At 69.1% G+C, this 57671-nt stretch carries 37 protein-coding genes and 1 pseudogene (1 of these 38 running past the window's edge); 15 read left to right on the forward strand and 23 right to left on the reverse strand.

Going from position 1 to position 57671, the window contains the following annotated elements:
- On the forward strand, positions 1-1153 hold a 1153-nt coding region (locus FMQ63_RS15090; protein ID WP_141276643.1), incomplete at its 5' end, for a phosphatidylserine/phosphatidylglycerophosphate/cardiolipin synthase family protein.
- Here FMQ63_RS15090 and FMQ63_RS15095 read toward each other — a convergent pair.
- Entirely contained in the window at positions 1150-2544 is a 1395-nt protein-coding gene (locus tag FMQ63_RS15095; RefSeq protein WP_026114076.1) for an MBL fold metallo-hydrolase, read from the reverse strand. The genes FMQ63_RS15090 and FMQ63_RS15095 overlap by 4 nt on opposite strands.
- A gap of 264 nt (positions 2545-2808) precedes the next feature.
- On the reverse strand, positions 2809-7590 hold the full coding sequence (locus tag FMQ63_RS15100; protein WP_225909715.1) for a DNA topoisomerase 3: 4782 nt from the start codon (positions 7588-7590) through the stop codon (positions 2809-2811).
- A 483-nt stretch (positions 7591-8073) separates the two neighbouring features.
- Here FMQ63_RS15100 and FMQ63_RS15105 point away from each other — a divergent pair, with 483 nt between their 5' ends.
- Complete coding sequence (locus FMQ63_RS15105; protein ID WP_020478295.1) at positions 8074-8358, forward strand: hypothetical protein; 285 nt, start codon at positions 8074-8076, stop codon at positions 8356-8358.
- 251 nt (positions 8359-8609) lie between these two features.
- Here FMQ63_RS15105 and FMQ63_RS15110 read toward each other — a convergent pair whose 3' ends face one another.
- The 4 genes from FMQ63_RS15110 to FMQ63_RS15125 form a co-directional block, all read right to left on the reverse strand.
- Positions 8610-10109 carry a hypothetical protein gene (locus tag FMQ63_RS15110; RefSeq protein ID WP_171452323.1) on the reverse strand — a complete coding sequence of 500 codons (1500 nt, stop codon included), beginning with the start codon at positions 10107-10109 and terminating at the stop codon, positions 8610-8612.
- A gap of 137 nt (positions 10110-10246) precedes the next feature.
- Complete coding sequence (locus FMQ63_RS15115) at positions 10247-11422, reverse strand: NAD-dependent epimerase/dehydratase family protein (RefSeq protein WP_011550665.1); 1176 nt, start codon at positions 11420-11422, stop codon at positions 10247-10249.
- A 46-nt stretch (positions 11423-11468) separates the two neighbouring features.
- A complete protein-coding gene (locus tag FMQ63_RS15120) occupies positions 11469-12827 on the reverse strand; it encodes an NTP/NDP exchange transporter (protein ID WP_011550664.1) in 1359 nt (452 codons plus the stop codon).
- Positions 12828-12862: 35 nt separating this feature from the next.
- Positions 12863-14167 (reverse strand): pyridoxal phosphate-dependent aminotransferase, encoded by a 1305-nt coding sequence (locus FMQ63_RS15125; protein ID WP_011550663.1) that lies wholly within the window; start codon positions 14165-14167, stop codon positions 12863-12865.
- Between the two features lie 273 nt (positions 14168-14440).
- Between FMQ63_RS15125 and FMQ63_RS15130 the strand changes: the two genes are divergently transcribed.
- Positions 14441-15181, forward strand: coding sequence for a hypothetical protein (locus FMQ63_RS15130; protein WP_011550662.1), 741 nt, complete (start codon positions 14441-14443; stop codon positions 15179-15181).
- Between the two features lie 11 nt (positions 15182-15192).
- On the opposite strand, the gene FMQ63_RS15135 is transcribed toward FMQ63_RS15130, so the two are convergent.
- The 8 genes from FMQ63_RS15135 to FMQ63_RS15170 all read right to left on the reverse strand — a co-directional run bounded on the left by FMQ63_RS15135 (position 15193) and on the right by FMQ63_RS15170 (position 31328).
- Positions 15193-17157 (reverse strand): 4-alpha-glucanotransferase, encoded by a 1965-nt coding sequence (locus tag FMQ63_RS15135; protein WP_011550661.1) that lies wholly within the window; start codon positions 17155-17157, stop codon positions 15193-15195.
- A gap of 84 nt (positions 17158-17241) precedes the next feature.
- Entirely contained in the window at positions 17242-20433 is a 3192-nt protein-coding gene (locus FMQ63_RS15140) for an efflux RND transporter permease subunit (RefSeq protein ID WP_011550660.1), read from the reverse strand.
- Between the two features lie 24 nt (positions 20434-20457).
- Positions 20458-21669: an efflux RND transporter periplasmic adaptor subunit gene (locus FMQ63_RS15145; RefSeq protein WP_216609234.1), complete on the reverse strand. Its 1212-nt coding sequence runs from the start codon at positions 21667-21669 to the stop codon at positions 20458-20460.
- Between the two features lie 208 nt (positions 21670-21877).
- Positions 21878-22948 (reverse strand): ADYC domain-containing protein, encoded by a 1071-nt coding sequence (locus FMQ63_RS15150; RefSeq protein ID WP_011550658.1) that lies wholly within the window; start codon positions 22946-22948, stop codon positions 21878-21880.
- Positions 22949-23026: 78 nt separating this feature from the next.
- Positions 23027-26851, reverse strand: a complete 3825-nt coding sequence (locus FMQ63_RS15155; RefSeq protein WP_011550657.1) for an SUMF1/EgtB/PvdO family nonheme iron enzyme — start codon at positions 26849-26851, stop codon at positions 23027-23029.
- Positions 26852-26970: 119 nt separating this feature from the next.
- On the reverse strand, positions 26971-27432 hold the full coding sequence (locus FMQ63_RS15160; RefSeq protein ID WP_026114075.1) for a response regulator: 462 nt from the start codon (positions 27430-27432) through the stop codon (positions 26971-26973).
- A gap of 159 nt (positions 27433-27591) precedes the next feature.
- The gene (locus FMQ63_RS15165) at positions 27592-29376 is read right to left on the reverse strand and encodes an Ig-like domain-containing protein (protein ID WP_194866439.1); all 1785 of its coding nucleotides are present in this window, start codon (positions 29374-29376) and stop codon (positions 27592-27594) included.
- A gap of 305 nt (positions 29377-29681) precedes the next feature.
- Positions 29682-31328 carry a carboxypeptidase-like regulatory domain-containing protein gene (locus FMQ63_RS15170; protein ID WP_011550654.1) on the reverse strand — a complete coding sequence of 549 codons (1647 nt, stop codon included), beginning with the start codon at positions 31326-31328 and terminating at the stop codon, positions 29682-29684.
- A 255-nt stretch (positions 31329-31583) separates the two neighbouring features.
- Between FMQ63_RS15170 and FMQ63_RS15175 the strand changes: the two genes are divergently transcribed.
- The gene (locus FMQ63_RS15175) at positions 31584-32036 is read left to right on the forward strand and encodes an HIT family protein (protein WP_011550653.1); all 453 of its coding nucleotides are present in this window, start codon (positions 31584-31586) and stop codon (positions 32034-32036) included.
- Between the two features lie 68 nt (positions 32037-32104).
- Positions 32105-36691, forward strand: a complete 4587-nt coding sequence (locus tag FMQ63_RS15180; RefSeq protein ID WP_020478397.1) for an AAA domain-containing protein — start codon at positions 32105-32107, stop codon at positions 36689-36691.
- Positions 36692-36704: 13 nt separating this feature from the next.
- On the opposite strand, the gene FMQ63_RS15185 is transcribed toward FMQ63_RS15180, so the two are convergent.
- A complete protein-coding gene (locus FMQ63_RS15185) occupies positions 36705-37331 on the reverse strand; it encodes a Uma2 family endonuclease (RefSeq protein WP_020478398.1) in 627 nt (208 codons plus the stop codon).
- Between the two features lie 142 nt (positions 37332-37473).
- Here FMQ63_RS15185 and FMQ63_RS15190 point away from each other — a divergent pair, with 142 nt between their 5' ends.
- The 3 genes from FMQ63_RS15190 to FMQ63_RS38710 all read left to right on the forward strand — a co-directional run bounded on the left by FMQ63_RS15190 (position 37474) and on the right by FMQ63_RS38710 (position 41423).
- Positions 37474-40308, forward strand: a complete 2835-nt coding sequence (locus FMQ63_RS15190) for a TonB-dependent receptor (protein ID WP_044272938.1) — start codon at positions 37474-37476, stop codon at positions 40306-40308.
- A 1-nt stretch (position 40309) separates the two neighbouring features.
- Positions 40310-40756: a GNAT family N-acetyltransferase gene (locus FMQ63_RS15195; RefSeq protein ID WP_011550649.1), complete on the forward strand. Its 447-nt coding sequence runs from the start codon at positions 40310-40312 to the stop codon at positions 40754-40756.
- Positions 40757-40868: 112 nt separating this feature from the next.
- Complete coding sequence (locus FMQ63_RS38710) at positions 40869-41423, forward strand: winged helix-turn-helix domain-containing protein (RefSeq protein WP_225909956.1); 555 nt, start codon at positions 40869-40871, stop codon at positions 41421-41423.
- Positions 41424-41692: 269 nt separating this feature from the next.
- Here the strand turns inward: FMQ63_RS38710 and FMQ63_RS15205 are convergent, their stop codons facing one another.
- Entirely contained in the window at positions 41693-43894 is a 2202-nt protein-coding gene (locus tag FMQ63_RS15205; protein WP_026114074.1) for a DPP IV N-terminal domain-containing protein, read from the reverse strand.
- 61 nt (positions 43895-43955) lie between these two features.
- Here FMQ63_RS15205 and FMQ63_RS15210 point away from each other — a divergent pair, with 61 nt between their 5' ends.
- Positions 43956-44414, forward strand: coding sequence for a hypothetical protein (locus FMQ63_RS15210; RefSeq protein ID WP_141276645.1), 459 nt, complete (start codon positions 43956-43958; stop codon positions 44412-44414).
- Positions 44411-44908 carry a hypothetical protein gene (locus FMQ63_RS15215; RefSeq protein WP_011550646.1) on the forward strand — a complete coding sequence of 166 codons (498 nt, stop codon included), beginning with the start codon at positions 44411-44413 and terminating at the stop codon, positions 44906-44908. The genes FMQ63_RS15210 and FMQ63_RS15215 overlap by 4 nt, the downstream gene beginning before the upstream one ends.
- Positions 44909-44995: 87 nt before the next feature.
- Here FMQ63_RS15215 and FMQ63_RS15220 read toward each other — a convergent pair whose 3' ends face one another.
- Positions 44996-45688, reverse strand: a complete 693-nt coding sequence (locus tag FMQ63_RS15220; protein WP_216609230.1) for a class I SAM-dependent methyltransferase — start codon at positions 45686-45688, stop codon at positions 44996-44998.
- A gap of 68 nt (positions 45689-45756) precedes the next feature.
- Positions 45757-46032 carry a hypothetical protein gene (locus tag FMQ63_RS15225; RefSeq protein WP_026114073.1) on the reverse strand — a complete coding sequence of 92 codons (276 nt, stop codon included), beginning with the start codon at positions 46030-46032 and terminating at the stop codon, positions 45757-45759.
- Positions 46033-46660: 628 nt separating this feature from the next.
- Between FMQ63_RS15225 and FMQ63_RS15235 the strand changes: the two genes are divergently transcribed.
- Together FMQ63_RS15235 and FMQ63_RS15240 are read left to right on the forward strand one after the other, a co-directional pair.
- Positions 46661-49576: a hypothetical protein gene (locus tag FMQ63_RS15235; RefSeq protein WP_043612571.1), complete on the forward strand. Its 2916-nt coding sequence runs from the start codon at positions 46661-46663 to the stop codon at positions 49574-49576.
- Positions 49577-49868: 292 nt separating this feature from the next.
- Entirely contained in the window at positions 49869-50462 is a 594-nt protein-coding gene (locus tag FMQ63_RS15240) for a Coq4 family protein (protein WP_020478401.1), read from the forward strand.
- A gap of 801 nt (positions 50463-51263) precedes the next feature.
- Here FMQ63_RS15240 and FMQ63_RS15245 read toward each other — a convergent pair.
- Complete coding sequence (locus tag FMQ63_RS15245) at positions 51264-52172, reverse strand: hypothetical protein (protein WP_225909714.1); 909 nt, start codon at positions 52170-52172, stop codon at positions 51264-51266.
- A gap of 497 nt (positions 52173-52669) precedes the next feature.
- Positions 52670-54031 carry an NAD(P)/FAD-dependent oxidoreductase gene (locus FMQ63_RS15250; RefSeq protein WP_011550638.1) on the reverse strand — a complete coding sequence of 454 codons (1362 nt, stop codon included), beginning with the start codon at positions 54029-54031 and terminating at the stop codon, positions 52670-52672.
- 674 nt (positions 54032-54705) lie between these two features.
- Here FMQ63_RS15250 and FMQ63_RS15255 point away from each other — a divergent pair.
- Positions 54706-55134 (forward strand): hypothetical protein, encoded by a 429-nt coding sequence (locus FMQ63_RS15255; RefSeq protein ID WP_011550637.1) that lies wholly within the window; start codon positions 54706-54708, stop codon positions 55132-55134.
- A 189-nt stretch (positions 55135-55323) separates the two neighbouring features.
- On the forward strand, positions 55324-55737 hold the full coding sequence (locus FMQ63_RS15260) for a hypothetical protein (protein WP_011550636.1): 414 nt from the start codon (positions 55324-55326) through the stop codon (positions 55735-55737).
- A 21-nt stretch (positions 55738-55758) separates the two neighbouring features.
- On the opposite strand, the gene FMQ63_RS15265 is transcribed toward FMQ63_RS15260, so the two are convergent.
- From FMQ63_RS15265 to FMQ63_RS15275, 3 genes and pseudogenes are all read right to left on the reverse strand, one after another.
- On the reverse strand, positions 55759-55977 hold the full coding sequence (locus tag FMQ63_RS15265) for a hypothetical protein (RefSeq protein ID WP_020478404.1): 219 nt from the start codon (positions 55975-55977) through the stop codon (positions 55759-55761).
- Between the two features lie 209 nt (positions 55978-56186).
- A pseudogene (locus FMQ63_RS38715) lies at positions 56187-56297 on the reverse strand (DnaJ domain-containing protein); the annotation flags it as partial.
- Positions 56298-56513: 216 nt separating this feature from the next.
- The gene (locus FMQ63_RS15275; protein WP_011550635.1) at positions 56514-57029 is read right to left on the reverse strand and encodes an Lrp/AsnC family transcriptional regulator; all 516 of its coding nucleotides are present in this window, start codon (positions 57027-57029) and stop codon (positions 56514-56516) included.
- 158 nt (positions 57030-57187) lie between these two features.
- On the opposite strand from FMQ63_RS15275, the gene glmS reads away from it, so the two are divergent.
- Positions 57188-57671 carry the 5' portion of a glutamine--fructose-6-phosphate transaminase (isomerizing) gene (glmS, locus tag FMQ63_RS15280; RefSeq protein WP_011550634.1) on the forward strand. The gene runs 1427 nt beyond the window's last position, so only the first 484 of its 1911 coding nucleotides appear in the window; it begins with the start codon at positions 57188-57190; its stop codon lies beyond the right edge, outside the window.

Consider the following 57671-nt stretch of genomic DNA (forward strand, 5'->3'; position numbering starts at 1 on the left):
CCCCGAGGCCGCCCCCCTGGCACCCCTGGTGCGGCTGGGGGACGCGGTGGTGGGACGGCCGCTGCTGCCGGGCAACCGCTTCACCGTGCTGGAGTCCCGCCGGGACGCCTACCCCGCAATGCTGGAGGCGATTGACGCGGCGCGCACGACGCTGTCGCTGTGCAGCTACATCTTCGACAATGACATGGCGGGCCGGCGCTTCGTGGAGGCGCTGAGTGCAGCGGTGAAGCGGGGCGTGGAGGTGCGGGTGCTGGTGGACGCGGTGGGCTCGCGCTACACGTGGCCGCCCATCCTGGGCCGGCTGCGGCGAGCCGGCGTCCGCGCCGCGCGCTTCCTGCCGTCGCTGATGCCCTACCGGCTGCCCTTCGCCAACCTGCGCAACCACCGCAAGCTGATGGTGGTGGACGGGCGCGTGGGCTTCACGGGAGGCATGAACATCCGCAAGGCCTTCTGGCCCGGCGAACATGCCGCCGTGGACCTGCACTTCCGCGTCGAAGGACCGCTGGTGGGACAGCTCCAGGAGACCTTCGCGGAGGACTGGGCCTTCACCACGCGCGAGCGGCTGACAGGCGAGGCCTGGTTCCCGCCGCTCACCGAAGTGGGCACCGTGCTCGCGCGAGGCATCGCGGACGGCCCGGACGAGGACTTCGAGACGCTGCGCACGGTGCTGCTGGGGGCCCTGGCCACGGCGCGAACGTCGGTGCGCATCGTCACGCCCTACTTCCTCCCGGACACGGCGCTCATCACCGCGCTGAGCGTGGCGGCGCTGCGCGGCGTCCAGGTGGACATCCTCCTTCCCGAGAAGGGCAATCTTCCGCTGGTGCAGTGGGCCGCCTGGGCGCAGTTGTGGCAGGTGCTGCGGCCGGGCTGCCGCATCTTCCTCACCGCCCCGCCCTTCGACCACACGAAGCTGATGGTGGTGGACGGCGTGTGGTCGCTCATCGGCTCGGCCAACTGGGACCCGCGCTCGCTGCGGCTCAACTTCGAGTTCAACGTGGAGTGCTACGACACCGCGCTGGCCATGCAGTTGGAGGGCGTGGTGGCCGCGCGGCTGCGCAACGCGCGGCCCCTCACGTTGGAGCAGGTGGACGCGCGCGCCCTGCCCATCCGCCTGCGGGATGGGCTGGCGCGGCTGCTGTCGCCGTACCTCTAGAGCAGAGCGCGCCGGACCCGCCAGAAGGTCTCCTTGGCGGCACGGTAGCCCCGCGAGTCCTGGGGCAGCAGCATGCGCAGCAGCTCCGCGGACTGCGTCTGCAGGGGCCGCACACAATGCGTCTCCACCTTGGCACGCAGGAAGCCCAGCGGGTCGCGCTTGCGGTAGTCCGCGAAATAGGTCCGCAGCTCGTTGCGCGTGCGCGCCTGCCCGTTGTCCGCGTACTTGGCCACATAGGGACTGAAGTCCGGGTAGAGCCGCCCCGCGCCGAAGTCGCCGTGCAGCGTCGTCTTCATGAAGTTGCCGATGAGCAGGTCGTCGAAGACCTGGTAGCGCACGGCCGACATCAACGAGCCACGTGGCACCTCGAAGGTGATGCCCCGGCGGAAGCGGCGCTTCTGGAATTCGATGACGTGCTCCCGGCCTCCCACGCGGAAGCGCAGGAAGTCGAGCGTGCGCCCCAGGTGCTCCACGCCGAGGAAGTAGGTCGTGAGCGCCGTCACCTCATCCGTGTCCAGTGAATCGCTCCAGTCGTCACCGAAGGCCTTGGGGTCCACCGGGCGCAGGACGCGCTCCCGGGGCTGGATTCGCTCCGTCTGACCGCGAATGAAGTCGTGGCGGATGAACGCGGGCAGCAGCGAACAGGTGCGCGACTCGAAGCCCCGGCCGTAGTCCTCCAGCCGGGTGGTGTACTCGGAAGCCCAGACGCTGTCGGCCCGCTGGTACTTGTGCATGGAGCTGAAGGGGATGAAGTAGCGCACCCCGTAAAACTCCGCCTGCCGGGCAATGGTCCGGCCCACGGGCGTCTTCGCCGCGGCATGGGGCGCGATGCGCTGCCCGTCCTCGGTGAAGAAGTTGATCATGTCCGCGTCGCCGTACCCGGACAGGGCCAGGAGATACGACTCCTGATACCCGCTGACCACCTTGCGCACGAAGTGGCCGGCCCCGCGGTCCCCCGCGTCATTGAGGTTGACCAGCAGCCGCCCGTCCATGTCCACCAGCAGGACGGCGTCCTGGTTCACGTCCGGCAAGCACATGACGCGGATGCGCGGTGACAACTGCGTCCACACCCGGTCCGCCAGCACGTGCACCTTGAAGCCCTGCCCGCGCAAGTCATCGCGCATGCGGTGGCCGAAGTGGTTGGGCACCAGCAGCGTGCACGAGCGCAGCGCGCCCAGCGATTCCATGCTCAGGTGGTCCGGGTGGCCATGAGACAGCCACACGTAGGCACAAGCCTGGATGGCCTCGCGCTGCGCCGCCGGAATCTCATGCGACAGCGTCCAACTCCCGAAGTATGCGCTGCCGTCCGTCCACGGGTCGGTCACCAACACCGGACCGTGGTCGTGGCAGATGAGCGTGGCGTTTCCAATCGTCTCGAAGCCCAGTTCCATCGCGTGCCCCCCTTCGCCCTGCGTCCGCGCACAAGTCCGCTGGTTTGGCCGGTCCAACGTGACGATGGGCGGACGCCGCCTGCACTGCCCGGCAGCACGGTGAAGATGATTCGTTGCCTGGACGCACGCTGCCCGTTCCTGCGGGCGTGGAGACGCGGCCCCTTGCGCCCCGCACCCGGACTTGCGCTGGAATCGCCGTGGCGCGCGGAGGGAAGCGCCCTTCCCTTCGTGGGAAGGACGCCTCCTTCCGCGAGGCGTCCGGGCTCAGCTCCTGCGCGCCACGAGGGAAAGAATCTGCGCGCCGTAGCGCTCCGTGAGGGAGGGCCCCACCCCGTGGATGGCCATCAACTCCGAGCCATTCTCCGGACAGGCCGACGCGATGGCCTCCAGCACCCGGTCCGTGAGGATGCGGAAGGCAGGCACCCGCCGCTTGCGCGCCTCCGCGAGCCGCCAGGCCTTCAAGGCCTCCACCATCTTCGGAGAAGGCTCGGCCGCGGCGCGGCGGCCTGACGCGGAGCCACTCGGAGCCCCCGTGCTCCGGGACGCACGTGGCGCCCCGGCGGTGCTCTTCGAGGGAGCGTTCGCGCGCCAGTGCGTCGGCGAGTCTTCCTCATCGGATTCGGATGCCGTGCGCCGCGTCGCGGCCCCGGCCTTGGCGCGGACCGTGCGTTTCTTGGCCGTGGCCCGCTTCGCGGTGCCCTTCTCCGCGCCCTTGCCCCGCTTGCGCTTCGCGGCCTTCTCCAGGGGCAACGGCAGGACCACTCGCTGGGGGTCCACCGCGCGCGTGCGCCGGCCCTCGTCCGTCAGGGCGAGACGCTGGAACGAAATGACCTGCCCGTCCTTGTCGAACGAGTCCACCTCCAAGCGCGTCAGCCCGGCGCGAACCAGTCCGCCCACCAGTCGCTCGAAGTCGCGCCGTGGCAGGGACTCTCCAAACAACTCGCGGTGGAGCCTTCCGGTGGCCTGTCCGTCCCGCTCCTGGAGCGACTCCAGGATGCGCTCCAGCCAGTGCCGCTCCGCGGAGGTCGGCTCGGCGAAGCGCAGCGTGGCGCAGTCCTCCGGCGCGCAGACATCACACAGGCCGCACGGCTCACCCGAATCCTGGGTGTCACCGAAGTGCCCCACGAGCTGCTTCATGCGGCAGCCATGGGCCTCCGCGTAGCGCCCCATCTGCTCCAGGTGCAGCAGTTTGCGATCGCGCTGGGCCGAGTACGACGCGGACCAGCCCGGCTTCCCGCGCATCACCGTCTCGTCAGGCGTCATGACGACGCCGCCGTGAATCCAGAGCTGCTCCAGTGCCTTGTCGAAGACCTCGGGGTCTCCTCGCACGCGGCCCTGGAGCACGGCCTTGGGCTCGAGCTGCGGCGCCGTGGACTTGAACAGCCGCTCCAGCACGTACGCCTCCGGGTAGTCGCGCCGGTGGAAGAACTCGTGCGTGCGCCGGTCGATGTACGAATGCAGCAGCACCGCGCGCGACGGCTTCCCATCGCGGCCCGCGCGGCCCAGCTCCTGGTAGTAGCCCTCCAGGCTGGCGGGGAGCGCCGCGTGGATGACGGTGCGCACGTCCGCCTTGTCGATGCCCATGCCGAACGCCGTGGTGGCCACGATGACCTCCAGCGAGCCCCGGAGGAACTCGGCCTGCACCCGATCTCGCTCCGAAGGCTGGAGCCCCGCGTGATAGGCGGCCGCGGGGAACTCGCCCGCGAGCTGGTCCGCGAGCTGCTCGGCGTGCTTGCGCGTGGCCGCGTAGACAATCGCGGGCCGGTTCTCCTCGTCCTCGAGCAATCCCTGGATGGCGTCGCCGCGCGCGCCGGGGTTCAGCTCCCGCACCTCGATGGCGATGTTGGTGCGGCGGAAGCCGTGAATGAAGGTGCGCGCCTTGCCCCCGGGGCCTTGCAGGCCGAGCTGCTGAACGATGTCCCGCTGCACGTCCGGCGTGGCGGTGGCGGTGAGCGCCACCACGGGCGCGGGGCGCAGCAGGGGCAAACGCGCGCCCAGGAGTCGATAGTCCGGGCGGAAGTCGTGTCCCCACTGGGAGATGCAGTGGGCCTCGTCCACCGCGATGAGCGCGGGCGTGCGGCGCGCCAGGAACTCCACGAAGCCCGGAACGCCGAGCCGCTCGGGCGCGATGAACAGGAAGTCGAGCCGGTCCTCCAGGTAGTCCGCGCACACCTGCCGCGACATGGCCCGGTCTCTTCCGGAGTGGATGCGGTCCGCCGCGAAGCCGAGCGACTGGAGCCGCGCCACCTGGTCCTCCATCAGCGCGATGAGCGGACTCACCACCAGCGTGGTGCCTGCGCGCGCCAGACCCGGCAACTGATAGCAGAGCGACTTGCCCGCGCCCGTGGGCATCACGAGCAGCAGGTCCTCTCCCGCCGTGGCCGCGCGGCACACGGCCTCCTGATACGGCCGGAAGTCCGAGAAGCCGAACGCCTCCTTCAGCAGCGGACGCAGCGCCTCGGGCGCCGTCGGTGCGCGCCGCACGCGCTCCGGCCGCTGCCCGGTGGACGCGGCTGACGCCGGGGTCCTCGCACGGTTCACTGGAGCGCGAGCAGCGCCCGTGTTCTCCCAGGCCCCGGCGTTCCAGCCTGTGCCGTCCGCCCGAGGAAGACGCGAGGCCGCGCCTCCGCCCGGTGACATGGTGGAGGACAGCGGCTCGCCATGAGGCTCCGAGCGACCCACGGAGCCCGAGGTCCTGCTCCGCCGCGTCCCGAAGAGCGGCTCCGAAGCCTCCGAGAGCGCGCCCGGGCGTCCCTGTCCCTGCACACCCGGCGCGGCATCCGCGAAGCGCTCGGCAGAAGCCTCCGTGAACGCCCCCTGCCGGCCACGCCCCGCCCCCCCCGCCGAAGCATCCCCGAAACGCTCAGCAGAGGACTCCGCGAACGCCCCCTGCCCGCCAGGGCCACGCGCTCCCGCGCCAGCGCCGTGCGCCGCGGCCGCGCCCTCGCTCGCCACCTGCGCCGCGCCGCCCTGCCCCCAACCTGCTCCAGGTGGAGCCCCCAACACCTCGTTGCGCGGAGGCCGTTGCGGCGCGGTGGCGCCATGGCCCACCACCTCGATGACATACGCCTCGATGCCACGGATGAACTCATCGAGCTGGCCTTCGCCGCGCTCGATGCGCTGGAGCCACGCCTCCCACTGGCCCGTCATGGCCGGCGTCTTCACATCCGGGTGCACCACCTGGATGAGATGGATGCCCTTCTCCGTGGCCTCCATCACCTTGCCCCGGCGGCGCAGGTACTCGCGGTCCAGCAGCACCTCGATGATGGCCGCGCGGGTGGCGGGAGTCCCCAGGCCCGTCTCGCGCATCGCGTCCGCGAGCTCCTTCTCATCCAACGCCCGCCCCGCCGACTCCATGGCCGTCAGCAGCGTCGCATCCGTGAAGCGGGGAGGCGGACGCGTGCGCTTCTTCACCGCCTCCACGTCCTCCACGGACTGCGGCTGCGCGCGCGCCAACCCCGACGGCAGCGTCTGGGGCTCGTCCTCCGGCTCCCGCTCCGCGTCCTCGCCCTTGCGCCCCTCCGACTTCAGCCGCGGCGCCTTCTGTCCGCCGCCAATGTCCAGCACCTTCCAGCCCACCTGCTCCACCTGGGTGCCCGTGCTCTGGAAGCGGTCCACCACGGGCGGCGCCCCTGCCGACGTCACCGCGGTGATGACCGTGGTGACCCGCCAGACGTGGTCCTCGTGCCACGCCTGGAGCAGACGCCGGCACACCAGGTCATAGACGCGCTGCTCGTCCGGAGACAGCCGCACCCCGCCCGGCGCCGTGGGCGTGGGGATGATGGCGTGGTGGTCCGTCACCTTCGCGTCATCCACATAGCGCTTGCCCAGCGCCCGAGCCCCCGTACCGACGGCCAGGTCCTCCTCGTAGGGCCCGCGAATGGCGTTCACCACCTCCGGCAGCGTGTCCGCCACGGTGCGTGACAGGTGCCGGCTGGCGGTGCGCGGATAGCTCAACAGCTTGTGCTTCTCGTAGAGCGCCTGCGCCACCTCCAGCGTGCGCTGCGCGCTGAAGCCATGGAGCCGGTTGGCGTGCCGCTGCAACTCCGTCAAGTCGTAGAGGAGCGGAGGCGCCATCCTCTTCTCCTCCGACTCCAGCGATTCGATGATGGCCCGCCCGGCGCGCACCCGGTCGATGATGGCCTGCGCCTCCACGCCGTTCGCATCCAGCCGCCGCGCCTCGCGCACGCCCTCGAAGCCCGGGGGCGCCACGGGCTTGCCATCCGGCCCCGAGCGGAACCACGTGCCCTTGTACAGCGCGTCCGGCGGAACCCCCTTCGCCCTGGGCGCGAAGGTGGCCACGAGCTCCAGGTAGTCACGCGGCACGAAGTCGCGGATGGCCAACTCGCGCTCCACCACCATGGCCAGCGTGGGCGTCTGCACCCGGCCCACGCTCAGCATCTCTCCATGGCCCCCGTGCGCCAGCGTGTACAGGCGCGACAGGTTCATCCCCACCAGCCAGTCCGCCCGGCTGCGCCCCATGGCCGCGGCGGCCAGCGCTTCGTATTCACGGCCGTCCGCGAGCCGGCGGAAGCCGTCCTGGATGGCCCGCTCCGTCAGCGACGACACCCACAGCCGCTGTACCGGCTTGCGGCACTTCGCCGCGTCGTAGATGTACCGGAAGATAAGCTCGCCCTCGCGCCCCGCGTCCGTTGCGCACACCACCGAGGACACCTCCGGCGCGTTGAGCACCTGCTTCACCACCTCGAACTGGCTGCGCGTCTCCTTGGAGACGACCAGCGGCCAGTCCGCCGGGAGCATGGGCAGCAGCGCGCGGCTCCACTTCTTCCAGTCCGCGCGAATCTCATGGGGCTGCGCCAGGCCCACCAGGTGCCCGATGGCCCACGTCACCACGTAGCCATTGCCGCGCAGCCAGCCCTCACCGCGCTCGTTCGCCCCCAGCACCCGCGCGATGTCGCGCGCCACCGAGGGCTTCTCCGCCAGCACGGCCAGCAGGGAGGAGCGACCGGAGGACGCCTTCGCACCGCCGTCCCTGCCTCCGCGCCTGTCCTCCCGGGGCGTCTCGCCCATCTCTTCCCACCTCATGTGCCCTGTCCCCTCCCGCCCACCACACCACCCACCAGGGAGGGAGCCTGGAGACGCAGTGTGAGCCACTCCCCTATCGTGTCAGGCTGACATCTCCGAGTCCCGCCTCGCCCTACCCGTGGTGCCTGCTCGCCCCACGTCCCACCCGCCACCTTCCAGGTCTCTGAGAAGATGCGGAAAACCCACCCCGCCAACACCCACTGAAACACGCCAGACACGCTGGCGCGCTCACGCAAGCAATTGGCGCGGAGGCGGAAAACTCCATCCTGGGTCTGAGCCAGTATGCCCTTGTCGCCAGTCACTTCGGCGGACCGAACGGGGGGAAGACGCATGTCGCACGTCGCGTATGGACCGGGCCGGGGGGCATCTGGGGGAAACACGAGGCTCGGTGCAGTGTCGCACGGCGACAAGGGAAGCAGGGCCACGGCTCAACGGCCGAGGCGCTTTTCCCGGGGGGAGTGGCTCGAGGCCACTGGGGGGGCATTGGAGGGCATCGTCATTCCGGAGCTGGCCACCTTCGCGGGGGCGAAGCGGGCACAGCTGGCGGTCCTGGCGAATTCTGCCGTGACGGCAGCCATCCAAATCCAGTCGAGGGACGTAACGCGGGTGGCGTCCATGCGCCCGCAGACGTTCGGACGCGCTCAGACACAGGCACGGCTGCGGGCACTCTCACGGCCCGCGGTGCCCTGGGACGCAGCAGGACAGGTGAAGGGGGGGCCTCGGCTCCCCCGAGTGACGGTGCTGGGGGCACCGGGCACGCGCACCTGAAGGGGCCGTAAGCGGTGTAGGGGGAAGGTGTCACACGCAGTTTCGCTGGAGGGGTCCAAGGCCCTCCGGACACACACCAAGGGCGGGTAGGAAGACGGCGCCGCGGGGGCGGCAACGTCTGTGGAAGGGGGACCCGGGGTCACGCTCGCCAGAGGGGGAGGGCGAACCCGATAGATGGGTCGAAATCCGAGGGATGCTCCGAGTCCATCGGGGCATCCCTCGTTGCTTTGCGGGGCACCCGGCCCGTGTACTCACTCCACGAGCAGCGCCGCCGAGCCCGTCACGGTCCGGTGAAGGGTGAGCCACAGCGCGTTGCCGGCGTCGTCCACGGAGGCGAAGTAGTCCACGTCCGCGGAGAGCGCCTGGCCATCCAGGGTGACGCGGGTGGGCGGTGTGGACGCGGTGTAACCGCGCAGCACCAGCACGGGATTCACCAGGGCGCGGCCGTTCGTCTCGAAGCGCAGCGAGGCGCGGTTGTTGGCGCCGACCTCCGCCTCCCAGGTGGCGTACACCGGGTTGTAGCCGGGCACATCCCGCGCCACGGAGTCATCCCGCCCCACCCCACCGGGGCCCCGGTCCAGGACGCGGCCCTCGGTGGCCGTCAGCCGCACGCCCTGCCAGGCCTCCACGTCCGCCGCCAGCCGCAGCACCGGGTCCGAGGTGTGCGTGCCCAGCACCATGAAGACGGAGTAGCTCTGGTACGGGTAGCCGGACAGCATGGCGTCGTCGCTGTAGCGCGGGTACTCGCGGAAGCCCACCGCGCCGAAGTTGCTCCCCCACGCCATCCGGTGCGAGCGCGTGGGCCCCTGCTCGGGCAGCTCGTACTGGTTGAGCTGGTAGGTCCAGTTCCAGTCCTCGGGCATGGGGCCGTCCTCGTCCACCTGCCCCCAGGACGGGTATTGCCAGTAGCCGCCCGCGGGCTTCTGCACCCACGTCTGCGTCTGCACCACGCCCATCTCCGCGTCGGGCGACGCAATCCACATGCGGGTGTAGGGCACCACGTTGGGCTCGCGGTAGTCCCAACCGCTCGCCCGCGTCAGCGGCCCGGCACCGAGCGTCACGAAGCGGTAGCGGTCTCCCCAGCCCACGCCGGAGATGTCCGCGTTGCCATCCCCATCGAAGATGATGTCGCCGTAGGGCGAGCGCACGTCCGCGTTGATGACGTCGGGCGGCGCACCGGACGCATCATGGGTGATGGCATAGAGCGGATGGCTCCGCCCGGTAGCGAAGAGGTAATGCACCGTCACGTCGACGACGTGGCCACCAAGCTCCATGGGCCAGCGGAACTCATGCAGCGCGTGGTGGCGGCCCTCGAAGAGCGTGCGCCACGTGCCCCGGATGCCCTCCGTCCAGTTGCCCCACGGCGGGCTGACGCGCAGGTGGCTCGTGACGATGCCCCAGCCCGGCACCATGCCGTCCGAGCCATCACAGACGCGCGTCGCGCCCGCGACCTCGTAGGTGTAGCGGCGCAGGTAGCCGCCCGTCCACCCCTTGGGGTCCGTGGCGTCATTGCGCACCAGCGACGCCGAGCGGGGCTTGCAGTCCGCGTCGCGCCACTCGAAGCGGTCGGTGCGGAAGCCTTCCAGATTCACATCCCGCTCCAGCCGGAGCGGCGCACAGTCACCCGCGGGCGGCGCCTCCGGCCGCACGTCCTTGCCGCCGCACGCAGCCAGCAGCGCGGCCAGCAGCACGGACGTGCCGCGCGCACGGAGGATGGGTGATACGGCGTCCTTCAGCAGGTCGGGCGTCATGATGGTCGTTCCCCCAGGCAGCAAGCCGCGCTACCCCACCCTTCCTGCCAAACCCGCATCCCCGGACGCAAGGACGGGCAGTGCGAGGAGGCGCTTCACCTGCCCCCATCCGCCCGTCCCCGCGCGCGAAGGCCCACTCAGCCCGCGTTGGCGGTGCCGCGCTCCTGGTGCCAAGCGGCCAGCACTTCCTTCTCGCGCTCGGCGGACAGGCCGGAGCGCGGCTTCGCTTGACGCTCGGGAGGCAGCGTCTTGAACCAGGCCACCGTGTCGCGAATCGTCTCCGACGCCGGACGGAACGTGATGCCCGCCGCCAGCGCCTTGGCGATGCTCACCTTGCCGATGCCACCCTCTTTCCCGTTGCGCGGCATCCAGGCGGGCATGTCCGACCACGCCTCCACCTTGTGCTTCGTGAGGAAGTCGGTGTCCACCCACGTGAAGCGCGCGTCGCTGCCCAGGGTCGTCTTGTTCGCCTCCAGGAAGTCCCGCATCAGCAGGTCCTGACTGGGGCCGGTGGCGTTGAAGATGCCGGTGGTGCGGGCCTCCACGGAGCGGATGATGAACGCCGCCAGGTCCCGCGCGTCGATGAACTGCAGCGGGTCCACGCCGTCGCCGGGCGCCAACACCTCACCGCCACGCGCCACACGCAGCGGCCAGTAGGTGAAGCGGTCGGACGGGTCGTCCGGCCCGACAATGAGGCCCGGCCTCACGTTGAAGACGCGACCCGGCATGGCGGCCTCGGCGGCCTGCTCGCACAGCGCCTTCAGCGCGCCGTAGTGCTCCTCCACGTCTTCCGTCGTCGCGTCCTCCACCGTGGCCACGGTGGCCGTCTCGTCGAGCCCCTGCCGTGACAAATCCTTGTAGACGGAGATGGAGGACACGAAGGTGTAGTGCTGGACGTGAGGGGCCAGCAGCTCCGCGGAGGCGCGCACGACGCGCGGCACGTAGCCGGAGGTGTCCACCACCGCGTCCCACTTGCGGCCCTCCAGCGCCTTCAGGCCCTCGCCCTTGTTCGGGTCGCGGTCGCCCGTCAGCTTCTCCACGTCCGGGAAGAGGCCCGGCTTCGTCTTCCCCCGGTTGAAGAGCGTGACGGTGTGGCCGCGCGAGCGCGCGAACTCCACCAGCGCCGGCCCCAGGAACGCGGTGCCGCCCAGGATGAGGATGCGCAGCGGCGCGGCGGGCGCGGAGGACTGCTCCCCTTGCCCCTGGGTGGAAGACGCGGTGGTGCCGGACGTGCCCGTGGTGGCGCACCCCATGGCCCAGAGCGAGCCGACCGCGGCCGCTCCCTGAATCACACTCCTGCGAGACAGCGTCATGCGGGATTCCTCCTGCGTGTGTGGACTGACTGCGTGTGGATGACCGCTAGCGGGCCGCGACTTCTTCGGACACCGGCGCCTCGGGCGCGGCGGCCGGCACCGGCTCCGCCTGCCTCCGCTGGTGGCGCGCGAGATACAGCGACACGCCCAGCCACAGCCCTGCCAGGGGCACCGCCGCCAGCGACAGGCCCGTCATGCCCAGGCCCAGCTTCGCGAGGCCCCCCTGGAGCCAGGCGCTCACCGTGTCGCTGCCGCGGTACACCACCGTGTCGATGAAGCTCTTCGACTTGTAGCGCGCCTCGCGGTCCACGGTGGTGAAGAGCACCTCGCGCGAGGGCCGCTCCAGCGCATAGTGGCTTGCGCCGCGCACCGCCTTGAACAGGATGAGCACGGTCAGCACCGGCATGGCGGCCATCCCCAGGAAGCCCAGGCCCGTCACCACCGGCGCCACGGCGAGCCCCGCCCCCAGCCCCAGCCAGGAGATGACACGCCCCGTGACGAGCGTCTGCAACCCCAGCGTCGCCAGTTGCACGTAGAAGTCGATGTCACCGAAGAGGGCGGTGCGGCTGGCCGCGTCGCTGCCAAGCGCGGCGACGAGCCGCACCTCCTGGAAGTAGAGGAACGTGGAGGTCGCCGCGTAGAGCAGCACCTGGAGCCCCAGCGCCAGCAGGAATGGCGACGTCACGATGAGCCGCAACCCCGCGAGCACGCCGCCGCCCACCGGGCCCTGCGCCGCCGCGGGCTGCTGCTGGACGTCCTGGGCCCAGCCGCTCAGCCGGCGCACACACTGTGCGCTCACCTCCAGCAACACCACCGAGATGAGGATGAGATTCACCGGGCCCACCGGCTCAGCGAGCCGCCCCACCAGGAAGGGCCCCACCAGCATGCCCGTGGTGCCGCCCGCGGCGATGAAGCCGAAGAGCCGCTTGCTCTGTCCGCTGGCGAAGACGTCCGCCATGAAGCTCCAGAAGATGGAGACGACGAACAGGTTGTAGACGCTCAACCAGACATAGAAGACGCGCGCCACCGTCTCCCGCGCCACCCCGAGCTTCAAGAGCACGAAGAAGCCCAGCAGGTTGAGCAGGAAGAAGCGGTAGATGCGAGGAATCACCACCCGCCGGGGCCAACGCGACACCAGGGCGGAAAAGGCAGGCACCGCCGCGAGCATCACCAGGAAGGTGGCGGTGAAGAGCCAGTCCAACCCCTTCACGCTGCCCGCCGTGCCCATCTCGTTGCGGATGGGCCGGAGGATGGCATAGCCACACATCAGCGTGAAGAAATACAGGAACGACCAGCGGACGGCGCCGACTTCCTCGTCCCGAACGTCCACGAATCGCCTGAGTATGGAGGAATTCACGTGAGCGGCCCAACGAGGCCCCGGGCAACGTATTCCCAGGACCTCCATGATGGAACGAGCGCGGCGGGAAGATGTCGCAAGGATTACGCGCCGGAAGAGAGGACCTCACGGAGCGCCGCCTCCACCCGGGGCAGCGCCTCCTCGATTTCCTTCACCGACGTGGCCCCCACCGACAGGCGGAACCAGCCCGTGTCCGCGTCCAGTCCGAAGGCCTGGAAGGGCACCACGCCCAGGTTCGCCTTCTCCAGCAGGAGCTTGCGGATGTCATTGTTGGAGCGCAGGCCCCCCTTGCCCACCAGGTCGAAGCGCACCGACAGGTAGATGGCGCCCTGGGGCGCGATGTGCTGCACCGGCAGCCCCGCCTCGCGCATGCGCGTGAACCCCTTGTGCAAGGCCTCCAGCCGCGCTTCCACGGACTTGCGCATCCCCTCCAGGAAGGTCTCCGTCGCCGCCGTGTCGTCGAGGTAGCGCGCCACCGCGACCTGCTCCGCCTTGGGGGCCCAGGCGCCCACGTGGCCGAGCACGTCCCGCATACGAGCGATGATGGTCGGCGGCCCCACGCCCCAGCCCACGCGCACGCCCGTGGCGGCGAAGGCCTTGGAGATGCCATCCACGAACACCGTGTACGGCGCCACCTCCGGCACCAGCGACACCGGCGTGACGTGTCTGGCCGCGCCGAAGCTCAGCACCCAGTAAATCTGGTCGTACATGAGGATGAGCGGCTTGCGGCCCTGCTTCTCGCGCTCGCGGTTCTCCGCGACGACGCGCTCGCAGATGGCGCCCAGCGCATCCGGCTCAATCATGGTGCCGGTGGGGTTGAGCGGGCTGCACAGGCACAAGAGACGCGCGGCGCCCAGGTGCGGCGCCAATTGCTCCACGGTGGGCATGAAGCCCCGCGCGGCGTCCGTCACCACCACCGCGCTCTTCGCGTCCATCATGTGCGCGTAGTGGTTGTTGTTCCACGAAGGCACCGGGTAGACGACCGTCTCCCCTGCATCCAGCACGCTGCGGTACGTGCCGTAGATGATGGGCCGCGCGCCTCCCGCGATGACGATGCCCTCCAGCGGGTACTTCAGACCCAGCGAGCGCTCATAGAAGCGCTGCACGGCCTGACGAAGCTCCAGCACGCCATCCGCCGGCGGGTAGTTCGTCTCGCCCGCCTGGAGCGCGGCGGTGATGTGCTCCCGCAGCGGGTCGGGGATGGGGAACTCGCGCGGGTTGAAGTCGCCCACGGTGAGGTTGCACACCTTCTGGCCCTTGGCGATCCGCTCGCGAATCTCCGCCGCGATGCGGAGGATTTCGCTGCCGACGATGCCACGCGCCATCGTTCCCACGGTGGCGTCGTCCTTGGAGGGGCGGGGAAGAGAGGTCAGGTCGAGGGGGGCCATGGGAGCATGCTCTCCGGTTCGTGCGCGTTCGGGGGCCGCGCGGACGACTTGCGGCGCGGACGATAGTCGCGGCCCCACCGTCCTGTGTCATCCATTCGTGGTGACGGTGGCCCTCCGGGGCAACCGGTCCTCCGTGGAAATTTCCAGCGCTCCCGGGGCCGTCCACGGGTGTTATCTTTGCCCGCTTTCCCTTCGTGACACTGGCCCCCGGGCCGCCGCCCGTGCGAGACGAGGGGCCGCAGTCCCGAACTCGCAGGCCCTGGCAGGAGGGGAATGATGACGCGGTCCGGACGCAGGATGACGTCGCTGTGGTTGGCCGGGTGTCTGGCGTTCGCCGGGTGCTCCAAGAAGGAGGAACCCACCGCGGCGCCCACCGGCGCGCAGCCCCAGCCCGAGGTCCAAGCGCCGCCCACCTCGCCGCCCCTGGGCACCATTCCCCGCGAAGGCGAGGCCGCCGCCAAGCCACCCGTGCACACGGCCTCCATGGGTGATGAGGAAGTGGCCGGCGCGCCTCCAAGTGAGACAGAGCCGCCTTCGGACGCCCCCACGGGAGACGCTCCCGCCGAGGACCCGAAGAACCGCGAGTGGACCACCACCCCGGTGTCGATGAAGCGGCGCCCGGCCCAGTCGGTGACGCTGCGCTCGGTGCGCGCTGGCACACATGCCGACTTCGACCGCGTGGTGTTCGAGTTCGACGGGCCGCAGGTCCCCGGCTACCAGCTCCAGTACGTGGACAAGCCCATCATCCAGTGTGGCTCCGGGGACGAGACGCCGCTGGCCGGCAAGGGCTTCCTCCAAGTCATGCTGACACCCGCGCGTGGCCATGACGACCAGGGCCGGGCCACCGTGGCCGCGCTGGAGATGAAGCCCAAGCTGCCCACCTTGCTGGAGCTGGTGCGCACGTGTGACTTCGAGGCCGAGGTGACGTGGGTGCTGGGAAACAAGGCCCCCACCGACTTCCGCGTCATGGAGCTGCGCGACCCCACTCGCCTCGTGGTGGACGTGAAGCACTGAGGGCCCACGCGTCACCCGGCCCGCAGCTCGCGGGCCAGCGTGTCCAGTCCTTCCAGCAAGCGCTGGTGCCGCGCGCGCGCCGGAGCACCCTGCGCCCGCAGCGCCATGGCGAGCGCCGCGGGCAGGTTCACCGCGGCGTCTCCCTTCAACCGCTCGCGGTACTCCCGCGCCCAGTCCTGGGGCACGCGCAGGGACCAGTTGCGCTCATCCACCGTGCCAGGTGCGTTGTACGTCTCCGGCATCCCGAGCAGGTCGGTGAAGAACATCATCACGTTGCGCGCGCGGCTGGCGAACAGGTCCGCCACCTTCGCCTGCGCCAACCGTCCCGGGCTCGTGGACAGCTCGCGCGCGAAGGCCTCGCGCTCCGAGGGCTCGGGGCACAAGCGCGCGGCCAGGTACTCCGCCTGAGCGTGCAGCGTGCCCTTCCATTGCCAGTCCGCCACCAGGCGCCACAGGGACTTCGTGTCGTGGTTGCCCACCATCACCCAGTCCTCCAGGCCCACGTTCTCACTGCGGTACACGTCCGACGGGTTGTGCAGGTCCGCCTTCTGCGTCACGCGGAAGCGGCCCAGGCCGTACTGCGCCAGCACGCGCTCCAACGGGTACGGCAGCGTGCTGAGCACCTCCGCGAGCAAGTCACCCACTTGCCGCCCGTTGCGCCGGGACGCCTCCACCACCGTGTCGAAGAGGACGCTGTAGCGGCGCACCTGTTCGGGCGTGAGGTCCTTCACCCAGCGGTCCGCGTAGCGCGGCACGGCGCGGTCCACCTGCTCCGGGCGCACGAGCGCGAAGTGCGCCAGCTCCGGGTGGTCCGGCAGGTCCGGTGACGAGAAGAGCCGCGCGCCATGTTGTACGGACCACAGCGCGTCCGGCAGGTCCGCGCGGTACACCCACGGGCACACCAGCCCGTGCGGATGGTCCAGCCGCAGCCCGTCGTATTCACCGAGCATCTTGTCCATGCGCGCGTTCATGAAGCGCAGCACGGGCCCATTGCGGCTCCCGGCGTTCGTCCCGGCGTCGTCCGGTTCGAAGTACTGCTCCGGGTCCATCACCGGATAGTTCCACGGCTGGCCGTCCGGGTTCGTCCTGCTGGGCGGCGCGCCCATGAGGTAGGTGCGCAGGAAGAGGCCCTGCCATGCCCACGCGTCGCGCGGCGACAGGCCAATCTGGAGGTCGCCGTACAGCTTCAACCGCCATGCGCCCACGCGCTCGCGCAGGCCGTGGTGCTGCGCATGAACCAGGAACTGACAGAAGGCGTAGCGCTCCAGCGTGTCCGCGTAGCGCAGCTCCAGTTGCGTCAGGCGCGCGACGGCCGCCGCTTCCTCCTCTGGACGGGGGTTCCACAATCGCCCGTCCAGCGAGTCCGCCCAGCGCCGCCAGTCCGGTTCGCGCTTCTCCTCGCACAGCACGTCGAAGAGGGCATCCCGCACCAGCCAGGCCCGGTGCTGCTGACGAAAGGTGTCGAAGCGCGAAGCCAGTGCCCGAATGGACGGAGCGGCGTCCGGCGCCGCACGCTTCTTTTGGAAGGTGCGCCACGCTTCGTTCAGCAGGGTGGTCTGCACGCGGAAGGCGTGACGGAAGCGCTCCCCGGGGGGCAGCGCCGAAGGGCGGCTGGCGGCGAGCTGCGCCACCCGGCCCGGTGGCAACAGCGCGCCCCAGGGCTCGGGGGCCTCCAGCGGCGCGAGCGCCACGTTGAGGAGGTTTCGCGAGAAGAGCGTGCCGTCATACGGCGAGGCGTTGAACTCCGTCACCTGCCCCTGCGGCCCCAGTTGGATGCCGTTGAAGCCCAGCTCCCGGGCGAACGCGAGGAAGCGCGCCGCCCCTTCCGAGTACGGCGAGCCCCAGCCCGTGTCCTCATCTGGAAGGCTGGGGAAACTCGGGTCGTGGATGCTGAGCACCCAGTTGCGGACGTCGAGCGCGGCCAGGGCTTCGGTGACGAGTCGGTGGTGATTTTCAGGCAGCAAGGCGCGAGACATGGCGGAAGGGGCTGACCCTACGGCCCCTGGTGCGATGCGCCAACCGTCCTGTCGTCCCGAACCCGCCCGTTCGTTGCCGAGCCCTCAATCGTGCCGCGCCTGAGGGGCGGGCCGGGGCTCTCCACGGCCGCCGCCTCCGCCCGGAACGTGAGGCCGCTGTTCGGGAGGCTTCATCCGGAAGAGCTTGCGCAGCATGCGCGTGGACCATGTCCGGCCGTCCACCAGGATTTCGTACACCGTGGGAATCACCAGCAGTGTCAGCAGCGTGGACGTCAGCGTGCCGCCAATCACCGCGCGTCCCAGCGGCGCGCGGAAGTCGCCGCCCTCACCCGCGCCGATGGCCACCGGCACCATGCCCGCCACCAGCGCGAAGGTCGTCATGATGATGGGGCGCAGACGGATGCGGCCCGCTTCGATGAGCGCCTCGCGCAGAGGCATGCCCTTCTCGTGCGACCACTTGGCGAAGTCGATGAGGAGGATGGCGTTCTTCGCGACGATTCCCATCAGCAGCATGATGCCGATGAGGCTCATGAGGTTGAGCGTGTCACCGGTGATGAGCAGCGCCAGCACCACGCCGATGAGCGACAGCGGCAGCGAGATGAGGATGGCCAGCGGGTCCAGGAAGGAGCCGAACTGGATGACCAGGATGAGGTACATCAGCATCAGCGCCATGCCGAGCGCGATGAACACGCGCATGAACACCTCGGCCTGGTCCGCGGACTCGCCGCCCGTCGTCAGCATGTAGCCCGGCGGCAGCTTCACGCCGTCCAGCCGCTTCTCGATGTCCGCGCCCACCTCCGACAACGAGCGCCCCTGCACGTTCGCCTGGACGTTGATGACGCGCTCACGGTTCAAGTGCGTTACCTGCGCCGGACCCAACGTTTGACGGATGTCCGCCACCTGCCCCAGCGGCACCAGCCGGGGCGGCCCGCTCGCCGCGCCTACGGAGATGGGCAACTGCGACAAGTCATTGGGGTTGTCACGCGCACCCGGAGCCAGCCGCACCATGACGTCTCGCGTCTCCCCGATGGGGTCCACCCAGTCCCCCACGTCCAGGCCCGCGAAGGCCGGCCGCAGCACCTGGGCCACCTGCCCCACCGTCACGCCCAACTGTCCGGCGAGCCCGCGGTTTAGCTCCACCTCCAGCTCCGGCTTCTGCCCTCGCGTGGACAGGCCCACGTCCACCGCGCCGGCTACCTGCTCCACTTCCTTCTGGACCTGCTGCGCTAGCTGCGTGAGCACCCGCTGGTCCGGACCGCGCAGCTCGTACTGGAGCTGCTTGAAGGCCCCACCGAAGCCCGAGGTGAAGACGGAGACGGTGGCACCGCCGATGCGCTTCATCTCCTCGCGGAACTGGACGCCCAATGCGTCCTGGCTCATGTCGCGCTCCGCCTTCGGCTTGAGCCGCACGTACACCAGGGCCTGGTCCACGCCGGGCGCGCTGAGCGCCAGGGGCACGCCGATGGTCGCGTAGGTGTAGTCCACCTCCGGGTGGGCGCGCAGGGTACGCGTCACCTCGTCCACCTTGCGCCGCGTGTACTCCAGGCTGGAGCCTGGGGGCGTCTCCACCAACAGCTCCACCTCCGCGCGGTCGCTCACCGGCACGAAGCCGGCGCCGCCCACGGTGCCCTGGAGCACCAGCGCGCCCACCAGCGAGCCCACCGCCACCAGCACCATCACCAGCCGGTGGTCCAGCGCCCAGGCGATGACGTGCTTGTAGCGCTCCGCCTGCCGGTCGAACCAGGCGTTGAAGCGATTCAGCGTCCGGGTGATGAAGCCCGGGTTCTGCTTCCTGGGCGGCTCCGGCCAGTACGCGCTCAGCATCGGGTCCAGCGAGAAGGACACGAACAGCGACACCAGCACCGCGCAGGCGATGGTGAGGGCGAAGGGCTTGAACCACTGGCCGGCCACGCCGTACATGAAGGCCACAGGCACGAATACGGCGACGATGGAGAAGGTGGTCGCCGAAACCGCGAGACCGATTTCCGAGGTGCCCTCGCGCGACGCCGTGTAGTGGTCCTTCCCCATCTCCACGTGGCGGACGATGTTCTCTCGCACGACGATGGCGTCGTCGATGAGAATGCCGATGGCCAGCGTCAGGCCCAAGAGCGACATGGTGTTGAGCGTGAAGCCGAAGGCCCACACGCTGATGAAGGACGCCAGCACGCTCACCGGCAACGCCAGGCCGGTGATGACGGTGGAGCGCCACGAGTTGAGAAAGACGAAGACGACCAGCACCGTGAGCAGCGCGCCTTCCACCAGCGCGGACTGCACGTTGTGCACGGCGTTCTCCACGCGGACGCCGGCGTCGCGCACGATTTCGAGCTTCACGCCCGCGGGGAGCCGCTGCTGGAGCGCGTGCACCCGCTCACGCACCGCGTCCGCGACCTCGGTGGTGCTGTAGCCACGGGCCTTGAGCACGTCGATGCCCACCGCCTGGGCGCCGTTGAAGAGTGCCAGTGTGCGCGGCTCCTCGGCGCCGACGAAGACATCCGCCACCTGCTCCAGGCGGATGGCCCGACCGTTGCGCGAGGCCACCACCATGGTCCGGAAGTCCTCCACCTTCTCCAGTCGGCCCTTGAGGCGGATGGACTCCTCCGTCAGCGGCGCGTTGATGCGGCCCACCGGCGCCGCCAGGTTCTGCGCCTGGAGCGCCGCCACCACCTCCGCCACCGACAAGCCCGCGGCCTGGAGCGCCTCCGGCTTGAGCTGCACCGTCATCTCCCGCGCCACGTCACCGACGACTTCCGCCTGGGCGACGCCGGGCACCGAGCGCAGCTCGCCCACCACCGTCGGGTCCGCCACCAGCGACAGCGCCGCGACGTCCAGTCCTTCCGAGGTGAGCGTTAGCGACACGATGGGCTGGTCCGCCGGGTCGAAGCGCGTGAGGATGGGCTCCTCCATCTCCTGTGGCAGGTCCGCGCGCTTGCTGGAGATGGCGTCCCGGATGTCTTGCGTCGCTTCCTGGATGTCCTTCTCGAAGTCGAAGAACACCGTGAAGGACGCCAGGCCGTCGGTGGCGATGGACGTCGTCTCCTTCGGGTCCACGCCGCTGATGGCGAAGATGGCGTCCTCGATGGGCTCGAGGATTTCCCGCTCCACCGTCTCGGGTGAAGCGCCTGGATAGACGATGGTGACGCTCACCACCGGGGGCTGGACGTCGGGGAACTCGTCGGTCTCCAGGAGTCCCAGCGACACAAGGCCAAAGACCACCAGCGCCAGCATCGAATTGATGGTGATGATGGGCCGCTTGATGGCGAAGTATGAGATGAACACGGACGTGACTCCAGGCTTGGAGCATTAGTGGGACGGCGCAGCGTCCTCCGCCGGGGGTTGCGTGGACGCGGGCCGCGGAGTGGGCTGCCTCGCTCCCGACGACGGGGGCGGCGGCGCCTCCGAGCCGCCAACACCGGGCCCCGCCTCCTCCACGGGCTTCGAGTCCGGCCGTGGGGACGACACCTTCACGCGCCCGCCCTCCGCCACCTCGCTCCGCGCGGCGCCCAGCAGCACCACGTCGCCGTCCTCCAGACCGGAGCGGACCTCGACCTGCCGCGCCACCTCGTCGCGCAGGCCCAATCTGACGTTCACCCGCTGCGCGCGCCCTTCCTGGATGCGCAGCACGGCGGGCTCGGTCCCCGTGTCGTCGATGGCGTCGATGGGAATCGCGACCGCCTGCGTACCCTTCGAGGCCACGCGCCCCTCCGCGAAGAGGCCGGCCAGCAATTGGAGGTCCGTGTTGGGAATGGCCACGTAGATGCGGACCTGGCCGGTGGCCGGGTCCACCACCGGGTTGATGCGCTCCACCGTGCCGCGGAAGGCGCGGTCCCCATAGCCCGTCACGTGGAACTCCACCGGCGTGTCCACCTTCACCTGTTCGAGCTGCGCGGCGGGCACGGAGGCCTCCAGGCGCAACGTGCGCGGGTCCACCACCGTGAAGAGCGGCGCGCTGGGCTGGACGACGTCACCCGCGCTGGCCTGCCGCTCGCTCACCACGCCCGCGAAGGGCGCCACGACGCGCGCGCGGTTGAGCTGCTCCTGCGCCAGGGCATGCCGGGAGCGCGCCTCCGCGAGCTGCCCCTTGGCCTGCTCCACGGAGAGCTCCGCCCGTTCGAAGTCGCGCTGGGTGATGACGCCCGCCTTGGACAGCCTCGTGGCGCGCTCCTGCTCGGCCTCGGCTACCTGGAGCGCGCTTCGGGCCGTGCGGACCGCCGCCGACGCCGCGATGAGCTGGTCCTTCAGCGTGACGTCCTCGATGCGCGCCAGCTCCTCGCCCTTCTTCACCACCTGGCCCTGCTGGGCCTTGATGTCGAGGATGGTGCCGCCCACTTCCGCGCGCACCGCCGCCGCCGTGCGCGCCTGCAGGTTGCCGGAGATGCCAGGACCGGAGCGCAACTGCCGCACCTCGGCGCGGGCCACGTTCTCCTGGCCCAGCGTCATCTCCAGCTCCTCTTGTCGAGGCGCGGGCGCTGCGTCCTCACCCTTCCGGCAACCGGACAGGGCGCAGAGCCCCATCAGAATCCCCGCCGAGGTTCCGCCGAAGACCTGTCGTATTCGAGCCCGTCTCACAGCGCGTCTCCCATCCCCGCCCCCCACGGCGAGCCGGCTAACCATGGTGTCGGCCCCCTGCCCCCGGTAGCCGAGGGCAACAAGGCCCACCGCCAGCAAGCAGGCCGGGCTGACGGGCTGGCGAGCCTTCTCAGGCACGCCAGGCGGACGGCGCCTACTGCGCGGGAGGGACCTCGCTCATGATGAGCGTGCCGGCCTGGAAGTGGGCCCACTTGCCGCATTGGGTGAGCTGCGTCTGCCCCGGGCAGCTCACGGCCTGTGCCGCGCGCGTCGTCTGCGTGAAGCAGCGCGCACCGTCGGCGTCCCACTCGGCTTCGTGTAGCCACGCCTCCGTATCCGTCTGCACGTTCACGCCGTCATGAAGGTTCACCCACTGGCCATCCGTGGTGTGCGACGTGCCGTCGCCGCAGAAGTCCGCGCGCACCATGCGCGTGCACGCCTGGTGGTGGTCCGCCAGACTCAAGCCGTCCGCCGTGGTGCCCCAAGGCCGGTAGCCGAAGCGCACGCATTTGGCGATGGCCGCCCCCTCACAGGCGAAGGTGAAGCGCGCGGCGTCATCCACCTTCGCGCCGCCGCCCGCCACGCCCTGGCGGTAGTCCCACCGGCCCGCCACGGGAATGGCGCTCAGCGCGGAGCCGTCCGCCGCCGCGCACGCGGGCTTCCAGAGGGCATCCGCCGCGTCGTAGTAGGAGACGAGGTACGCCCAGACGTCCGCGTCCGCGCCCGCTCCAGGCTCGATGCCGTCAACGCGCAGCTCCACGGTGTCACCACTGCTCAGGTTGCCGATGAAGCGCGCGCCCAGGAAGGACTGGCCGGACACCGGGCCGCTGGAGGCGACGCCGTGGAAGACGCTGCCCTCCAGCCGCACCTCGCCGAGAACCTCCTCCGCGATGCGGGCGCCCGCCAGGTCCACGGACACGAGCAGCTGTCCCAGCTCGGGGGTGTTCAGGTTGCGGCCATTCAGGTTGCGGCCATTCAGGTTCCGTCCGTTCGGCGCCACCAGCTCCGCCACGCCCGAGCGAAGCGCCACCGGCTCCGCCTCCATCACGTTCCCCGCACAGCCCACCATGCTCACCGCGCTGACCAGCGCCGCCACCGTCTGCTTCCAAGCACCCATCACCCACCACCTTCCCGGCCCGACCACGGAATCAATGTCCGCAGCGGCCGCCCGCCCAGCAACTCGCCTGGGGACCCGCAGGCACTTGCTTCGTCCACTGCGCATCACCAGCCCCAGACGCCAGGGCGGACACAGGGTTCCTCCGTCCGGTAGCGCGCGGAGTGGATGTAGGGCAGGCAGGCGAGCTCAGGGGTGCGCGTTGGCTGCCACGTCCGCGCACACCCGCATGCCCACCGTCACGTCGCGCAGGGACGGCTCCGGCAGCTCGCGGTTGGAGGCGCGCGCCGAGGTCGCCGCGAAGGCGAAGCTGCCCCCGCGCGCCACGGCCTTGCCCGGCTCCAGCCAGGAGCGGGTCCACTCCCACACGTTGCCGGACATGTCGTCCACGCCGAAGGGACTGCGCGATGCGGGGTGGCTGCCCACCTCGTCGGGGCCGAAGCCTCCGGGCTGCTTGCCGTAGGTGGTGTCGATGTTGGCGTCGTCCGGGCCTAGGGTGTCGCCATGCGGGTACTCACGCCCGTCCACGCCGCGCGCCGCGCGCTCCCACTCCAGCTCCGAGCAGAGCCGTGCGCCGGGGACGCGGCCGCTCTCCGACAGCCACGCGGCATAGGCATCCGCGTCCGCGAAGGTGATGCCGCTGACGGGGAAGCGCAGCCAGTCCTGCTCCGCGCGCGACGTGCGGTGGGCGTAGCGCAGCGGCGCTCCGGCCCGCGCCATGTAGGGCTCGTTCCCCGGCTGGAAGCGCAGCCGCCAGACGCCGTCCACCTGCCCCAGCGTGAGCAGGCCCGCGTAGCCGCCCGTTCCCACGCGCGGCAGCCGCTGTGCGCGTTGCGCGGGCGGCAGCGACTCCACGTAGGCCAGCCACTCGGCATACGTCACCTCGTGCCGGGCCATCAGGAAGGCGGGGACTTCCACGGGGTGCAGGGGCACGGCGTTGAAGAACTCGCGCACGCTGGCCTCGGCCGCGCTGCCGAACTTCACCTCGCCCGGCGGCACGAAGACGAAGCCCTCCGGCACGCTGCCCATGCGCGGCAGCGGCACGCCGAGCCGCCGCGACTCGCCTCGCCGCAGCAGCACCCACTGCACCACCGGCTCGTAGCCGAGCGAGCGCGCGGAAATCTGGTACGTGCCCGGCGCCACCGCTGCGTCCAGCCAGCGCCCCGGGTCCGCTTGCAGGGGCTCTCCCAGCTGAAACCTGCCCTGCGCATCGCGCGTCAGTGGACGCAGCTCCACCTCCGCCCCTGAGACAGGTGTCTCCAGTGTGAGGCTGGCCGCGGCGTTCCAGCGCCGCCAGCGCGTGCCCGCCGTGTCATAGAGCCGCAGACGCTGGAGCAACGCGGGCAGCGCCGCGGTGTCTTCGTCCTGCTCGGCCCACAGGGCGCGCTCGTAGAGGAAGTCCGCCAGGGCCTCGCGCACGTCTGCGCGGCCGGGCGCCAACGCCAGCGCGCGCTCCAGCCGTCCGGCCACTTCGTCGAAACGGCCGCGCAGCTGTCCCGCTTGCGCACCGGCCCGGTTCCAGTGCCGGTCCGCGTCGGCGCGGCGGCCGGTGCCGTAGAGGCGGAAGGCCTCGTCGCGCTCGGCGCGCAGCGTGCCCCAGTCCTGACGCACGGCGCTCAAGGCCTGGGCCGCCTGGCCCAGCTCCTCGCGCACCTGCCGGTCCAGGCTCCAACGCTCCCTCAGCTTGAGCCCGCCGTAGACGAGCCCCAGGGACACGACGAACCCCACCACCAGCGCATGCCGCGTCCGCCGGCTGCGCACCATGGTGCGACGCGAGGCCTTCAGGAAGTCGCGCTCGCGACGGGTGAGCTCTCCCGTGTCGAGCACCTGCGTCTCCTCCAGCTGACGCGGGCCCCAGAGGGACTCGCTCGGGAAGCCCAGCTTCTCCCAGTGCGCGGCGGCGGCCTCCAGTCGGGATTGGACCTCGCGTCGCTCGGAGGCCTCGGCCAACCAGCGCGCCAGCGTGCCCCAGCCGGAGAGCAGCGCCTCGTGGGCGAGTTCGTAGGACGTGCCCTCCTGGGCCTCGCGCGCCACGAGTAGCCGCGCGTGCACCAGCGCCTCCAGGGCGGCGCGGTAGCGGGCGTCGTCCCCCACCAGCTCGCGGTCCGTCTTCCGCGCGCGGGTGCCGTCCACGGTGACGAGCCGCAGGAGCACGCCCCGGGCCGCCACCCGCTGGTCCGGTAGCAACCGGGCCACCGCCGCATCCGCGTGCCGCGCGAGCGCGCCCTCCACGCCGCCCAGCGAGTCGAGCACCGCCTGCGTCATGACACCCGCCGCCGCGTCTCGCGCATCCCACATCTCGGCCAGCGCGAACTGGAGCACCGGGAGGCCGCCCTCCGCTGCGGACAGGGTGGAGGTGACGAGCGCATCCACCAGCGCGTCGGATTCAAAGCGCACGCCCTTCACGCGGGCGGGGCCCGTCACGGCGTCCCGTGTCTCCTCGGGCGACAAGGCGCGCAGCAGATACAGCGCGCGTGGCACCTCCGCGCCCAGTCCGGGAACGGCGGACAGCCGGGTGAGGAAGTCACTTCGCCCCGTGGCGAGCAGGCGCACGCCACTGGCGCCCTCCGCGAGCGCCCCCAGGGCCTGTCCCGCCAGCTCCGCCTCGGCCGGCGGCGCCAGCGTCACCAGCTCCTCGAGCTGATCCACGTAGACGAGCAGCCCCTCCTGGGCCCCCAGCTTCACGCGGAGCCGGCGCACCAGGGACGTGGGCTCGGCGCGCAGGGTTTCGGCCAGGGTCTCCTCTTCCGTCTCCAGCACGGGCGCGAGCGCCGCGACCAGGGCCGCCAGGGGCCTGCGGCCCGGCACCAGCCGCACGCTGCGCCAGCGACGCCCGTCCTCCAGGCCCCCTTCGGTGACAGCGGGGAGCAGCCCGGCGAGGCACAGGGAGGATTTCCCCACGCCCGAATCACCGGTGATGAGCAGGAAGGGCTCCGAGCGCATCCGCTCCAGCACCGCGCGCTGTTCGCGGCGGCGGCCGAAGAAGACGGCGCGGTGCTCCGCCTCGAAGGCCTGGAGGCCGCGGTAGGGATTGCCCTCCGGCACCGCCTGGACGGTGTCGTCACGCGTCAGTGCGTCCAAGGCATCGAGCAGCTGTGAGGCGGTGGCGTAACGCTCGGACGGCTCGCGACGCAGACACTTGTCGATGACGGCGGCGAGCCCGGCATCCACGCCGGACACCACCTGGGCCAGGGGGCTGGCATCCCGGTGGCGCACCTGAGCCGGAAGTTCGCGCCAGGGAACATCCCGGAAGGGGCCCTTGCCCGCGCACAACTCGTACAGGACGACGCCCAGTGAGTACACGTCACTGCGCGCCGTCAGCGCCTCTCCCGCCCAGGCCTCCGGGGACATGTAATACGGCGTCCCCACCAGCGAGCCGCGCGGCAGCGATGGAAGGAAGACTCCGTCCAGCGAGCGCGCGCCCAGGTTCGGGCTGGCCTCCGGGTCCAGGTCAGGAGGCAACTCCGGTGGCGGAGTCCCGCAAGCGGGCGGCGCGGAATCCCCCGCCCCCGCGGCCCGGTCCAGGAGCTTCGCGAGGCCGAAGTCGAGCAACTTCACCTCGCCAGCCTCGGTGAGCACGGCGTTGCCGGGCTTGATGTCCCGGTGCAACACCCCGCGCCGGTGCGCGGCGCTCAGGCCCCGTGCCAAATCCCGCCCCATGGACAGCACGCGCTCCCAGGGTTGGGGCTTGGGCAGCCGGTCCAGGCTCATCCCCCGAATGAACTCGGAGACGAGGTAGGGCTGCTCCTCCAATTGTCCCACCCGGTAGAGGGTGACGACATTGGGGTGCTGGATGCGCGCGGCCGCCCGGGCCTCCACGAGAAACCGCGCCAGGGCGTTGGGCCCCAGGGCGGGGATGAACTTCACGGCGACGGGGCGCTCGAGCAACGTGTCATGGGCCAGGAACACCCGCCCCGTGCGCCCACGCCCGATGGCCCGCACAAGGCGGTACTCGTCGAACTCCTGGGGAGGAGTCCACGCATCAGGAGACGGCGAGGCGGCCGGAGAGCCCACACCCGGTGCCTATGCATCCGTCCGGCAGGGGTCAACTGAACGGGCCGCGAGGGAGGAGACTCCAGGACGCCAGGGCCGCAGGAGTGTCCGTTGCCGAGCAGTGGTGTTGTCCTTGGGCCTCAGCCGCCCCGGACCTTCCCCTTGCTCGGCTTGAGCATGTTTCGGATCTTGTTCTCCAAATCCTGCGGCAGACAGGGCTTGGCGACGAACTCGTCCGCGCCAGCGTCCCGGGCATGCTCCGCGTTCCCCGCGAGCACATGGCCGGTGAGCGCCATGACGGGGATGTCCCGGGTGCGGGAGTCCTGCTTGATGCGCCGCGTCGCCTCCCAGCCGTCCATGACGGGGAGGGACAGGTCCATCAGGATGATGTCGGGCTCGCCCTCGCTGGCCTTCTCCACCGCTTCCACGCCGTTGCGGGCGGTGTCCACCTCGAAGCCGACGAACTCCAGGTACTCCGCGTACATCTCCCGGGCATCGTCGAAGTCGTCCACCACGAGCACGCGCTTCTTGTTCCCGCCCGGCGCGGGCTCCTTGGCGGTTGGCATGTCTTCTGCCGGGACTGTCATCGCCGTGCTCTTCATGGGACAGACGCCTCTCGGGTTGGAACGGGCGTTGAACAATCTATACACGCCCCTCCCGACGTGCCCACCCCACCCGGCTCTTCAACGAATGCGGACCAGAGTGCCAGTACGTGTTCAGTGGAGGACAGGTGGGCTGGATGGAGAAACGTTGACTGTGTATCAGTTGTTGGGACGGTAGACGTAGAGGTGGCGACGGCTGGGGGTGCCTGCGGACTCCTCGATGCGGGCCAGCACCCATTGCTCGGGGCCCGTCATGAAGAACTGGGCGGGGCCCACCGGCGTAGCGCCTGGGCGCGGGAGCAGCGGAGTCCCCATGGGCGCCCATGAACTTTCGTCCCAGCGGCGAACGTAGTGGTTCACCGGGCCACCGGCGATCTCAGGTTCGGAGATGAGCGCGACCAACTGGCCATCATGGTCGAGCTCAAGGACCTCCGCCGTAGCGTTGGTTTCGCCGGGGTACATGCCTTCGATAACAGGGCCGAGGAGCTGCCATCCTCCTCCCGGGACAAAACGTCCGACGATGGGTCTGAAGCCCGCGCCTGCCACTACATCTTGTGATGAGCCAGCAAGTACGAGCCGATCCGCTCCATCCAATGCGGACGCAATCGGAATCCCGCCTCCCGATGGTATCCAGTCGGACTCCACCCAATGTGTCTCGGCCCATCTCCTGGAATGCAGCTCCATTCCCCCCCCTCTGCTGGAATGAAGGGCCCAAAAAAGAGCAGGACGATCAGCCGAATCCACCATCAAGTTCAGACTAGCCATCTCCAGATGATGATTCACCGTCAGAACATGCTTCACCCTCTCCCAAGATTCTCCATCCCAGAGCCAAGTCGAAATGGAAGAAGAGTTCCCTTCGATGAACTCGTGAACAACCAGCCAACGCCCTCCGCGAGAGTCCACTACAAAATCGAATGAACCGAACCTCGCTTCAAGATAAGTTGCTGTAACAGGCGCACCAACGGCTGACCAACCGCCTCCGCTCCAGCGCCGGACGTGTACGCTTGGCGTACCGTCGGACGTCTCCACACTCCATGCAACGAGGAACTCGCCTCCCGGTGATATCTGAAGGGAGCAAGCCATAATGATGGATTCGGCAGCGCTCGCTCCAAGCACCTCACCCAACTGCTCCCATGCCGCGCCGGTCCACCGCATGACGTAGACACCATGTTCGGAAGGCGAATCGCCATCAACGAAAGCAACAACAGGGTTTCCATTCCCATCCAGCACAAACGAGAACTTCGAGACGTTCGAAGCCTCGACAGTGCCGGCAGAAAGGGCCCCTCCGTAATGGAGATGCCTGGGGATGGCCCACTCCCAATCCAGTGCCGTTACATCCAACGCGTTGCCTGCCACGTCTGTCACCGAAGGCGCGATGGTCACAGATACATTTGAGTCCACGGGAATTTGCGTAGCAGGCGTCAGCGTCACCGTCATGCCATCGGCCGACAGGCGCACCCCTGCAGTAATATCCGATTGATTGACCAAGAGCCTGATGGACTCCGCGTTCACGGTGGACGGCTCGACAGCCTCGGAGAAGACAGCCTGAATGGGAGCATGCACGGAAACGTCCCGGTCCCCAGACCGAGGGCTCTGCGTCACCACCCACGGTGCTGTCCGGTCGACGAACAGCGTGTTCGCCGCACTCACGTAAACACGGTCGCCGATTGATGCCCTTGCGGTGATGATGTACTGGCCCTCGTCGAGGTCACGGGTGCTCCACCGCAACTCGTAAGAAGGCTGGGGCAACGTCGCTGTGGGGACGCCATCAACCAGCAACTCGACCGACTCCGGCGCCAACTCCGCGACCGAAACTCGCACATCGACATCACCATTCGTCGCCGCACGCGACAGCGTTAGCGTCACATCCTGGCTTGGCGGCCCCGCGTCCGGCGACTCGGGCACAATTTCGATTCCAGGCACGTTGATGCATGCCCAGAACAAGGAACTGAGACACACTGCCCAAACCCTGATGGAGTTCATATGTCCTAATCGGGCATGCAGCAGCCATTCCCAGGAAGGGCGGGCTTTGCTGCCCAAAAGGTTTGAGTATTCGGTGACTTACAGGGAAGGAGTAGTCCGAGCCGACCCGAGGCACACCACGACTTGGACCGTGGGTCCGAATATGTGGACTCCCCGCCCGAGCGACACACTTCGACTTCCCAAAAGACAACACCCCCGCGGGAAAATGCCCCACGGGGGTGTCTGTTCAAGCCCAAGCGTCTATCAAAGCAGACTTGCCCGTGAGCTCACGGCAGCGGGGGCGCCGGATGCACCCCAATCCCCGTAATAGCAATGTCGCTCGTAAGAGGCTGGCCCCAGATGTTCTCGTAGGTTCCGATGGCCCCACGACTCCCCAGCTTAGAGAAGCCCACCGAAATCTCAGTCCCGAGCAGATTGGGGTTGTCCGGCCCAGGATAACTGAAATAGAACCGGGAGCTGTATCCCGACTTGATGATTGGGAACACAGCGGTTTCGGCAGGCGTGGTGGTATGCAGCGGGAGCGTCGGCTCGTCATCAATGAGGTCGAATCCCATCAGGTTGCCCTTTTCGCCCTGCGCATCGCCGAGCTTGCCACTGTTGTTAAGGTCAATATTGAAAAAGACCTGAACGCGGTACCCATTCGCGATTTTGTTCGCAATCGGATGCGCGAAGTACACGTAAACCCTTTCACCGAAATTCAACTGCCCCGAAGCCGGAAGTGCCAGTGACGTTTCGTGGTACCGCGCCTCTACGATAGCCGTCGGATTCTGCGGCCCACGCGGCTCACCCGCGAAGAAGAAGCCCTGGGAGTTGAAGAGCGAGCCACCCTCGGCGGACACCGCGCGCACATCCAGGTTGTACTCCTTGCCCTCGACGGTGCTCCCGGGGTTGACGGTCGCGCTGTATCCACCGTTGTTCACGGTCGCCGTCACGCCCAGCGACTCCCGCGCATCCTCGTTGGTCATACGCACGAGCAACGAGCCCTGCTGGATCGGCTGGTTGAAGTACAGGTGGATGAGCTCGCCCGGGCGGACCAGGTTACGCAGCGGGTGCATGTCAACAGCGGCGCCCCGGAGGCTGGCCACGTTGCTGCTCTCGATGCTCAGCGGCACGTTCTGCGGCCGCGAGTACGGCAGGCTGATGAGCCGCGTGGTGCTGTTGGCCACCACCTCGGCCCCATAGTACGTGTTGACGTAGCCACCGGTCTCCGGGACGCCGTCACCGTTGGCGTCGATGGGCGACACCCACAGCCTGTACTCGCCGTTGCCGTTGCGCAGGCGCGCCAGCTCAGAAGCGCTCGGGATGCCCGTGAAGGTGAGCAGGCCCTGCTCGTTCGCGGTCGCCTCCACCACCACGGAGCTCACCATCGACGAGGACTCATCGCCGTTGGAGATGGCACCCGCCGGCGTGGCCTCCAGCGTCGCCCGAGCACCCGCCGCGGGACGGCCCTGCGGCGTCACCACCAGGAAGTTCAGCGTGCCGTCCAGCCGCGCCAGGGTGATGGGGCCGAAGCTCGCGTTGCCGTTGTTGATGGGGACGTTGCCCGCGGACGACGGAACCTGCGCCGTCGCGCGCAGCGTGGCATAGCCCGCCTTGGAGAACGTCAGCAGCACGTGCGAACCGGCCGGGACGTTCTTGTAGGTGAAGTTGCCCTTCGCATCCGAGACGGTCGACACCGGCTCCGCCGAGCTGCCGATGGTCATCTCCACCGTGACCTCGGTCAGCGGCCGCAGGTCCGTGCTCAGCACCTGGCCGGACACCGTGCCCTTGGGATTGGCTGGCGTCACCACCGTCACAGTGTCCGGTTCGCGCACGCCGTCCGCGATTCCGTCTCCGTCCGCGTCAACCAGGTCGTCTCCACAACCGAACGCCAGGAACGGAACCACGGCCATTACCAGATGCTTCTTCATCATCCCCGCCTTGAAAGAAAAGTCCCCAAGTATCGCCGCCTCAACACTTCATGAGGCGTCAGCCGGACACTCTCCGACACTTGCCCGTTCCGTCAAGAAGCCCCCCTGATTCAAGGCGGGTTCTCATCGGCCGAGACGCCCGTAACCGGGTGTGTCACGGATCACTCGGAGAACCCCGTATGCCCTCATGGACATGAGTCACCGTTGACCCGATGGCGTGACCCACCCGGGCTATCCCCGGACTGCTAGCGTGAGTCCATGCCGGATGTTTTGGATGTGAATGACCCATGTCTCGGCTGCGCCATCGTGCGCGGTGAAACACGACCCGTGGGAGGCGTCATCGCGCGCGCGCCGGGACTGGTGCTGCATGGCGTGGCGGGCCCCAGCCCCGTGCCCGGCTGGGTCGTCATCTCCAGCGCCCGGCACGTGCGCGCCTGGTATGACCTGGAACCGGACGCGGCGAGCGAGCTCGGCCCCTTCGCCGCCCGGGTCATGCGCGCCCAGCGCGAGGTGCTGGGCGCCGAACACGCCTACGCCTTCGCCATTGGCGATGTGCTGCGCCACTTCCACCTCCACCTCGTCCCTCGCTATTCGCAGACGCCGCAGCGGCTCTGGGGCCGGGCCGCCTTCGACGCTCCCGCCTCCGACCACCTCCCCGCGCAGGAACTGGAGGCCGCGGCGCAGGCGCTCGCCGCCGCGCTGGCGGGCTGAAGCCCGGGCCCAGGGCCACCCTCACGTGATAGAGACAGCGGCCTCCCCTCCCGTCGAGAGGTGCCGCCTTGTCGCCCGAGCCCCGCAACCGCGTCCTGGAAAAGATGCTTGAGCGGCTCTACGCCGCGCTCGCATCCGGCCCCAGCCTCAACAGCCGGCCGCACAACAGCCGCCAGCGCGTGGACCTCGCCACGCTGAGCCGGCTGGATGGCACCGCGCCCCACACCTTGCTGGCCGCCCTGCTCGGAGAGAAGGCCCAGGCCCGGCTCGTGGTGAAGCCGCCGCCTCCCGAGGCTCGCCCGCGCAAGGGCTCCGCCCAGGCCCGCGCCGCTCGCGCCCAGGACGACGATGCCACGGGGACGGATGCCGACGACCTGCTGGACGCGGCGCCCACGGCCGCGCACGCACTGGACGAAAACCACGTCCCTTCCCGCGACGTGGCTTCCGACGCCGCGCTTCCGCTGGCCCCCCCCCAAGGGCCTTCCCGCCACGCGCGTCCCGACAACGCGCCTCCGCCGGATGAGGCCCCCGCGCCTTCCCGCGCGGAGGAGGAACAGCAGGACCTGCTCCGCAAGCTGGCCACCATCGTCGAGGACGCCCGTACCTTCGAGCAGGACACCGGCGCGCACGTCCTTCACGTGGGCTTTCCCCTGCTCCACCTGCCACCCGGCGCCAAGGACAAGCGCGGCTTCGGCACCCGGCGAATCCTGGCCCCCATCGCCTTCATCCCCGTGCGGCTCACGCTCAAGAAGGGCCGCGTGCCGTCGGTGGAGCTGGAAGGCGCCGAGGCCGGCGTGGACCGCGTGGCCCCCAACACCGCGCTGCTCGCCTGGCTGGAGCAGCAGACAGGCCAGCGGCTGGGCGACCTCTTCGCGGATGAAGCGGGCGAGGACCCGTGGCGCGAGCTGAACGAGTTGGTGGCCGCCGTGTGCAAGGCCATGGAGCTGCCCGCGCCCGCCCCCTTCACGCCGGAAACCCTCCTGGCCGCCATTCCGCGTGGCGACGATGCCCAGCCCCAGGCCGCCATCCTCCCCAGCGCCGTGCTGGGGCTGTATCCCCTGTCCAATCAGAGCCTCGTGGACGACATGCGCGCGCTCATGGACGGAGAGCCCATCTCCGGCCCGCTGGAGAGCTTCCTCCGCGTGGATGTGTCTCTCGGCCTGCCCCCGGGACACGGCGGCGGCGAGCCCAACCTGGAGGGGCTCAAGCGCACAGGCGAGGAGCGGCTCGTCACACTCGCGGACCCGTGCCAGGCGCGCGCGGTGCGGCTGGCACGCAGCAGCCGGGGGCTCGTCATCCATGGACCTCCGGGCACGGGCAAGTCGCAGACCATCGCCAATGCCATTGGCGACCACCTGGCGCGCGGGGAGCGCGTGTTGCTTGTCTGCGACAAGCGCACCGCGCTGGACGTGGTGAAGCACCGCCTGGACCATCTCGGCCTGGGACACCTGTGCGCCGTCGTCCACGACGCCCAGCGTGACCAGCGCGACCTCTACATGGGCATCCGCGAGCAGCTCGACACGCTGCCGGAGACACGGACCGACGCGGCCGTGGCCAAGGAACTGGCGCGCATCGACACGGAGCTCCAGTCCCTCCATGACGAACTGACGGCCGCCGACCGCGCCCTCTCCGAGCGCCCCGACGGAGGCACCGCGCCCTCCTTCCACGAGCTGGTGGGCCAGTGGTTCTCCGTGGAAGCCCCCGCCGCGCTCACGCCCGCTGTGTCGAGCCTCGCCCACGCACGGCTGGGCGACGTGACGCCGCACGAGCGCGAGGTGCGCGAGGTGCTGGAGCGCGGCGGCAAGGAGGGCTATCCGGAGAACCCGTGGCGCGAGGCCCTGGGCGGGGAGCTCGCCACGTACCTGGCGACGCCGCTGGCCACCTACCGCGAGCGCCTGAGCGCTATCGACAGCGCGGCGCGGGACGCGGATGCGCTCGTGTCACCAGACGTGCCTGTCTTCGGCGCGGACCCTCAGGCGGAGGGCGCGGCGCGCGGCGCCTTCGCGGAGAAGCTGGCACCACTGCTGGAGTCGGCCCGTCCGGACGTCCTCGCGCGCTGGGGCTCGGCGACGCCGGACGCGGTCCAGGCCGCGCGGATACAGCTCGACGGGCTGGCGACACAACGACAGGTGCTCGCGGAAGGGCCGCTGGACGCGGAGCTGGCGCTGGTCCACCGCGAGCAGCCGCAGGCCTTGAGTGTGCTGGCCACCGCGATGGCCGCGCTGGGCTCGTACCTGGACATCGCGCGCAAGTGGTACGCGTTCTTCTACTTCGCGCGGAAGGCCGGGGCGCGCCGGGTGCTCCAGCAATTCGGTCTGACGCTGAGCATCCTCGCCGCGGAGCGCGTCACGCGGTTCTTCACGGGCGTGAAGGCCCGCGCGCTGCTCACCGAGTACCACCGCACCACGCTCGTCCCGGGCGACACCGCGACGCTTACCGACGACTCCTTGTCCCAGACGCTTCGCACCCACGCGGCGCTCTTCGAGCTGCTGCAGGAGTTGGAGCGCACGCCCTTGCTCGCGTCGTGCCGGGACGCGGTGCGGGCAGCCCTGACGGCGGACGCGGAGGCTCGCGCGGCGCTGCTGGCGGGCCTGCGGCTGTCCGCGGCCCGAGGCGACGCCGTCGCGCGGCTGGAGGCCCGGCTCACCGAAGCGGGGCTCTTCTCCGCGTCGTGGCTCGACTCGCGCTCGCGTGGGCTGCGCTCGGGCGAGCGTTTGGCATCCGTCACCACCGCCCTGGTGTCACGGCTCCCCACCGTGGAAGGTCTGTTGCGCATGCGCGCGGTGCTGACGGGCATGCCTCCGGCGCTGGAGTCCGCCGTGGAGCGGCTGGCACGCCAGGGCGCGGAGGCCGAGGCCGGCTGGCGCGCGGTGTTGAAGGCGACGCTGGCGGCGGAAGCCTCCGCGCGACTGAAGGCGGCGCCAGCGCTCCAGCACATCGACGCCGAGCGCGTGCGCACGACCCATTCGCACTACCGCGTGCTGGAGGAGAAGAAGCGGGTCCTCGTGCGCGACGCCCTGGTCCACCGCTGGACGCAGCGCCAGCGCGAGCGGCTGCTCGCGGGCACGGGCGGCCGGCTCAACGGGCAGGGCGCGGAGCTCCGCCGACGGCTGATGCTGCGAGGAGAGCGCGCCCTGCGCGTGCGTCAGGTCATCGCCACCGGGCAAGGCATCGAAGGGGGCGACCCGCTCTTCGACGTCCGCCCCGTGTGGATGGCCAGCCCGCAGACCGTGGCGCAAATCTTCCCCCGCCGCCCCATCTTCGACGTCGTCATCTTCGACGAGTCCTCGCAGTGCCGGCTGGAGGAGGCCCTGCCCGTCCTCACCCGCGCCCACCGCGTGGTCATCGCCGGTGACCCGAAGCAGTTGCCACCCACGCGCTTCTTCGAATCCGCCGTGGTGCAGAACGCTGAGCAGGAGGCCGAAAGCGAGCAGGGCCTCTTCGAGGAGCAGCAATCCGAGGTGGAGGACCTGCTGTCGGCGGCGCTCAACCTCGACATCGACCAGTGCTACCTGGACGTGCACTACCGCTCCCAGAACGCGGACCTCATCGCCTTCAGCAACGACCACTTCTACGACAAGCGGCTCCAGGCCATTCCCGCGCACCCGTCCCACAGCGTGCCCCACGCGCCATTGCGGCTGCTCCCCGTGGGCGGCACCTATGAGAAGCGCACCAACCTGGTGGAGGCTCGCGCCGTGGGCTCGCTGGTGAAGGAGTTGCTCTCACGGCCGCAGCCGCCGTCCATTGGCATCGCGTGCTTCAACCTCACCCAGCGCGACACCATCAACGACGTCCTCGACGAGATGGCCGCCAGCGACGCGTCCTTCGCGGCGCGGCTGGCCGAAGCGCGCGTGCGCAGGGGCTCGGGTTCATTCGAGGGGCTCTTCGTGAAGAATCTGGAGAACGTCCAGGGCGACGAGCGGGACCACCTCATCATCAGCACCACCTACGGCCCGGACCGGCACGGCCGCTTCTACCGGCGCTTCGGTCCGCTGGGCAGCGCGGGCGGAGGCCGGCGACTCAACGTGCTGGTGACGCGAGCGCGGGAGCAGATTCACCTCGTCACCTCGATTCCGCGCGAGTCCTACCAGTCCGCGCCCCCCGTTGAAGCGGGCCGGCAGCCCAACGGCGGCTGGCTCCTCTTCGCGTACCTGCGCTTCGCGGAGGCCTTGGAGTCGGCCTATGCCCAGGACGCCCAACGCGAGCCCGAGGACACCGTGTCCGAGGCGTCGCGGCCCGCCGAGACAGCAGAGGTGTTCGTGAGGCCCACGGACGCGGGCTCGGCCTTCGCGCAAGCCCTGGCAGGACATCTGGCCACGCAGCACCGCGTGTCCTCGGAGGTCCACTGGGGCAATGACGGCTTCTGCGTAGACGTCGCACTCCGGCACCCCACCCGCCCGGGCGATGTCACCGTCGGCGTGCTGTGTGACGGCACGCGCTACCCCAAGGCCGCGGACCGCGTGGAGTGGGACCTCTTCCGCACGGGCGTGTTGGAAGGCCAGGGCTGGCAGCTCGTGCGGATGTGGACGCCCTCCTTCTTCCGCGACCCCGAGGGTGCCACCACCCAGGTCCTCCAGGCCGCGGGCGACAAGCTGATGCGCGAGCCTTCCGCCTCGCCTCAGGCGGCCATGTCCGCGCGGGGCGTGGTGCACTGAGGCGAAGGCGACGTCACTTCGCGTTCGCCTCCGGCAACCACAACACGCCGAGCTCCAACTCCACCGCTTCAAAGGGCTCGGCGCGGACGCGCTCGTCGTCTGACCACGTGCCCAGTTCGAGCCACCGTCCCCCGCTCAGCCGGAACACCTCCAGTGTCCGCGCCTGAGGGTCCACGAGCCAGACGTGCCCGACGCCCTCCCGCGCGTAGATGCGCCTCTTGCTCGAGCGGTCCACGGCCGCCGTGGAAGGCGACAGCACCTCGCAGACCCAGTCCGGTGACAGCGTGAAGTAAGGCGTATCCGGGACTTCCGGCATCCGGTCGCGGCGCCAGCCCGCCAGGTCTGGCACCAGGACATCCGCGCCGAAGTGCAGCTCCGGCTCATCCAGGAAATACCAACCTCCAGGCCCGCCGCGTCCCCGTTCGAAAGGGCCGTACAGCTCACCACCCAGCCGGGTGGTGGCCCGCGCATGTCGACTCGTCGGCCTCGGCTGAGCGATGAGCTCCCCGTCGATAATCTGCCCCACCTGGTGTTCCGGCAGCGCCACCAGGTCCTCGTAGGTCGCCGGGCGCTTCGTCTCGTGGCCCATTCCCGTGTCCCGTTCCTCTCTCACCGTGATGGCCGACAGCTCCTGAATCATGGCCCCCGCATCCCCGGAGTGGAACCCCACTCCTCGTTGCATGTCCAGGCTCGACGTTACCCATCAGGTCCGACACCCAGCTACCAACCCATAAGCCCCCATGGACCTCTCACCCCAGAGAGGGAAGAATGCTTGGCGTCCCATGCGTTCCTCCCGTTCTTTCGCGTTCGTCCTCTCGGTGTTCCTCCTGTCCGCGCCCGTGCTCGCGGACAACAACGCGGATGAAGCGGACATCGCGTTCGAGCTCGGCAACGATGCCTATTCCAAGGGGCAGTACGCCGAGGCGTTGCGCTCCTACTTCACCAGCTACCGCCTGGTGCCCAACCGGAACGTCCTCTTCAACATCGCCCGCTGCTTCGAGGCGCTGGGCAAGTTCAACGAGGCGTACCGCTACTACAACGACCTGCTCGCCGAGGACTTGCCCAAGGAGGACGCCGCCGAGGTCTCCCGCTCCGTGGACCGGCTCCGTCCCAAGGTCGCGCTGGTGCGCGTCACCTCCAACCCCAAGGGCGCTGACGTCTACGTGGACCGCATGGACCTGGGCAGTCGGGGCCGCTCTCCACAGACGCTCGCGCTGACGCCCGGCCGTCACAAAATCATGGTGAAGAAGGAAGGCTACCGCGCTGCGGAGGCCACGCTCACCCTGGTGCGCGGCCGTGAGACGGACCAGACCTTCGACCTCACGCTCATCACCGGCGGCGTGGAGGTGACGGGCACGCCGGAGGGCGCCGAGATTCGCGACGCCCCCAACGGCAACATCCTGGCCCGCGTGCCCGGCCGCGTGCGACTGCCTCCCGGCCAGCGCGTGCTGCACGTGCGCGCCCCCGGCTACGCGCCCAGCCAATACGTGGTGGATGTCCCCGCCGACGGCAACGTGCCTGTCGCCGTGGCGCTGCGTCCCCAGGACCGGCCCACCGGGCGGCTCGTCGTCACCGCCAACCGCGACGGCGCCACGGTGCGCGTGGATGGCAAGCCCGCCGGCTTCACCCCCACCGTCGTCACCCTCCCCGAAGGCGAGCACACGCTGGAGGTGGAGAGCCGCGAGGTGCGGCCGCTCCGCCAGACGGTGAAGGTGGTGGCCGATGAAGAAGTGAAGGTCCACGCCGAGCTGCGCTACGCGCCGCCTCCGGTGCGCGCCGCATCGAAGAGCCTGGTCGCCGTCGACGAAGCGCCCGCCTCCACCACCGTGCTCACACAGGAGGAGCTGCGCGCCTTCGGCTGGCGCACCGTCGCCGAGGCCGTGGCCGGTGTGCGCGGCTTCTATCTCACCGACGACCGGACCTATACGTACATGGGCGTGCGCGGCTTCTCCCCGCCGGGCGACCTCAACACGCGCATCCTCATCCTCTGGGATGGCCACTCCATGAACGACGTCTGGGCCGGCCAGGGCTTCGCCGCCCGCGACCTCAGCGTGGACATCCAGGAAGTGGAGCGCATCGAGGTGGTGCGCGGCCCTGGCAGCGCCCTGTACGGCACGGGCGCCTTCTTCGCCGTCATCAACGTGGTCCCCCGTGAATCGCTGGGTTCGGACAAGCACCTGGAAGTCACGGGCGCGGTGGGCGCGCTCGGCACCACCCGGGGACACGCCGCCGCGTCGTGGGAGGACGGCAACCGGTCGGTGCTGGTGAGCGCCGCCGCCTTGACGTCCACGGGCGCGGACACCACCCGGCTGGGCTCCAGCGGTCCCATCATCACCGGGCTGGACGCGGAGCGCGCCGCCGGTGGCTCCCTCCGGGCCCGCGTGGGCGACCTGTCCTTCCAGGCCCAGTTCAACGTGCGCACCAAGGAGTTGCCCACCGCGCCCTACGGCACCGTGCCCGGCACGGAGGGCAACATCGTGGAGGACATGCGCGCCTTCGCCGAGGCCCGCTACGAGCGCCAGTTCACCGAGCGCTTCAGCCTGTCCGTGCGCGGCGCGTTCGACATCAGCCGCTACGAGGGCACCTACGTCTACCCGGAGGAGGACGGCGGCGCCCGGACCGAGGGCGGCGCGGCGGACTGGCTCACCGCCGAGGCACGCGCGCGCATCGGCCTGTTCGAGGGCAACGTCTTCACGCTCGGCGTGGAAGGTCAGGCGCAGCTTCGCGTCCGGCAGGACGCCGGTGATTTGCCCTTGGAGACACAGGCGCGCACGCTGGTGTCCGCGTACCTGCTCGACGAGTGGAAGATCCACCCACGGCTGAGCGTGTCAGCCGGCCTGCGTCTGGACAAGTACGTGGACCTGGACAGCACGCCCATCACCCCGCGCCTGGCCGTCATCGCCCGGCCCTACGAGCGGGGCCTCACCAAGCTGGTGGCGGGTAACGCCTTCCGCGCGCCCAACGTCTACGAGCTCTACTACGCGGACGGCATCTCCCAGGGCGCGGCGCTGAACCTGCGGCCGGAGACCATCACCACCTTCGAGCTGGAGCACTCGCACGACCTGACGGACGAGCTGCGCCTCACCGTCGCGGGCTACCACAACCGCATCTCCAGCCTGGTGCAGCTCACTGCGGAGGACGCGGCTTCAGGCGACTGCGGCACCGCCGCCTGTCTGCGCTTCATGAACACCGACGGCACGACACTCGCCTGGGGCGCCGAGGCCGGCGTGCACTGGCAGCCGGGCCGCTGGCTGATGGTGGACGTGAGCTACTCCTACGTGACGCTGCGCAACGCCTCGGAGGAAGTGGCCAACGCGGCGCCCGCGCACCTGGTGGCGGGCCGGATGATGCTGCCCATTGGCGCCGGCGACATGCGCGTGGCCACCCAGGCCATCTACCAGAGCGCCCGGCCCACCGGCCCGGGCGGCGCGGACAGCGGCGAGGCGCTGCTGGTGGGCTTCGGCCTGTCGGGTGACTACGGCCCCCTGCGCTACTTCGCCGGCGTGCACAACCTGCTGGACGCCCGCTACTCGCTGCCGGTGTCGGACGAGAACTCCATCGCCCCCGTGCCCCAGTACGGCCGCACCTTCACGCTTCAGCTCACGGGGACTTTCTGACGTGACGGCCGGCGCCACCTTCACCTTCATCCACCCCGGGCATCCGCTCTACGCGGGCGAGATGGAGCTGCGCTTCCGCGTGCTGCGCGAGCCGCTCGGCTACACCCGTGACGACGTCGCCTTTCCCTTCGAGGCGGACAGCCTGCACCTGGTGGCGCACCAGGAGGAGGGGGTGCTCGGCTGCGTCCTCTTCAACCCCGAGGATGCCCACGGCGGACGGCTGTTCCAGATGGCCGTGGCCTCCCACCTCCAGGGGCAGGGGCTGGGCGCCCGGCTGGTGCGTACGCTGGAAGCGGAGCTGGTGCGGCGCGGCTTCACCCATGTCCACCTGCACGCGCGCGAACCGGCGGTCCCGTTCTATGAGCGACTGGGTTACGCCGTCTTCGGCGCCCCCTACACCGAGGTGGGCGTCCCCCACCGCAACATGCGCAAGACACTCGGGGCCTAGCGGACCTACGAGCGCCTAAACCGCCTCGATGAATCCCCTAAACACCGGAGCGTTTGTTCCGATGAAAGGGGTGGTGATGGGGCAGCAGCCATTCAGACTGACGCTCGGGCAGATGGAGGAGCGGCGACTGTTCGCCGCTTCGCTGCTGAAATCGGGTTGGCGCCCAGTGGACGTAGCGGACGAGTGCGGCGTCACCCGAGGAGCGGTGTCGCAGTGGTGCAAAGCCCTCGCGCAAGGAGGCGTCAGGAGGCTGCGGCGCAAGCCGCATCAGGGCCGGCCCTCACGGCTGAGCTCCTCGGAGTGGAAGCAAGTGGCCCGAGCATTCAAGGCCGGCGCCGTTCGGGCCGTCTTTCCCACGGAGCGATGGACCCTTCCACGCATCGCACGTCTCATCGAGCAACGCTGGGGCGTGCGGTACCACCCGCGCTCCTTGTCGAGGCCACTGCATCGGCTGGGGTTCTCCGCGCACCGCCCTCGTCCCCAGGCTCGCGAGCGGGATGATGCGCTCATCGAAGCCTGGGGAAGAAGAGACTGGCCTCGCATCAAAAAGGGGCTCGAAGAAGCAGGAGGACGATTGCCTTCTTGGATGAGACGGGTCACACGTTTCGGGCCCGCCTGGGCACCACCTGGGCGCCGGTGGGGCAAGTCCGAGTCCTCAAGCGTCTGAGCAGGCGCCGTGAGGTGTCCAGCGTCGTGCTGCTGACGCTGCCCCGCGGGGGCGTGAACGCCCCAAGGTGTTCGCTCGTCACTTCGTCGGCGCTGTCCATGACAAGGAAGTCATCGCCGCAATGCGGTACTTCCGTCGGCGCCTCGGACGCCCCCTCGTCATTATCTGGGACCGCCTTCAGGCGCACCGTTCCAAGGCGGTCAGCGCTTGGCTGCGGCGACACGCTCGAGCATGCCGGGCTCCATGTTTAGCGGACTTGCCGAGGCGGTTTAGAGATGCCGCTTGAAGTAGCGCGCGGTCTCCTCCCACATGCGCTCGGCCAGCACCGGGTCGAACACCATGTGCGGCATGCCGCTGAGGGGCAGGAACTCGTGGGGCTGGCCCGCCCGAAACAGCGCGTCCGAAAGCTTGAGGGCGTGGAAGAAGAGGACGTTGTCGTCCGCAGTGCCATGGATGAACAGGAGCTTTCCCATGGGCTGGTCGGCCTTCACGTGAGTAAGGAGCGAGGCCTGCTCGTAGGCCTGGGGGTGCTCGTCGGGTAGGCCGAAGAAGCGCTCCGTCAGGTGTGAGTCGTAGTCGCGCCAGTCCGTCACTGAGGACACGGCCACCGCGGCCTTGAAGACGTCCGGGCGGGTGAGCACGGCCAGCGCGGACATGTAGCCGCCGTTGCTCGCGCCAGTGATGCCCACGCGGCTCAGGTCCATTTCCGGCACCTCGGCCGCGAGCGCGCGCAGCGCGGCCACCTGCTCGTCCAGCAGCAGCCGGGGCCAGTCGTACTTCGGCTTGCGCAGCTTCGCGTCGGCGGTGGGCGAAACTCCTCGCCCGTCCAGTTTCACCACGATGAAGCCCTCGTCCGCGAGCCACTGGTTGGTGAGGTGCTGCTGCATGCTCTGGTACACCATGGGGATGCCGGGCCCCGCGTAGATGTCCACGATGACGGGCAGCTTCACGCCGGGCTTCGCGTCGCGAGGACGCACCAGCGACGTGGGGTAGCGCTCCTTGCCCACGTACCGCACCTCCACTCGCGGCTGGAACGGCGGCTCCATTGCCACCGAGGGCAGCTCGCCCACGCGAGTGCCGTCCGCCTTCATCACAGTGGTGTGACGCATGCGCCGGGGGCCCTCGGACGTGATGGCCAGCAAGCCGCCCCGCTTGGACATCCGGGCCAGCTCCAGCGCCGGGCTCTCCGAGGTGACGCGGGTGGGCCTCCCGCCCGGGCTCAGGCGCCACACGTAGCGCTCGTCGGAGGTTGGGCCGCCGGTGAAGTAGACGGTGCCGTCCTTCTCAACGTAGCCCGCCATGTCATAGAAGCCCGCGCCGGGCGGCACGAGCGAGCGCACGAACTTGCCCGAGGCGTCGCGCAGCTCCACTTCGCCAGCGCCGTTGCGCTCTGTGTACCAGAGGAAGCCGCTTCCATCCTCCAGCCAGTGGGGGAACGTCTGGTGCAGCGTGAGCCAAGCGTCGTCCCTCTCCACGAGCAGCGTGCGCGTGCTCCCCGTCCTCGGGTCCACCGCGAGCAGGAGCTCCTCCGTCTGGAGCCGGTTCTGCACCAGCACCGTCAGAGGGCCCTTCGCCGGCCAGCGCACCGTGGCGAGGTAGGGATACTTCTCCACGTCCCAGCGCACCCACGTCGTCTTGCCGCCTGTGATGGGGATGATACCCAGGCGCACCCGGGCGTTGGCCTTGCCGGCGCGCGGGAAGGCGAGCCGCCGCGCATCGTTCTCCGGGTGGAGCGCGTCCGCGATGGCGAGCTTCTCCACGCCGCTCGTGTCGGACTCCGTGTAGGCCAGGGCCTTTCCGTCCGGGCTCCACCAGTAGCCGGAGAAGCGCATCATCTCGCTCGTGGCGATGAACTCCGCCAGCCCGTGGCTCTTCTCCTCCGTGCCGCCCTTCGTCACCTGGTGCTCGATGTTCGTGGCCAGGTCCAGGCGATACACGTCATGCCCCCGCACATAGGCCACCTGGGTGGCATCGGGAGAGAAGCGCACGTCCATGGCGCCGGGGCCCGTCTTCAGCTCCGTCACCTTCCCGGACGCGCGCGTGACGATGTACTGCTTGCCGGACAAGCCCACGAGCAACTTCTCGCCGTCCTCGGACAGGGCATAGGAGCTCAGGCCCCGCGAGGACACACGCGCGGGCTCCTGGCGCGCCTTCGGCTCGACGGCGAGGTTCTCCCGGGCACGCTGCAGAAGGCGCTCCGCGGTGAGGTGCTCGCGCGTCTGTCCCGTGGCCACGTCGAACGCGTGGAGCGCGAGGGCGCGTGAGCCCTCCGGATTGCGCAGGAAGAAGAGCGTCTGCTCGTCCGGGGTGAAGCTCGTGCCCATGGGACGGCCGATGTTGAAGTAGCGCGTCTCCACGAGCTGGCGGATGAAGCCGTCCGACTTCGGCGCCGCCTTCGGAGTGGGCACGGACTTGGGCTGGGCGAGGACTGGAGCGCTCAGCAGGACCAGAGCGGTGAGGAGGATTCGCATGGGGGTGTGGGAGGAGTCACCGGAATGATGGCTCATAACGCGGCGAGAGGATGGCATGGCCATGTTCCGGGAGAGTGAAGAGCCCATCGGCTTGGAGGGCAACGTGGCGCGTCAGATGATTGGCGTTGACCATGACAGTTCCATGGCACAGCCGCGAACGGGGAGAGCAATCGTCCGTAAGTGGCCAGTCCTGCTCGAACTCCCGCGCCCCGATGCAAGCCGACTCGTGCCCGTCGGCCTGCACGGCGTCACCGAGAACGCCCTGTGCCACCTGGGCCCTCGCCAGGCCGAGGCCTCTCGACTGAGCCTGGGGTCCGTGAGCTTGCTGTTCGTGCCAGCCGAAGTGACGCTTCCAGCGGGCCGCCTGCTCGAGGCAGCGGGCGGCGCAACCCGCGTCATCTCGCTCACGGGTGACTGCATCGGCTATCTGGATTCGCCCGAGCACGTCCGGAATCGGAGCGGTGAGAGTCAGCTCCAGTACTCCTGCAAGCCAGGACCCGATGCTATGACAGACGCATGACGACGCTGAAGGAGTGGCTCCTGGCGGTCATGCCGTTCACGGCGCTGGTCCTGCTCTGGCGCTTCTCGGTCTCGCGCGAGAAGCGGCACACCCAGACGCTCTACCGCGCCATCGACGAAGGGGCCGTGAGCGAGGTCCAGGCCATCCTCTCGAAGCAGGCCTTCCCGAACCTGCGCTCGGTGGTCGTCGCGAGCGCCATCGTGAGGGCCGTCGAATCCAGACAGGTTGCCGTGCTTGACTTCCTGCTCAGCCCCGAGCTGAAGCCCGTGACGCTCACCCAGAAGCTCGATTCCTTCCTTCACGACCAGGCGATGAAGGGTGGCTGGAGGGGCGTGGTGCTCTGGCGCTCGCGGAACTCGCACCTGTTCTTGCCCTGGAGGGACCTGAGCAAGCGGGACAAGCTCCGGCTGAGGGCCATGGCCACCCGCGTCGTCGAGGCGGAGCCCTCGAAGGTCTTTCTTCGCCACGACGTCCGAGGATGGACCGTCGCCTGAAACGACGAAGGGCCCGTGCGTGTGCACGAGCCCTCGTGGAACGTCACCCGCGCGAGGCGAGGCCCTCGCGCCGCCGCTCCCCCAGGGTCATCGACTGGACGCGGGCTGCAGGAACAGCAGGTAGTGGTCCGGAAGGCCGTCGTACTCGGACACGATGGAGTAGCCCGCCTGCTGGGCGGCGGCGACGAGCGGCGGGCGCATCGCCCGAAGGTGCGTCACCGCGATACGGCCATTCGGGGTGAGGGCGAGACGCAGCCTGGTCAGGTAGGCCACACGGTCCGAGAGGAAGTGGTCCACCTCGGAGAGAAGGATGAGGTCGTACGCGCCGGGTTCGAGGCCTGGCTCGTCCGGTTCCACCTTGCGCACCACGACGTTCTTCCGCTCGGACATCCGTGCGCGAAGCCGCTTGAGGGCCTCGTCGTTGATGTCGGTCGCGACCACCTGTCCCGCCGGACCGACGGCCTCCGAGAGTCGCTGCGTGAAGTAGCCCAGGCCCGCTCCGACATCGGCAATCCGCTGTCCCGGCGTAATTCCCAGCGCGGCGATGAACCTGGCAGGCTGACGGGACTGGTCATACGAGGCCTGCACGCCTTCGACCCCTCCGAGGCCATGGAGGTCGGCGGGCTGCTCCGCCGCGGGGGCCTCCGTCGGCGTCCGGGATGGCTCGGGGCGCTTTTCCTCTCCGCCCTCGGAGCGACATCCGCCTGTCGCGGCCGTCACCAGACAGAGCAGCAGCCGCGCGAGACGACGGGGCGTTGCATGGGCACGAAAGAAAGTCATTCCGGGCGACCTCTTCGGAGGGGGAGGAGCAACGGGTGCTCCTTCGAGGATTGCACCCCCATGCTGGCTCACGGCGTCAGGGGAATCCACTCCGACGCCGCGACGAGCCCGCCCGTGGCCACGTCCAGCGCCGCGAACTGCGCGCCCTGCACGCCCACGCGCCGGTTGATGCCGACGGTGACGGGCGGAGACACGCCCGTGTCGAAGTCGCGCAGCGCCTCCAGGTGCTGCACCAGGCTGGCCCGCGTCACGTCCGCGCCGGTGCGCGTGAGGGCCTCCACCAGCCCCCCGTGCCGCCGCGTAGGCCCCGAGCTGGAAGGCCGTGTGTCCCGGCTCCAGGCCATGCCGCTCCATGAACGCGGCGAGGCCTGGGGTGGCCCTCGTGCCGGGGCCAACCTCGCACATGCCGTGGGCAAGCCCTGGTGCTCCACAATCGCCCGCACCCCGGGGGCCCCCCTTCACGTACGCCAACACCCGCCGCCTGCCTCCACACCTCACGACACGACGCCCTGACGGAGATTCATCCGGGCACGGAAATCTGGGTCAAGTACTGAGGCGCGAGGAGGAACGATGACTCGCCATCTATGCGCCGTGCTCGGCGCGTGCTCGGACGCTGACAAGAAGCCCTCGGGCACGCTCCAGATCACAGGATGTCAGCACCGTTCTGCTGACGTCACGAGCCGGTCACAGCCACGGTCACGAGGCTTGCCTGGATGCCCACCCCTCGGGGTGCCGACCGCCCTTCGGCCCTTGCACCGTGCGCAGATGTCTTTGGACTTCGCGTTCTCCAAGTACTCCGCGTGACCGCATGGACAGGACTGCCACCTTCTTTCGATCCCACCCGACGATCCCAGCCGTTTCACGGCAGCTTTCCCGTGTCATGACAGTCGATTGCGCTTCTCGCTTCGGGGTCCTTCTCATGGCCGATTCCCGGACCTCCAGTCTGGTGAGTCGACACCCGATCAAAACCCCATGCCCCCATTCCGAAGTCTGTGGATCGCGGCCGCCCTACTGATGGCCGCCTGTGGAACGCCTGAGCTCGCGCAGCCCGACGACGTACAGGATGCGACGACGGCCCAGGGCATCTCCACGCTCTCCGTGCGAGGAACCACCAGCGCGAGCGGTCTGGCCATCACCGCCCTCTCCATCCCCACCCCCGTCGGTACGGCCGCCGGAGATGTGCTGGTGATGCAGCTGAGCAATCGCGAGGCCGTCGCCGCCGTCGCCACCCCACCCGCTGGCTGGACGCTGCTGCGCTCCGAGCAGAGCGCCTCGGCCATCAAGTCCTGGCTCTTCCTCCGCGTGGCCAGCGCGGCCGAGCCGAGCAGTCACACCTTCACCCTCGACCTCGCCAGCTCCATGGCGGCCACCCTGGTCGCGGTGTCGGGCGCGGATCCGCTCCAGCCGATCGACGTGCACGTGGGCCAGAAGAATGGCAACAGCGCGAGCCTCGCGCTGCCCGTCGCCACCACGTCGTCCGCGAACGGCCTCGCAGTGTGGTTCTCGGCCCAGGTCTGGGGAGGCGCCGCGTGCCCCGCGGTCCACACCCCTCCGACGGGCTTCACCGAGCAGCTCGACACCTGCCTCGTCTCGTCGTCGCGCGGCGTGCTGCACAGCGCCGCCACCTCGGAGCTCGGGGCCGCAGGTGCCCAGCCCGCCTTCACCGGCAGCTCCACGCTCCCCAACACCAACATCACGCACGCGGTGGTGCTGCGTCCCCTCCAGCCGCCGGCGACCGGGGAGATCACCCTCGTCGGCACCACGCACGCGAGCGGCAAGACGGTCACCAGCCTGACCCTCTCGACCCCTACGGGCGTCGCCGCCGGTAACGTGCTGCTGGCGCACCTTGCGAACCGGAACCAGATCGGCGCCGAGATCACCCCGCCTGCAGGTTGGACGCTGGTGCGCACCGACATGAGCACCTGGAGCATCCGCGGCTGGGTCTTCGTCCGCGTCGCCACCGCCAGCGAGCCCGCGAGCCACACTTTCCAGAGCGCCATCGCGAGCTACCTCGTCGGCAACCTCGTGGCGTATGCCGGCGTCGATCCGGCCAACCCGATCGACACGCACGCCGGCAAGAGCAACAGCGGCTCGACGGCCTTCACTACGCCGCAGCTGAGCACCTCGACCGCGGGCGGGGCTGCCGTCTGGTTCGGCGCGCAGGCGTGGACCGGCGCCGCGTGTCCGACCCCGGCGATCGAGCCCCCCGTGGGCTTCGCCGAGACCTACGACACCTGCCTGGTGTCCTCGTCCCAGGGCCTCGTCTTCAACGCCGCCTTCATGCCCCTCGCCGGTGCCGGCCTCCAAGGACCGTTCAACGGGAGCTCGACGTTCGCCGAGACCAACGTCGCGCAGGTCGTCGCCCTTCGCCGCGCCGAGGTCGCGCCGTCCTCGGGGGTCGCGTTGCGTGGGAGCTCGCACCACAGCGGCCTGTCGATCGCTTCGCTGTCGATCCCCAAGCCGTCGGGGACCGAGGCCAACGACGCGCTCATCGCGCGGGTGACCGTGCGCAACAACATCTCCGCGACCGTCACGCCGCCCGCCGGCTGGACGTTCCTGCGCTCGGAGCAGAGCGCCTGGGCCATCCGCACCTGGATCTTCTACCGCGTCGCGGGCGCCTCCGAGCCTGCGAGCTACGCGTTCGAACTGGACGCGACCACCCACATGGCGGGGAGCGTGGAGGCCTTCAGCGGCGTCGATCCGGTCCAGCCAATCGACGTGCACGCAGGCCAGAAGAACGGCGACTCCGCGTCGTTCACCGTGCCCGACGTGGTGACCGGCAGCGCGGGTGGCCTCGCCGTCTGGTACGGCACACAGGTCTGGCCGGACGCCACCTGCCCTGCCACCGGCATCGAGCCGCCGCTCGGCTTCACCGAGGCCTTCGACGCGTGCCTGGGTCACACCAACGGACTGCTCTTCAATGCGGCCTACCGGTCGCTCACCGCGCCGGGGCTCCAGGCGGGCCTCTCCGGCAGCTCCGCGTTCGTGCAGACCAACACCGCGCACGTGATCGTCCTGCGCGCCGCCAACGCCCCCACCTGCATGGCCGGCGACACGTACGCGAGCACCTTCACGCTCCAGGGCACCGTGACCGCGCCGGAAATCGTGGAGCCCTCGGGCCTGGCCGCGAGCCGCGTGGTCGGCAACGCGCTCTACGTGCACAACGAGGACACCACCGCGATCGTCGCGATCGACACGCTCAACGCGAGCACGATCGGCACGTTCAACGTGACCAACGTGACGCCGGCCGACTGGGAGGACCTCGCAACCGGGCCCTGCCCGAGCGGCTCGTGCATCTTCATCGGTGACATCGGGAAGTGGAGCGCCAACTTCCCTGCGGGTGGCAGCCCCACGTCGTTCACGATCTACCGCGTGCCCGAGCCGGATCTCGCCAACGGCCAGACCTCGGGGGGGCTCGTCGCCGAGGCCTTCCCGTTCGTCTATCCGGACGGCGCGAAGGACGCGGAGTCGCTGATGGTGCACCCCACCACCGGGGACATCTACGTCGTCACCAAGAACGGGGGCACGGGGCAGAGCGGCGTGTACAAGTTCCCCCAGCCGCTGACGCCGGGCGTGCAGGCCACGCTGATCCACGTCCACACGATCCAGCTGCCGCTGAACGGAGACGCCAACTTCTCGGCCGCGACCGCGGCGGCGATCCACCCATGCGCGGATCGCTTCCTCCTTCGCACCTACCGCACTGTCTACGAGTTCCGTGCGACGCCGGGACTTGGCTTCGAGTCGGCCGTCTTCGCGACGCCCGTCACGCTGACCGACACCACCGAGGGCCAGGGTGAGGCGATCGAGTACGAGGCCAACGGCGCGAGCTACTTCACGATGAGCGAGAGCCCCTCGCCCTTCAAGCTCAAGCGCGTGCCCCTGCTGTAGGACCGCGTCGACACGCCGAGGAGCAAGGCCGGTCGTGGGGCACGTCCCCATGGCCGGCCTTGCTGTTCCGAGTTGGGAACTCGCGCTCGGTGCCGCCGTTCACGCGGTCGCACACACGGCGTCCCGCCTGAGGCCCAGGCACACCCGCGGGCCGGAGCATGAGCACCGGTCCCCGCGCGCATCGCCGGGCCTGATGCCTCTCCTCGGACGCGACGTGCAGCACGGAGGTCTCCGCGTCAGACTCCTTGCGAACCCGCGGGGCAGCTGCGCCCGCTGCGAGGGAGTCCATGCGATGGAGACCATGGCCACGGCGCTGCGACGCTACTTCGACGAGAGCGGCTTCGGAGAGGACGGCGGGTACGCGTCCGATTGGGTCGACTTCAAGCTCGGCCCCCTCCCCTTCCCGCTCCCCAACACCGAGGCTCGCAAGCGCGCGGTGCGCTTCCACGATCTGCACCACGTCCTCACCGGCTATCGCACCGACCTCACGGGCGAGTTCGAGATCTCCGCGTGGGAGATCGGCGCGGGCTGCGGCGACTTCCACGCGGCCTGGGTGCTCAACCTCTCGGGCATGACCGGGGGGCTGCTGACGGCCCCGGTGCGCACCTGGCGCGCGTTCGTCCGCGGGCTCGACGAGCAGTCCACCTACGGGCGCGACTACGAGGCGCTGCTCGAGCGCAACGTCGAGGACCTGCGCGCGGAGCTCGGGATCGGAGCGGGTCCCCACCGAGCGGGCCTCGGCGCCGCGCTTCGCTTCGCCGCAGCGATCACTGCGGGCGCAGTGGTCGGCTCGCTGATGATGCTGGTGCTCGTCTCTCCCATCACCCTGGCGCTCTGGTGGCGGGGCCGAAGGGCCAAGGCCCAGGCGCTGGCCGCCGCGCCCTGAGGGACGCCGACGCGCCGGACCGGACGCGGGTGAACCGCGCTGACCCACCACCTCGCCGCGCGGGCGCGTGGCGTTGAACCGCTTGGCGCTGTCGTGTGACGTCAACTCGTACGCCAGCCCACCGAACAGCGGCGCGCCGACTGCGGACACCAGCACTCCCCAGCCGGCGTACTCGCTACGGATGAAAGCGCTCGCGACGACGCCGAGGGCCACGCCGACGGCCACACCAGCCAGCATGCTCCACCAGGCGCCGGCTCCGTCCATCCAGTGGCCCACCGGCAGCGAGCCGGCCACCAAACCCGCGGTGGCAGCAAAGAGGCCACCCAGGCCCCCGAGGAAGGAGCAGAGCATGTTGACACCGCACGTGCCGCTGATGACGAGGATCCCGGTCGCGCCCAGGAAGGTGCCACCAACCGCTCCCCCAAGGACGCGAGCACGAGACGGGGCAGGTTCACGCTCAGCAACCCTTGGTCCGCGTGACGCGTGTCTTCGAGCTGCAGGCCCGATGGCTCGAGCGTCACGGGGGGCCTCTTCCGACACCTGCGCCGCGCCCTCGTCCTGGGGCAACGCCTGTGACTCGGCTCGCGCAGCCATCGGCGCGAACACCATCGCCACGGCCACCATCATCCATCCGCTCAACGGCATCGCGTGCACCAGGCTTCCCCGTGGGACGCGAGTCCATTCGCGCATCAGGACCGTTCAGGTCCAGACAGAATCGCGAATCGACACAGGCGCTCGAAGACATGGTGCGATTACCGCAGTGCGAACGGCCTGAGCCGCTTGAGCTGGGTTGCGGTATGTCTACCCCTCAAGCACCAACATTGAGCGACCCTTAGGCTCCCACACGCCGACAGCTACCCTGCCAGGTTCCAGGCTTTTGAGTGACTCGATGTCTCCACTTTCACGTAGATCAATGGGGAAGTCCGCGCGCACGGGGCTCCCAAGGTCTTGATCGGTGAGGATGAGGGAGTCTTCGACCGCGTACAACGCAATGCTCTCCTCGTCGACCCAGCAACCCGGAAGACCGATGCCGTTTTCTGCATCCAATTCGTCCGCAGTGAGGCGACCTGTTTCTTCTAACGAAGGCCACGCAAAGACGCGAGCAACCTCAGGATCGTCCGGGTAGGGGGTTACGAGGAGCTTGGTGCCAGATGGATTGAAGCCCGCGATGACAGGATCCTGCCCAGCCAGAATTTCTTCAACGCGCAGTGAACCACCAGCGAGTTCGATCTTGTAGGTGCTGGTTCCTGACTGCCCCATCGGCAGCTCCACGAGGAGCGTCGGTGATGATGGATGGCGGGTGATGAACGCGGTCGCATCTTCAGCCGCCACCTGAACGTCGTCCAAGATCTTCCCCGAAGCGGGATCGATCAGCAGGATACGGTGCGTGCTGTCGCCAGGCGCCGTAGCGATGATCAGTTCCTCGACACATGCAGCAGCATCACAAACGAGATCAGGAACCACAACTGCGTGGTCACCTACGATGAGCAGGTTCTTCCCGTCTGACAACACGAGACGTTCGAGGCCGCGGGCGGCGAGGAGAAGCGTGGCATCGGTGTCGTAAGCGGCAATCACATCAAGATTGCTGTTCAGTAGCCTGACTGCACCCTCCTTCAAGCACGCGTAGCGGTGCGGTTCTGGAGCCGTGCCTGCGGGAATCAGGGTGATTGGACCCGCAATCATATTGACCAATACCGGAGAGTTGTTCACCCGAATACTGTAAGCGCTCCGCAGTGATTCGTGCCTCAAACGTTTTTGCCGGGGATGCCAGCCAGCAAGATTCGAAGCTCGGAAGGCCTCGCGGACTGTTACATTGTCTGCGCTGGGGACTTCCCGGGTCTCCGGGCGATACGAGACGATGGCCGGACGCGTCGCCGTCCTCCATCCGGACCCGGTGACTGCACGCGCAGGAGTTGGCGAGGTGGCGCGAGAGCTCCGGGAGTGGGGGAACCATGAGGCCCCGTTCCGTTGCGCCTTCGCGCTTCTCTCCGCAGCGGAGGGCCTCGAGCGCTCCGCCGAAGACGAGGCCCTCCACGCCGCCGGGTCCACCGCTGCGGACCTGCCGCCCCGTCTACGCCAATGCCTGCACGGAAACGCCCTTTGTCGCCTGTAGGGATGCCGGCAGCGGAAGGCCCAAGGAGGTCATCGTCGAGCGACGCTTCTTGGCCGCGCGGCCCCGGCGCCGGGGCCCATCCCTCCGGGGCCCCTCACCCGGTCCTGCGCTCCGGGGCCTCGGCGAGGAAGCTCTCCGCCGAGTCGTCCAGCTCGTCCATCCACTTGCGACGGTGCGGCGTGGCGCGGGTGCCGGTGACGATCGACGTGAAGGTGCGGTCGCGGTAGCCGAGGATGTCCTCCTGCTTGTCGCGCAGCCACTGCTTCAGCAGCTCCGCGACCTTCTCCACGCTGAAGCCCGGGTAGTCGGTGCGGTCGAGCAGGTCCCGGATGTAGGCGGTTTGGAAGTCCACCGCCCCGAACGAATCCTGGATCCCCTCCTCGCGCTCGACCCACGCCGCGATGTCCGCCTCGCGCTCCTCGGCGGACGGCAGCGCGGTGCGCCCCATGATCACGTCGCGCACCAGCCATGCCTGGGCGTCGAACATGTTGAAGGTGTAGTACTGGTCCTGCATCCCCAGGTAGGCGAGCTCCGGCTGGCCTTGCCAGAACACGCCCTTGTAGAGCCCCGGCGGGTAGAGCCGGTTGTGGCTCTCCAGGCGCAGCGCATTGGGAAGGAAGCGGTACTTGTGCTGGTAACCCGTGCACAGGATGACCGCATCGAGCGTCGCGGAGGTCCCATCCGCGAAGTGCGCGCGGTTCCCCTCGAACCGCTTCACCAGTGGTACCTCCTTCATGCCCATGGGCCACCTGAAGCCCATGGGGGCGGACCGGTAGCTGATGGTCACCGACTTCGCGCCCAGCTTGTGGCACTGCACGCCGATGTCCTCGGCGGAGTAGCTGCTCCCGATCAGCAGGAGGTTCTTTCCCGCGAACTCCTCGGCGCCGCGGAAGTCGTGCGCGTGCAGCACGCGACCGGGGAAGGAGTCGATGCCCTCGAAGAAGGGCACGTTCGGCGTGGAGAAGTGGCCGGTTGCGTTCACCACCCGGTCGAACGACTCCTCGCGGACCTCGCGCTTGGCGAGGTCGTCGACCACCACGGTGAACTTCCGGGTCTCCTCGGACCAGGAGAGCCAACGAACGATGGTGTTGAACTGGATGTACTTGCGGACATCGCACTTCTCCACCCGCCCGCGGATGTAGTCGTAGAGCACCTCGCGCGGCGGATAGGACGGGATCGGCCGGCCGAAGTGCTCGTCGAAGGAGTAGTCGGCGAACTCGAGCGCCTCCTTCGGACCGTTCGACCACAGGTGCCGGTACATGCTGCCGTGCACCGGCTCGCCGTAGCGTCCCAGGCCGGTCCTCCACGTGTAGTTCCAGAGCCCGCCCCAATCCTCCTGCTTCTCGAAGCAGACGATTTCCGGGATCTCCGCTCCCTTGCGGGCAGCGGATTCAAACGCACGCAACTGGGCCAAGCCGCTGGGGCCAGCTCCGATGATCGCGACACGAAGAGCCATCTGGACACACCTCGAGCAGGGGAGCTGCCCGGCGCACCTGAGCGCCGGCGACCGTCCCGCAGGTTCATGCACGTGGGCGCACGCGCCCCATGCACCGGAGTCCGTGGACTCCGGGTGGATGGAATGCCGAGCGGCGCAGAGGCCGGGGCAAGGAACGTCGGACGCGAGCGAGGGCGCCATCGACGCAGGAGCGTTTCGCACACCTGAGCGCGCGAAAACGGATTCCTATGGGGTCAAACCTTCACCAGACTTGGCCGTGGATGTCAACGCTCGAGCTGCCTTGCGCCCTGACAGCGTCCGCTCGTCCGCCCGCTCGCCCTGCAAGCGCACTCTTGGTATCTCGACCGTCGACCACAGGGATGCGCCATCGCTCAGCCAGCGCACCGACGCCTTGGGGACGGCGTCACCACAGCGAGAGCTCGGTCAGACTCAGCGGCAGCCCGCCGTTGTCGGTCTTGCTGCGCAGGCGGATGTAGCGGGCGCTGGTCGCGGGGATGAACTATCCGACGATGCCGTCCATTTCAAGCGGGCCACCACACGCGCTCAGAAGCAGCGCGGAGATTCCAACCCGAAATTGCGCATAGCAGGCTCCCGCGGAAAGCGCGCTCACCGCGACCCGGCCGACGTTCTCCTGGCAGGCCGCGCAAGACGCCACGGGCGTCACGTACCAGCAATTGCGCATCGATGGCGGAGCCGCCATCACCCTTGGAGGGAGCGTCACCTCCCATGTCCTGACCGCCGACCTGTCACCGGGCGTCCACTTCGTGATTGTCACCGCGTGTGACCGCTTCGACCACTGCGGGTCGACGCCGGTCCGCTCGTTCGAGGTCGTCGGAACGCAGCCCACCGCCCCGGCGCCCCTGGCCCCCACGGGAAGCACCTATGTCGCCACCCCTCGACCCGAGTTCTCCTGGGCGCCCGCCACGGACGACGTGGGCATCGATGACCAGGAGTACGCGATCTCCGATTCGGACTCGGTACTCTACCTGGAGGAGCTCCTGGACTACGTCGAGCACACTTGGTTCGTGAGGGCGTGCGACCTGGCGGGAAACTGCACGGACTCTCCCAGCCAGGTCTTCACCATCCGGCCCTACATCAAATGATGCAGTGAGCAGGACGGTGCCACCTCAGGGAAACGCGCTAGTGAGACATCCGTAAGCACAATCACGTACGCGTTTCCCTCCAATCCAAAACCAATCCCATTCGCTTGACAGACAATGCAAGGAGGAGCACCTTGCCCGAGAGCTGACTAGCCAGCTAAAGCAGCAAAACAATCAATCATTGGGGTCGTCATGAGCCTGTCGCCATTCAGCACCCGTGAAGTGGCCGCGCGCCGCAGGAGCCGTTCTCTTCTCACGTTCGTGCTCACCGGGGCCGTGGCCCTGGGTGTGACCCTGCCTGGCGTGAGCCACGCAATCCCTGGCGGCAAAGGCTGGCAGGGAAGGTACACGCTCACCATTCCCACCGGCCAGGTCGACCAGTTCTTCCACTACGCGTGCCCGGCGGCCTACCCGGTCGCCACGAGCGGTGGGTTCCTCCCCAACCTCGCCGCCAAGATTGGAATGGTCGTGCTCGGTGATGGGCCCCGTCTGGACATCACGCCCGTGGGCTACAACGAATGGGCCTGGATCATCGGCTGGCCCAGCGGTGCACGGGCGGGGTCGACCATCAGCTTCGACATCTACTGCGTCGCCGGGCCCGCCTGAGCAACGACGGGTCCGCTGTCCTCAGGGCGCCGCGGGGTTGTCCCAGACGCTGGTGAAGGCGGCGCCGAAGTAGATGCGCGCCGCGCCGCGGTCATCGAAGGGCACCGGCGACATCGCCGCGAGGCAGGAGGTGTCCGGCGGCGCATGAGGGTTCTGGATGAAGCTCGCCGTGACCAGGTGCCCGCAGTTGGGGTTGCCCGGCAGCGTGGTGGGCGAGTTGAAGCCGACGCTGTGCCCCACGGCGCTCTGTCGCTGAAGGCGGCACTGTCCATGCCCTGGCTGTCGCCGTGGTCGGAGAATTCGAATCCGGCATCCCAGTTGGGTGGCGGACGGAAGTCCTGACCGCCACCGGCACCGCTGCGGTAGCGGGCGCTTTCCTGGCCGAGGTCGTCGTACGCCGCGCGCTTTTCCGGGTCGGACAGCACGGTGTTGGCCTCGTTCACCTCGGCCATGCGTGCCGACGCGTCGGCTTCCTTGCTCACGTCGGGATGGTATTTGCGGGCGAGCTTGCGATAAGCCTTCTTGATCTCGTCCGCTGTGGCGCTTTGTCGACGCCCAATATCTTGTCATGGTCCTTGAACTCCATGCACCAGCTCCTGATCCGCCGCCCGGTCATCGGGCGTGCGGCAATGGGAAACACTCCAAGGGAGACGCTTTGGGGCAGCTCGTAGGCCGATACCGCATCGCGATGGTGCGGGGGCGTGGAGTGCCAATGTCTCTAGATGGAGATCAACGTACGCGATTCAAGCGTGCCGGCAGCGGGATGTCGCGGCGCCTCAGAGCAAGGGCACGCGCGTGTCGAACTTGGCGCGGTGCGTGGCGAAGAATGCCTTCACGTTGCGCACGTTGGCGTCGTGCGTGAACAAGCGCTGGGCGAGCGCGTGGTAGGCGGGCATGTCGTGCGCGTGCACCACGAGCACGAAGTCCGGCCCCGGCGACACGCGCCAGCACTGCTGCACCTGGGCATCGGCGACCACACGGGTTTCAAAGGCCTGCAGAAACTCCGCGCCCTGCTGATCCAGCGTGATCTCGACAATGGCCGTGAGCCCGTGCCCCTGCAGTTGGGCGAGCCGGTCGGGCTGCAGCAGGGCCACCTGCTTTTCGATCAGGCCGAGCTCATGCAACCGCCGCACGCGCCGCAGGCAGGTGGGCGGCGAGACGTGGACCTGCTCGGCCAGCGTCTGGTTGCTGGTCGAGGCGTCGTTTTGCAGCAGGTTCAACAACTGCAGATCGATGGCGTCGAGCTCGTCTTTAAGTTCCATAAATAATAAGAATTTGAAATCTAATTTCATCCAACTCTTATTGCGAAATATTATTCCGAAATGAGTTGAAAAAATAATCAGAAATTTCAAATCGCTCTGCGCACCATCGCTGACATTCGGGGGCGCAGCACGGCCCCATGGTTCAGCAGTCGGAAGATTCGGATCTGCCCCCAGTAGGAGCAATCACCATGTGCGGCATCGTCGGCGCGGTTTCCCAGCGCAACATCGTTCCCATCCTCGTCCAGGGCCTGCAGCGCCTTGAGTACCGTGGCTATGACTCCTGCGGCGTGGCCGTGCACGAGGCCAGCATGGGCAACAACCCCATGGGCGGCCTGCACCGCGCACGCAGCACGGCGCGCGTGGCCGAGCTGCAGGCGCAGGTCGATGCCGAACATCTGCAGGGCGCGACCGGCATCGCCCACACGCGCTGGGCCACGCATGGTGCGCCGGCGGTGCACAACGCGCACCCGCATTTCAGCCACGGCCCCAACGCCGCGCCTGCCGAGACCGACCGCGCTGGCCGCGTCGCGCTGGTGCACAACGGCATCATCGAGAACCACCAGGAGCTGCGCCGCATGCTGCAGGCGCGTGGCTATGCGTTCTCGAGCCAGACCGACACCGAGGTCATCGCGCATCTGGTCGACAGCCTGTATGACGGCGACCTGTTCGACG

The sequence above is a fragment of the Myxococcus sp. CA005 genome (assembly GCF_006518205.1).
In the GTDB taxonomy this organism is placed as follows: domain Bacteria; phylum Myxococcota; class Myxococcia; order Myxococcales; family Myxococcaceae; genus Myxococcus; species Myxococcus xanthus.

Coding starts and splice junctions, on each gene's coding strand:
- FMQ63_RS15095 (WP_026114076.1), bottom strand. CDS start 2,544: ATGGAACTGGGCTTCGAGACGATTGGAAACGCCACGCTCATCTGCCAC.
- FMQ63_RS15100 (WP_225909715.1), bottom strand. CDS start 7,590: ATGAGGTGGGAAGAGATGGGCGAGACGCCCCGGGAGGACAGGCGCGGA.
- FMQ63_RS15110 (WP_171452323.1), bottom strand. CDS start 10,109: ATGACGCCCGACCTGCTGAAGGACGCCGTATCACCCATCCTCCGTGCG.
- FMQ63_RS15115 (WP_011550665.1), bottom strand. CDS start 11,422: ATGACGCTGTCTCGCAGGAGTGTGATTCAGGGAGCGGCCGCGGTCGGC.
- FMQ63_RS15120 (WP_011550664.1), bottom strand. CDS start 12,827: ATGGAGGTCCTGGGAATACGTTGCCCGGGGCCTCGTTGGGCCGCTCAC.
- FMQ63_RS15125 (WP_011550663.1), bottom strand. CDS start 14,167: ATGGCCCCCCTCGACCTGACCTCTCTTCCCCGCCCCTCCAAGGACGAC.
- FMQ63_RS15130 (WP_011550662.1), top strand. CDS start 14,441: ATGATGACGCGGTCCGGACGCAGGATGACGTCGCTGTGGTTGGCCGGG.
- FMQ63_RS15135 (WP_011550661.1), bottom strand. CDS start 17,157: ATGTCTCGCGCCTTGCTGCCTGAAAATCACCACCGACTCGTCACCGAA.
- FMQ63_RS15145 (WP_216609234.1), bottom strand. CDS start 21,669: ATGGGGCTCTGCGCCCTGTCCGGTTGCCGGAAGGGTGAGGACGCAGCG.
- FMQ63_RS15160 (WP_026114075.1), bottom strand. CDS start 27,432: ATGAAGAGCACGGCGATGACAGTCCCGGCAGAAGACATGCCAACCGCC.
- FMQ63_RS15170 (WP_011550654.1), bottom strand. CDS start 31,328: ATGATGAAGAAGCATCTGGTAATGGCCGTGGTTCCGTTCCTGGCGTTC.
- FMQ63_RS15175 (WP_011550653.1), top strand. CDS start 31,584: ATGCCGGATGTTTTGGATGTGAATGACCCATGTCTCGGCTGCGCCATC.
- FMQ63_RS15185 (WP_020478398.1), bottom strand. CDS start 37,331: ATGATTCAGGAGCTGTCGGCCATCACGGTGAGAGAGGAACGGGACACG.
- FMQ63_RS15190 (WP_044272938.1), top strand. CDS start 37,474: ATGCGTTCCTCCCGTTCTTTCGCGTTCGTCCTCTCGGTGTTCCTCCTG.
- FMQ63_RS38710 (WP_225909956.1), top strand. CDS start 40,869: ATGGAGGAGCGGCGACTGTTCGCCGCTTCGCTGCTGAAATCGGGTTGG.
- FMQ63_RS15205 (WP_026114074.1), bottom strand. CDS start 43,894: ATGCGAATCCTCCTCACCGCTCTGGTCCTGCTGAGCGCTCCAGTCCTC.
- FMQ63_RS15210 (WP_141276645.1), top strand. CDS start 43,956: ATGTTCCGGGAGAGTGAAGAGCCCATCGGCTTGGAGGGCAACGTGGCG.
- FMQ63_RS15215 (WP_011550646.1), top strand. CDS start 44,411: ATGACGACGCTGAAGGAGTGGCTCCTGGCGGTCATGCCGTTCACGGCG.
- FMQ63_RS15220 (WP_216609230.1), bottom strand. CDS start 45,688: ATGACTTTCTTTCGTGCCCATGCAACGCCCCGTCGTCTCGCGCGGCTG.
- FMQ63_RS15225 (WP_026114073.1), bottom strand. CDS start 46,032: ATGGCCTGGAGCCGGGACACACGGCCTTCCAGCTCGGGGCCTACGCGG.
- FMQ63_RS15235 (WP_043612571.1), top strand. CDS start 46,661: ATGCCCCCATTCCGAAGTCTGTGGATCGCGGCCGCCCTACTGATGGCC.
- FMQ63_RS15240 (WP_020478401.1), top strand. CDS start 49,869: ATGGAGACCATGGCCACGGCGCTGCGACGCTACTTCGACGAGAGCGGC.
- FMQ63_RS15250 (WP_011550638.1), bottom strand. CDS start 54,031: ATGGCTCTTCGTGTCGCGATCATCGGAGCTGGCCCCAGCGGCTTGGCC.
- FMQ63_RS15260 (WP_011550636.1), top strand. CDS start 55,324: ATGAGCCTGTCGCCATTCAGCACCCGTGAAGTGGCCGCGCGCCGCAGG.
- FMQ63_RS15275 (WP_011550635.1), bottom strand. CDS start 57,029: ATGAAATTAGATTTCAAATTCTTATTATTTATGGAACTTAAAGACGAG.